Genomic DNA, 57671 nt, shown 5'->3' on the forward strand with positions numbered 1-57671 from the left:
ATCACCAGCCCGCCAAAGATCATCCCACTTACCACTCACCTTCACGAAAACCTCGTCCACATGCCACTTCCATTTCGAGAACGCGCGCAGTTTCTGAACACGCTTCATTCTGATGTCAGCAGCAAACATCGAATCAAATCTGTTCCACCAATAGCGGATAGTTCTCGGCTCGCTTCGATGCCTCGCTCGTGCAGCAGATCTTCGATATTCCGAAGCGAGAGCGGAAACCGAACACACAGCATCACCGCAAGGCGGATGATCTAGGAACTGGTTTTAAAGTATTTGAAAGAGGCGGGTCTGGTCATGGGCAAAAGCTAAGCAACCGCCCTGCCCGCCTCAACCCAAGTTCTTCTGACGTGAGCCCGATCATGCCTCGGTTCGTTTTCCGGTATTTCCAGACGGCTGCTGTTTTACCCAGATGCCGAGTTAACGAGTTTCGTGTTTTGAGTGAGTGTCGAAGTTCGGCAAAAACGCTCAAAAGACCCCACGCTTAGGATCACCTCCACGTGGGGTTCTTTGCAAGTCGAACCAATCAAAAACAAGTGTAGAGCATTTACATGTGCAAGTGGCTTCGCACTATTCCCAACGATCTACGCTGCAACTTGGAAAGCCTGCGTGAATATCGCAGCGCTCTAAGTCTGAAGGACGATTGGGGTGCTATATTTGAGTAGTTGATCAAGCACGGTGTGGAACCGCCGGAACATCCGTTCACGACCGTATCGGAAACAATCGATCCTATATGGCCTCATTGTCGCCTGTTGGGAATCAATAATGACCCAATAGAGCTATTTGACAGAACACAGCGTCATGTATCATGTTTGATGCCGCAAGATGCTGACCCCCTTAAGCTATTGCAGGTTTTGGTGATGGCTTGCGCAATGCAAGCGCGTTCCTAAATGATTGTGGGGCAATCGTGACATGCGCTTTGTTTTGTTAGTGTTCGTTTGGTTAGCAGGTTGCGATTTAGCAAACCGTGGCTTCTCAGAGATCGAATATCTGCAGAGCATCAACAGACTATTGCAGGCAGATGACCGTTGCGGAGTACAACGATACGTGTTGTTAAGACCCCGCGCTCTTTCCCGCGATGACGAGTTATCAAGTGAATTGCGGGATTTTGTTAGAGAATCCCGCGAGGAATGTTCACCCAAAGACAGAAGTGGCGCAGATGCTTCAATATCTGATCAGTCGGAACGTATTGAGAGAAGCGGTGACACTGGACGTGATCAAGGAAACCGCAATAGTTCTCAGGAAGCGACGGCACGTGGCGATCATCGGTCGGGGGCCTCAGATAGAGAGGCTGACCGACGCGAGGACGCAGCGGATAGAGAAGCTGACCGACGCGAGGAGGCGGCAGACAGAGAGGCTGACCGTCGAGAACGAGACGACGATGATCGGGATGATGACGATCAGGATGATGACGATCAGGATGATGACGATCGGGATGATGATGATTAACGCTATGGTGGGGCGGCGCAGTCGCGAGGGGGCCTATGTCGGTTCGACCGACCGCGCCACGCCCCTGTCCAACCGACCTCCCCAACGCTCAGATGTTGAACCAAGCATCCCGGTGGAACGGCTTGGTATATGCCCGACTGCGCAATGAAGTCGTGGGAACAGCTGCCAAATCTGTGCGAGATTGCGCCAATTCCGGACAAAAAGAAGTCTTGCGGGACAACATTGATGCCGTCGCGGTGTCAATCACGGAGCGGAAATCGCTAAATGTCTGCATTCCGTCGACCGTTTAATACGGGTTCGATGCTGATTTGGGGGCGGGCATACTGCGCAACCAATACTTGCTTACTTTCTGGCCGCGTGGAGTTTATTCCCCCCACGCGGCTCATTTTTGTACTGCTCGAAAGTGAATCTGTTGGTTGAGATGGGGGCAGCGCAGCCGTGAGTGGGGGCCTCCGTTGGTATTACCCTGTGTGCCGCACCCCAATCCAACCGATTTCCCAATCGCTTGGTCGGAGAACCAAACGAACCGGTAAGATTGACAGGCATATGCTCCGTCTGCGCGCTACGTGCATGCGATCAGCTGCCATAAGCTTGTGAGATTGTGCCAAAGCCGTGTGAGGATAGGCGCTACGGCTTCCTGCCGGCGACCGGCGACCGGCGACAGCATATGGTACCCGCTGCATGGCGCCAAATGACTGTTACTCGGATGGAGGCCCCGTCAACGAAACGGGAACAGCTTTGAGATAGGCGGCAATCGCCAAACGGTCCTCATCCGAGAGGCGTGATGTGTTCTCGATGACCTCCGCCATCTCACCACCTGCGCTGTCATAATCCGGAGTGAAGCCAGACTTAAGGTACTCGGCGATGTCAGCCTCGGACCAATCAAGCTGGTCTGAGGTCAGCCCCGGGATGCGTCCCTTTCCGCTGGGGTTAGGTGCGCCGGTGAGCCAGAGATCGTGTTTCAGACCACCTAACCCGTTGCGTGGCGTATGGCATTCAGCGCAGTGTCCAAGTGCCTCCACTAAATACCGGCCATGTCTTTGTTGGTCGGTCAGATCACCTTCGACCACCCAGCCTGACGACATGAACAAAAGCTTCCATCCGGCCAGCCCGCGTCGAATGTTGAAGGGAAATCCAACCTCATGCGCAACGCTTTCGGTTACGGTCGCTGGCAGGGTGCCGAGGAATGCGTGAAGCGAAACGACGTCGTCCAATGACATGTTAGCGTAAGATGTATAGGGAAACGCTGGAAAATAGTGCTGCCCTTCGGGTCCGGTCCCATGGACTAAGGCGTTGGCCAGATCGAGGGCAGACCAGGACCCAATGCCGACTTCTGGGTCACTGGAAATGTTGGGGGCAATGAACGTGCCGAATTCCGTCTCAAACCGGCGACCACCGGAGAGCATAAGCTTGTCCTCGCCAACTGCATCAGGTGCTGCATGACAGGATGCGCATCCTGCGGCGTGGAACACGATTTCGCCTCTGGCGAGATTTGGGTTCAAACCATCGAGTTGAGACTGATCCATTCTTTGTGGTCGGGTCAGCACCAAACCGGCCAACCCAACCAAAAGTGCAGCGAAAGCGGTGAATAGGAAAATCCGCTTCACAGCTAACTACCAATTAGTCTTTTGATGCTCTGTAGGCTTTGTGACATGCCGAACAGCTTCCACCCAGATCGCCCATAGCCGCTTTCAGGGCATCAACATCTTGGCCAGCCGCAGCCTGCATTGCAACAGCGGCGTCTGCCATGGCCTGCCCTTTCGCGCCAACGTCAGGGAAGTTTTCCCAGATCGCAGGAAGCGCTCGGGAGGATGGATCGGACACACTGTCAGATCCTTCAGGCCACATCGCAGATTGGTCGATCTGCGTTAGTACAACAAGGTTGTTTGCAGCCCGTGTTGCGGCCTCGGAATCATAATCCACCTCGCCTTTGGCCATGCCACCAAGCGTACCGAGATTGAAGGCGTAGAGTTGCATGATTGAGGTACGAGCTTTCACAGCCGGGTTTTCGCTTTCGTGGGCGAGGGCTGTGCCAATTGCAGCCACTGACAAAAAACCTGCCGCTAAGATTGAGAACTTCTTCATCATGATGTGTCTCCCTGTTCAATGCTCTGAATGTTATATTGAACGAATTTACTTGTAATTGTTTGTTATTGGTCGTCACCTGTTAATTTATGAACAATGAAAATTGGGATGATATTCGGTACGCGCTGGCCGTAAGCAAATACGGTTCGTTGAACGCGGCGGCGGCGGCCCTGGGCGTTACTCATGCCACAGTATTGCGCAGAGTGGCGGCATTCGAAGAGCGCAATGGCTGCCGAATTTTTCAAAAAAACCCATCAGGGTATTCCGTTCTTCCCGAAGCCAACGCGATCTTTTCGGCCATGGAAAGCGTCGAAGACGCAGTGCTGTCGGTGGAGCGAGCGGTTGTCGGGGCAAACCGGTCTCCTATGGGTCACGTGCGCATTACGTCTACCGATAGTCTTTGTCAGATCGTTCTACCTCGCATCCTGAACGAGATCTCACTTCTTTACCCAGGCTTGAAATTGACTCTGCTGAGCCAAAATAGCCACCATGATCTTTCCAGACTGACAGCAGACATTGCTGTGCGCCCATCGATAAAGCTTGGGGAAGGGCTAGTCGGGCAGCGTGCAGGAACGCTGTCCTTCGGCGTCTTTGACGACGGTTTCCCAAATCGCACATGGATGAGGCTTGATGGGGCGTTAAGCCGTTCACTTCCTGCCAAATGGCTGAAGGCGAATGTGAGCGCCGACGAAATGACCAACGGAGCAGACAGTTTTCTGGTGCTACAGCAGATGGCTGCCTCGGGAGCTGGTAAAACCTTTCTGCCCTCATTTTTTGGCGACGCGGATACCCGCCTTAAAAGGTCGCAAGACGTGTGTCCTAAGATTGAGGTTCCGCTGTGGGTCGCGATGTTAGAGGAAATTGCGCAAACCCCAAGGTTTGCCATTGTTCAGATGGCGTTAGTTGAACGCATAACAGAAGCGCTAGCTAAGTGATTTCATGCAACAGAGATTTTCGAGATCTTGCATTTTTGACGGTGTCGTCAGGCAAATTCCAAGCAGTCTCTACATGGACAGAATAGCTGCCCTTTATTCGGCGCATAGGCCGCGCCACTTGGCAAGAGCGGCGGCACTGTTCAGCTTGAAGTTTGGCCTGGCGTAGAGGCTGCACTCCAAATTGAAAAGGTTTAGGACCGAGGCATGGACGGAGGCGAACTTCTGTAAACTTTGCATGCGCCTGAAACGCTGCATCGCGCGTTCTCTTCGTCGGAACGGCAGGTGCGAATTCTCTACGCGATTGTTGAGCCATCTGCCCGTCTGTTGTTTTTCCAGTGCACCCACTTCTCTGAGCGCCGCCTTGTAGGAAGCAAAGCGATCTGTGACGATCTCTTCGGCGCAACCGTGCCGCTTCATCAATTTCCTGAGGAATTTCAGTGCTGCAGCCTTGTTTCGGCGCTTCGTGACAACCGCTTCCAGCACCTCGCCTTCGTGATCCACAGCCCGCCAAAGATATTGACGTTTGCCATTCACCTTCACAAAGACCTCGTCCACATGCCACTTCCATTTCGAGAACGCGCGCAGTTGCTGAACACGCTTCCTTCTGATCTCCTATGCGAACATCGGGCCAAACCTGTTCCACCAATAGCGGATATCTGTGTCCGCGACGCACACACTGGCCCATCCGTTCAAACCAGGTAATTTTGGTATCACTTCAAGCCAATTTATTTCCATGCGGACCACAGTTGAAATAACTCCATGAAATATAAAGCTGGACTCACCTTTTTCAGTCGTTACTTAACAATGGGATGAAAATACGGCTTCAGATCGGCGTAGCGACTGTCTTCACGCTTCTCACGTTGATTGTGACAGCAATACTCGTTGCCTTCCTTTATTTCGGCAACAAGCAACTGGCCTTAAGGACGGCACAAGACCGGATGGGTATGGCCAGAGCCCAATCGGTCGAAGACATGCTGGCAGTGATACGCGGCGCTGGAGATGTTGTGTCATCCGCGTCCGTTTTTCTTTTAGAGTTCCCCGAGCAGGCAACATCCCTTGCGGGACTGGATGTTCTCTACTCGCAGATGCAAGGCAACGACCACTATTATGGATTGTACTTTGCCGAAGAGAAATCGGGTGACTTTTTTCAGAACATCAACCTGCCAAAAGGCTGGGAGACCTTTGGGCCTGACACAAGTCCAGTTCCTGCGGGCGTTGATCGCGTAAAACGTATCATTTCCGAACAAGAGCAAAAACGCGTTGAGACGTACTATTGGGCACAAACTGGCGAGCCAGCAGAACCATTCTTCAGCGGATCGACAGAATATGATCCACGTACGCGTCCCTGGTATCTTGGGGCAAAAGAGCAAACCGGAATATACATCACACCTCTTTACAGGTTTGAAAGCACCGGGCGTCTGGGCGTCACCGTAGCAAAGCGTGTGCTTAATCTAAACGGCGAACTCGTTGGTGTCGTCGCTCTCGATATGACGATATCGGCGCTTTCACAAATACTCGACGACATTCGAATTGGAGATCACGGACGCGCATTTATGCTGAACCACGAGGGTCACCTGCTGTCTTATACCGGAACGCGGTTCGAGGGGGAGGCAGCACACTTCGTCAGTACGGACCCAAATGAGCGAATAGAAATCGACAACGAAGTCATTGACAGTGCCATCACTGAATGGCGCGCAAGCCAGAAAGCATTTTTTCATTTTGTTCCACCGTCAGGGAAATACAAGCATATCGCATCCGTTGCGCCGATCCCGCAAATTTTTGATGTTCAACCCATTCTTGGGTTAACGGTGCCTGAAGATGAGTTTGTTGGCGCCATAAAAGCTACGACGATCCGTGCCTTGCAGGTCGGTGGGTTTGCTCTGGTGTTGGCCGTGGCATTCACTTTCGTCGTGGCGCGTCTGCTGAGTAACAACCTTACCCGCGTGGCAACAGAAGCCCGCCGCATGAGCAATTTCGACCTGAGCGATGATCTGGAAGTGAAATCGACAATTAAGGAAGTTGCAGATTTACAGGCAGCGATAACAAGCATGAAGGCGGGCCTATCGAGTTTTGGAGCATACGTTCCAAAAGAACTGGTTCGTTCAATAGTTTCAAAGGCGCAAAGAATAACCGTGGGTGGGGATACGCGCGACGTAACTCTCATGTTCTCAGATCTGCAAGCCTTCACGTCTCAAACAGAAGGGCTCGAACCTGAAGTATTGATGCCCGCTTTGTCGGAGTATTTCGAGGCAATGGAAAAGGAGATTTCCTGCAATTCGGGTACTGTAGACAAGTACATCGGAGACGCAATAATGGCGTTATGGAATGCTCCGCTCGATGATCCTGAACACGCAATCAACGCATGCAAGGCTGCATTGGCGTGTCTCGAGGCCGAAGCGCGCCTCAACTCTGAGAAAGACGCTTCGCCATTGCGTCCGCTCTATACGCGTTTTGGGCTGCATACTGGTCGCGTCGTAGTGGGAAACGTCGGATCGCGTTCAAGGTTACAGTACACGGCGCTTGGGTCGGCTGTAAACTTTGCTTCGAGACTCGAAGGCTTGAACAAAGTCTACGGAACAAGGATCCTCGTTTCGGAAGCGCTATTTCTTCTTGTTTCAGATAGCTTTTACTTGCGTGAGATTGACGTTGTTGCACCTGCAGGAACAACAAGCCCCACCCGCATTTACGAACTCATGGGCGGCAAAAGCGATGTAGGTGAATCCCGGATCAAAGAAAACGTATTTCGTGAACATGAGAGTTGGCAGGCGTGTTATGCGCTTTATCGGTCCAGAAACTGGAGTGAATCTTTGAATGCGTTTCAGGCACATCGATCAATTGCGCGCAACAAGCTGCTCATTGATACCTTCATAACGCGATGCAACAGATTTATCGCAGATCCCCCCAGCGCAGATTGGGACGGTGTCTACCGATTTGCAAGGAAATGAACACAATGCTCCGCTTGTTTGGCTCAGTTGCGAGCGTGAAGGCCAATAAGCCCCTTTCTGCTTTGGGCTCAACTTGGTCATCTGACTATTTTCTCAGATGACAGCTTATGAGCGGAAAGAAGACACATAAGGGTGTGGCAGTGCGGGTTAGGGCCTGCCTCTGCCGTCCCAATACTCTTTATCAGGCTCTTGGTATCCAGCTCCTTCATGGCTGCACACCCTAACAACGGTGCTGTCAGACAAATTCGAACCAGTCTCAGCTAGGCCAGTAGCGCTGCCCTTTATGCCGCACCGAGTTCGCGCCACTCTGCGAGAGCGGCGGTGCGTATTAGCTTGAAGGTATCTCTGCTGGTCAGCGATCTTTCGTGGTTGAAGTGGTTGTAGACGGAGGAGTGGACGGAAGCGAATTTCTGTAAACTTCGCATGCGCCTGAAACGTTGCATTGCACGTTCTCGTCGTCGGAAAGGGAGGTGTGAGTTCTCGACGCGGTTGTTGAGCCACCTGCCCGTCTGTTGTTTTTCGATAGCACCAAGCTCTCTGAGAGCGGCTCTGTAAGAGGCGAAGCGATCCGTGACGACGGCTTCCGCTTTGCCGTGCGGCTCCATCAATTTCTTGAGGAATTTCAATGCCGCCTGCTTGTTTCGACGTTTGGTGACAACGGTTTCCAATACCTCGCCTTCATGATCAACGGCCCGCCAAAGATAATGCGGCTTGCCATTCACTTTCACGAAAACCTCGTCCACATGCCACTTCCATTTGGAGAACGCGCGCAGCTGCTGAACACGATTCCGTCTGATCTCAGCAGCAAACACCGGGCCAAACCTGTTCCACCAGTATCGGACAGTTTCGTGGCTCACATCGGTGCCTCGCTCATGAAGCAGATCTTCGACATTCCGCAACGAAAGTGGAAACCTGATGTACAGCATCACCGCAAGGCGGATGATCTCGGGGCTGGTTTTGAAATACTTGAAAGAGCCAGGATTGGTCATGGGCAAAAGCTACGCAACACCCCTGCCCCACTCAAGAAAAATTCTTCTGACAAGACCATCCTGTTTGTTGCGGACCGTGCAGGTCGAAACTTTTACACTTATTGAAGGTAACACCTCATGATGATCGCGCGCTGGACTTGCGAGGCCAAGTTCGGAATGAAATCAGAGACGTTGGCGCTTCACAAAGAATGGGCCGAGCAGATCGGCTCGCAGACAGATATCGATATGTTGAAAAGCCGGATCGTTACCGGTTCGCTTGGCGCTAAGGAAACAATCATTCAAGACGAATTCGAGACCGAAAATTTCGCCGAACTAGATGCGTTTTTTCAGTAAAATCGCTTCGATCAAGATGCATGCCGACTGGGAGAAAAGGATGGGGGAAGCGATAGTTTCCAGCTCAACATATTGGGAGGTTTTTCGCGTCGTTGAGTAAAAAACCTGGGTCGCCCAAAACGTCATCGTAGCGACCGGCTGCGAAGAGCTGCTTTGAGCCGATTCCGTGGAAAAACACCCGTTCGCTGGCGCAGAATATCGACCACTGGATAGGGCGCGAGCGCCTTTCTTGTCAGGCGTTTCGCGGTTGCTGCGGTGCAGGAAGGATCTTGGCCAATTTGCGGAGGTTCTGGGCGGTTGCGGCGAGGAGAAATTCGTCATTTGCGCCGCATGGACCGCGTAATCGGAGCCGGTTCAGGCCAAGGATCCGCTTGAGGTGGGCAAACAGCATCTCGACCTTCTTCCTCAGCTTCATCGAGATCACGTATTGATCGGTCTTCGCAATGTCCCGGGCAACCTGACGAGCGTCCTCATGTTCCTCCCGGGTGATCTTGCGCGCTTCCGCGTTCGGGCAGCACTTTGCCTTTGAAGGACAGGCCTGACAGACCTCTTTCAGCGCCCGATAGCGGGCTGTGCCTTTGCCGGTCGGCCCCCGGCTCAGGTCCGAGTAGTTCCGGCGGAACTGCTTCAGTTCTTGCCCCTCGGGGCAGATGTACTGGTTGTTCTCGGCATCCCATTCGAAGTCAGCCCGGGTCCAGGTCCCGTCGCTGCGCCCGGACTTGTCGAAGACCGGGATGTGCGGGGCAATCTTGCGGTCGACCAGCCACCCCAGCATCGGCGCCGTGCCGTAGGCGGTGTCCGCGATCAGGCGTTCGGGATGGAGGTCGAACCTGGCCTTCACGCGCTCCAGCATGGTCTTGGTCGAACCAACCTCCGCCTGCCGGATTGATCTTGTCGCCTCTACGTCCACGATAACGCCGTGGTCGGTGTCGATCAGGTAGTTGTCGGAATAGCTGAAGAAAGCCGGGCCTTTACGGGCAGCAGTCCACTGGCTCGCGGGGTCGGAATGCGACGTGAACTTGGGCTGCACCTCGCTGGCCGCACCAAACGCGGCCTCGTCCAGGGTGTCGAGATACTCACGAACCGCCCGGGGCCCATCAGCGGGATCGACCTGCGCCGGGTCCCAATCCTCCTTCGGCGTCGAGTTCTGCTTGTTGGCATCAGCCTCGATGAGGCTCGCGTCAACGGCCATGCGCTGGCCACTGACGAGGCCTTCCTCAATACACCGTGCGACCGTCGTCTCGAACAGGTGCCGCAGCAGTTCGCTGTCGCGGAAACGGCCGTGCCGGTTCTTGGAAAAAGTCGAGTGGTCAGGGACGCGATCGCTGAGATCGAGACGGCAGAACCAGCGATATGCCAAGTTCAGATGGACCTCCTCGCAAAGCCGCCGCTCTGACCGGATGCCGAAGCAATACCCCACCAGCAGCATTCGGATGAGGAGCTCGGGATAGACGGAAGGCCGCCCTGTATGGCTGTAGAAATCTGCAAGGTAGCCGCGGATGCCGGACAGGTCCACGAACCGGTCGATGGAGCGAAGCAGGTGGTTCTGCGGGACATGGTCCTCCAGCGAGAACTCGTAAAACAGCGCTGGCTGCGCCTCCTGCCGCGGTCCCATCATCGCCAATCCTCCCACCCCGTACTGGAATTGAATCAGCCGACGGCCCTTCGAGCAAGGGCGAGTTTTTCAACAAAATAAGCCCAGAGCGGACCATACAGTTTCGCGTAAGTTTTGTTTTGGGTGGTCCCCAAAGTAGAGATAGAGCCACCCAACTAGTAGACCAGTTTCAATCCGACGGGTGGCTGATACTGTCAAAAATAGCGTCTAGATCTTTGCTCTCGGACCTCTAACTGTTAGTTTAGCCGCTACTTGCAAATTCGTCTTCCGGCTCTCCATCCGGGGTTTGATCTACTCCCTCCGATTATCCTTCAGCATCATCGTCCTCGTGTTCGTCCGCATAAATGCTTCCGTCAACCGAAGTGCCAAGTGTGGATTTTACCGATTCTTCATCGGGATTGGAGGCACGGACGGCACCAAGGACGCGGTCTTGCTGTTCCTCCGCGACGATTCTGTCCTCAGAAAAGTCGCCTTTGTAATGACCCAACAAACTGGCCTCTGCGTCATGCACCGCCTCGGCAGCCGCCAGCTGACCGTCTGTTGGTTGCCCTATCTTGTTTCCGTCTTCATCTGTTGTTACGTCGTGTGCATCTTTCACCGCTTGTGCGGTTTCCAAATCTTCAGGTGCAATCGCACCGGGAGTGGCCGCCTCATCGGCAAGAACCTGTTCAGCTTCCTCCAGCGTCATTGGAGCCGTTTCCAAATAATCATAGGCCGCAGCAATTTCCTTCACTTCTTCAGGGCTCAAATCGTAATCTTCACCCATGACATGATTGAAATTTGCGTCGGCTACGGCAAGGCCAGCGGCTAGGCTTACCGGGCCTGAACCTTTCGCATATTGTCCGTTCGCGATATGAGCAAGTTTTGCATTTACACTGGAGTTAATGGCACCATTCAGTTTGCCGAGGTTGCGCGGAGCAAGTGTACCATCATCTAGGAATTTTGCTTTTCTGCTTGGTGGTCTTGGGGATTGCTTAACAATCGCTTTGTTTGTTCGTGTTTTGGTGGTCTGCACCTTGTTCCCTTTGAATAGACCTTTGACACCATTTTGCTTTAGGTTGCGGCCTAAAGCCTGAATGTCTTCCTTCATAGCTCGACCTAAACGACTGCCGCTCTTTGATTTATGACTCTTGCTTGCAGACTTCGTTTTTGCCCCGTTCAGCGTTTTGTCGGGACCCCATCCCCTTTTGGCACCTTTTTCACCGCCGTTGCCGCCCTTTCCGCCACCGTTATCCCCTTTTCCGCCGCCGTTACCTCCACCTTTTCCGTTACCATTTTTTGCGTATGCATAATCGGTGGCGAAAACGGTCACGATTGGCGCGACTACAAATGCAGAAAGTACGAGTGCGGAGACGCTCACTTTAAGGAAGTTCAACACGGTAGAAATCCTTTTCGTTTAGAGAAATACTGGTCAGCGGCGGCGAACGAATGCCATCCTTAAAAATGTTACTCAAACAGGGCCGGAATGTGGCAGCTCTCCGACTTTCAGGTGTTACTATTTTTAATTTAACATTAACAGCTGAACCTTTATCCCGAAAGAATCACTTGGGAATATAAGACTTTTAACAATAGCAGTAATTTTAAAGTTATTGCATCCAGCAGCAACCAAAAAAATCGTTAAAACGGAAATAATTGGAGCGTTAATAATCTGTTAATGTGAGTTCTGAAAAAGAATAAATAGTTCTTAAGAGTTGACTATGGTTAAGCAAAGCAAAAGGGATCTATTCCCGCCTTTAATCGACACCGAGGTTGAAACATTTGTCCCGGACAAGAATAGCTCCCTAAAACCTTTGATAAGAAAAGTTATATTTTCTGCCCCAATATTGTTGTATTTTCTTCTACTATCCTTTTTCTAAATAGAGCGTCCGCCGCAAGCTATTTTTCGATCCTGTAGTAGAAGAAGGTTTTGCCCTGGGGTAGGCGATGAGGGTCCGCGCTTTTAGACCAAACAGCGAAAGATAGCTCTGTTCGTTAACTCCGTCTGCTGAGCAATCATTCAATTGATTCCTGAGCTCTGCGCCGCAGCAAACGGCAGCTGTGTCCGGATTGAGTTGAACAACTCTACCCCGCGAAATTCGTGCCAAAATTTTGGAACAACGTCCCTCCTATTTTGTCCTCAAGAAACTATGTTTGGAAAAGTAGACTTTAGGGGGAGGATGTTCTCGAAAGTCGATCGCCTCGGTCCGCACACGGAGTTTTTCAACACAATCTCCGCAACTCTGCCGTTCAGCAGATTTCAGCGAATGTCAACTGCCGTTCAATGCAGACCTTCAGGCGATATTCCTCGGAATGACCACCAACAATGACCGCTATCCGATCCTAAGTAGTCACCTGACAAAATCAATTCGATGACTGCGTTGAGCCTTAAGCAGACGCTGTGATTGAACGCGATTTTGACCCTTGAGATGCGTCATTCTGGAATGCCCGCAGCTGCAAGCATTTCATAGTATGTGTTGTAAATTTCTGGTCTCGCAATGCTAATTCGCGCGCGCATCTCACGAAACAAAGAAACGTTGAAATCGGGCTCCCGCGCCATATGGATCTGAGCAAGCTCTTGAGCGCGCTCCCTATTCCCCAAAGCCATTTCCGCCACTAGTTCATTCAGCCTGAAAACGGTCACCGAATTATGGAACGCGCGCACTTTCGTTGCGGTGTTCTTCAAACCTTTCCAATCTTTTTCAGCGATCTGAGAAAGGCTAATCCCCATATAGACCCGGTAGTTTAGCGGGTCATTCGGATTGAGCCGAAGCACTTCTTTGGCGTGTGCTTTTGCAATAGCGGCATCGCCCATCAATCCGTGCAATATGCAGCTGGATCCCCAGGCCGAGACGCAGTTTGGACTTGCCTCGACGACACCTTCTACTAAAGAAAGACCGTATTCCGGCTCTTCCGACAAGAAGGCCAGAACATAGCCGGCGTAAGCTTGTGCCTCCAAGTCCGCGTTTGAGGTTTCAAGAACGTCATGCGCCATCTGAATGGCCAGATCAAAACGCTCCTTGTTCGGACGAGTATCTGGATTCCACAAAAGTGTTCGAATCCAACCGCGGAGCGCGCTCGCCAGAGGGTAATCGTCTGAAAGGTCTATTGCTTTTGCCAATAAAACGTCCGCTTCGGCAAATTTGAACCGATATATCGCTGCTTGCGCTCTGAGAAAGTGGTCATACGCGTCCAAACTGTCGGGGCGTTTGCGCGCAGATCGATTAATTTCCGCCTGCCTGATACCCGGAGCGATAGATGAGACAACCGATTCCGAAATCTGGTCCTGAAGGTCAAAAACATCGTCTAGCGTGCCATCGTATCGATCTGCCCAGACATGAGCACCGGTTTCAGCGTCTATCAACTGTCCGGTCACACGCAAACGGTTGCCGGCACCCCGCACAGAACCTTCCAACACGTAGCGTACCCCGAGTTCGCGACCTATACGACGCACATCGATTGCGAGACCTTTGTAAGAAAAGGAGGAATTTCGTGCGACAACAAATATCCAAGGGACGCGGGACAAACTGGTGATGATTTCCTCGGTCACACCATCTGCAAAGTAATCCTGCTCCGGATCAGAAGACAAATTGTCAAACGCGAGAACGGCAACGGAAGGTTTGGTCGGAAGGGATTGGACGGATGGCTCATTCAAAACAACTTCTGTTTGAATAGAAAACGCTCGTACGGGGCGGGCAATGTTTTTTAGTTTTTGCGGGCCTAAATCTCGGAATGCGAAATCTGTCTTGCCAACGACGTCGTCGTATACACGCTCCGATACAACTATCCCTCCTACTGGTGCAACGCTCTCAAGACGAGCGGCAATATTGACCCCGTCGCCAAGAATATCACCTTCGTCATCAAATACCTCGCCGACATGTATACTCATGCGGAATTGCAATTCCGGTCCGTCTCCGTGCGTTGCGTTTCGCTCGGCCATATGACGTTGCATTGTTTCGGCACATGCCACCGCGTCCACAACGGAATGGAACTCCGCAAGAAATCCGTCTCCAGTTTTCTTGAAGAGGCGTCCGCCATTCATTCCAAGATGTGGTTCTAAGGCGTTGAAATGTCCCTTGAACGCGCGCAGGACACCTTCTTCGTCCTCTCCAACGAGCGCACTGTAGCCAGCTATGTCGGCTGCAAGAATGGCCGCAAGACGCCGATCCAATCGAATTCCTTTCTGGAATCATACCGTGGGTCTGCCCTAAGGCTTCTCAAACATGAGGCAGCAATTGCTTTTGCTATTCAAGCAGATTGAACACCTCATAATATCTCCGGGGGGGGGTCATGTTAGATAACCGCGTTAAACCCAAAGCAGTTATTTATCCGACGTTAGCGCGCCGCTGCGTAGTGAACGACTGCTCTGAACCGGTAGAAGACAACCTTGACTAAATGAGGCAGATGACCTCGTCGAGCACAGAGCGGTAGTCGGTTGAGACCTTCCAAACTAACCAATTTTTCAGCCTTAGTCAGCTACTGAGTATCGGTTGGGATTTCCATGCCTGCTTTCACAAGGCCGTCCATGGCCGATGCAATCAGGTCCTCAGGAAGCCCGCGTTTGCGGAACGGAAGTCGCGGATCGTCGGGGCATGGCGGCTCGATTTTCGCGATGTGGTCAAGCGTGGCCTTTCCATTCGCTGTGTCGCCCACCTTGCCGTACGCGGCGGCTTTGGACCACTGTATAAAGCAGTGATTGGGCAACGTGATTTTCACGACCTCCGCCAACGCCTCGGGGAACCGGTCATTTCGAAAATGATCAAGGAAAAAAACGAAATGCGCCCATGAGGGGTAACGCGGGTTGATCACCATCATTCGCCCCACCAGTTCTTTGCCGCGTTCAAGATCGCCTGAGTAGTAGGAAAAATTACCAAGATCGCCGATGACATCAGCGTCATTTGGATTCAATGCCAGCGCCTTATCGGCTAGCTCCTTGAAGGCTGCGTATCCCTCTCCGCGCAACTGGCTAATCACGGCTCGCCGGTAATATGCTTCTGCGTTGGCGTTATCGAGTTCGGTCGCACGCTTTGCCGCAGCATCCGCGCGATCTAGAAGCGCTTGTGCTTCTGTTTTAGAAAAAGCTTCGTTTTTATAGGTTTCAATCAATATGCCCGCCAGATGCGACCAGGCGGTAGCGTAGTCCGGGTCCAGTTTAACGGCCTGTTCGAGGCACGCGCGCACCCTCGATCGGTCCGAGCGCGATACGTTGATCCCATGGTAATCGTACAGAGCGACGCATTCGTATGCTGTCAGGTTTTCAGTCCTTGTGGAACGAACACGTCCAGCTTCCTGTAATCTGACAACGCCCGAGCGGGTACCGACCGTCGCCACAACACCAGCTGTGATTTCGTCCAGAACATCGAAAATGTTACCCGCGGTCAGATCGCCATCGTATGTCTCGGACCATACCAGCCGCGCGTCTTGCGCATCAATCAGCTGCGTAGTGACCCTCAGCTTACTGTCGGTGCGCCACAGGTTGCCCTGCAGCAAATAATTAGCACCAAGTTCTTCGAAAAGCTGTCTTGGCTCAAAATCGGTGCCTTGATATGGCCGCGTCGCGTTCAGAGACAATACGAACAGGTCGGTGAACTTGGACATATCGTTTGAAATCGACTCCGAAAGACCCGTAGCCAACTGAATACTTTCTGCGTCTTCGCTAAGACTTTCGAGCGGAACAATCGCGATTTTCGGACCCGATGGCAGAGGCGGCAAAGCCTCTGTTTCGGTTGGGCGTAGCCACGTGCTGGCGAAACCGACAGCGACCACGATCACGAAAGCGGTCGCCGCAAGCGCCATGTGCAAATTGCTTTTGAGTTTCTTAGGGACGCGAATTTGATTGTCCGTCCAGCCATAGACCGGAACTGAAACGGTAACATTTTTAAGTTTGCGTGTGCCTCTGTCTTCGAACACCCCTTTTTGGCTTGAGGCCAACTGGTGATAGGCTGTCTGCGAAATCAACACTCCGCCCGGTTCGGCTTCTCCCTGCAGTCGGGACGCCAAGTTCACGCCTTCGCCGTATCGGTCGTCATCTTCAACAATGACATCGCCCAAATTTACGCCGATGCGGAGCATGATCTGTCTGCTTTCGTCGTAATCCTTATTGTAGTCGCGCAACCCGTTTTGAAGAGCGATGGCACAATCAACGGCATCAACGACACTGTCGAACTCGATCAGAAAACCGTCACCCATTATCTTGAAAATGCGACCCCTATGCTCACTGACGATCAGATCAAGAAGCGAATTTCGCAGGTCTGTAAGCCGTTCATAGGTATCGGCCTCATCGTTTTCCATGAGGCGCGTGTACCCGACCACGTCTGCGGCGAGGATCGCGGCAAGGCGGCGTTCTCGGCGTTCGTCCTGCATTCATCCCCCTATGCAAGAGTCAGAATCGAGCGATTTGTTCGACTTATGATAACCCGCAAGTCTGCATCAGGCGAATTTTCAGTTCAAACCCACTTCTGGAGCCAACCCAGTTGCAGCCGCAACTTTGCCAAAGTGGGTGACATGACAGTTTGGTCTTGTTGGCGGATCGTTGATAAACGCTATGCGAAAACCTTTTTCGAATGTCGGCTTGGTCCGCAAGTCCGTCACGGCCCCATTTTTCTCGACCGTCCGCTCTTGGTCGAAGCAGTCAGTCATAGTCGGTGTTTCGAGAATTTCACCCTGAACGTCGGCTCAACGCACATAACCAGTCACCTTAGAAAAGACTCGGATGACCGGGGCGAGCCCAATTCGGTCTAGAGTCCCATGGCTTTCAAACCTGGTTTTCGTCCCCTATTCTAGACCTTTAGGAGTGATCATGTTTGAAATCAAATTGGAGCGCAGTGGGTATCATCTACGACCAGTCGTGATGGCCGACGTTGACGCAATTGCCGAAAATCTTTTTTTGTTTATCAATGTCGCAAAAACGCTCATGCACAACGTCTCGACACCGTCGAAGACCCACGAGTGTGCTGAAGGCTGGTGTAGCTTCTTCGCCATAGACTGGACTGACCAGGATCATTTCGCACCCGACCTTGGTCTGTGGGCAAAGCACCATACCTGCAACCAAGACTGCGCTGAGTGCATGTTCAACTGGAGTGTTTCCGCGGGACTGTCGCCTTGAAGGCCTTACTTCAATTTTTGCTCAAGGTGCCGGACGGATTGTCCAGCGAACAAGAACGCCTGCATGTTTTCTTCAGGTTCGGTTATGCCAACGCAGCCATTGTTCATCTGCTGTACAGTGTTGTTTTCGCTCTGAATGGTGTGACATGGCTCGCTTGGTACAACGTTGCGGTAACGGCCTTGTTCGTGCTTGGCGCCGTTATCTGGTCAAGACTCGCAAATCCACTTTGGTTGTTTGTTACACTGTGGATCATTGAAATCCCGCTGCACGCACTTCTTGGGACGCTGGCAACCGGCGTCATGACGATGTTCTGGATAGTTCCAATCACCACAGCGATCCTCAGCTTAATCACGCCTTCATTTTCCTGGCTAACCCGCACTGTACTGGCATGCTGCTCGACCATCTACGTCGGTTTTCTCTTCTCCTTGGGTTTCATGATGCAGCCCAGTACGCCATTAACAACCGCCTCAGAGATTGTGCTGTTCCTTTTCAATTACGCGATCCTAGGCGCCATGGTTTTCTATGTCGGAGCAGCTCAACACTTGGTGCAAATCGCCGAGGCAAAGCAACAGGAAGAGTTCGACCGCGCCGAAGGCTTGTTGCTAAACATTCTACCGGCGTCGATTGCGCAGCGTCTCAAAAGCGGTGAACGGGTGATTGCGGACAATCACAAAGAAGTCTCTGTCGTTTTCGCTGATATTGTCGATTTCACTTCGGTTTCATCAAAGCTGACCCCAGCACAGCTGGTGGAAACCCTCAACCTGGTGTTTTCGGAGTTCGATACTTTGAGCGAGCGGCATGGCGCCGAGAAAATCAAAACGATCGGGGACGCCTATATGGTCGTTGTGGGAGTCCCGAACGACAGACACAACCATGCCGAAGCGGCAGTCAATCTCGCGAGAGAAATGCAAGCAGCCGTTGCGTTTCTCCGAGACAAGGCTCATTTCGACCTTCGTCTGCGCGTTGGGATCAATTCTGGACCAGTTGTTGCTGGGGTCATTGGGCAACGGAAATTTGCCTACGACCTTTGGGGGGACGCCGTAAATGTGGCTTCACGCATGGAAAGTCACGGCGAGCCGGGAATGATCATGATTACCCAAGTGACAGCCGATTTGTTGCCTGACAGCTATAAGGTAATTCCTCAGGGTAAGCGAGACGTTAAGGGAAAAGGGCAGATGTCAGTGTTCAGTGTCGAACCATCTGAACAGTAGAAGGTCGGCACTCTGAAAATTGAACCAGCATGTAAACGCATTGATGACCGCTGAGTCCGCAAATCGGAAATAGCCCCAATTTTCGCCAGCGTCTGCTGCTGCGGAACGCTGCAGTTTTTAGCCGGGTTTTCGAATTTATCGCCTCGAATGTCGGCTCACGGGTATTTTTTTGAGTACGGATCATCGTATTGTCGATACCTAAGACTGATCAGACTACCCATTTAACAGTATCTCTCTGGTCCAATCCACTGCTCTACCGAATAGCGGTCCCCGTGCGTCCAGCCAACGGGCAAAACTTCTTCTATTCGTTCGAGGTCGGCGTTCGTGAGGTCCAACTCTGCACCTGCGATGCACTCTTGGAAGTGATCTACAGACCGCGTTCCAGGAATCGGTATGACATGAGGCCCACGTGTCAGGAGCCAAGCATTCGCCAAACCTGCAGCTGACGTGTCCATTTCTGCCGCAAGTTTTCGGAACCCATCTGTGATGCGGAGATTTTCAGACAGGTTAGGTTCCATAAAGCGCGGGTTGCCAGCTAAGAATGGCAGGCTTTTGATGCGCTCACGCGGGATCGGGTTATCCGTCAGTAGCGACCGCCCGACAGGCGAAAACGCCACCATAGCGACACCCAGTTCGGCGCAGGTCTGCACCAGTCCAAGATCGGGAAACCGGGTCGACAATGAATATTCGGATTGGACGGCGGCGATTGGAAAGGTTTGCATCGCGCGGCGCAGCGTCGTGGGCGCGACTTCGGAAAGCCCGATTGCTTTGGTTTTTCCCTTCTCGACCAGTCGGCCAAGATTGGCCGCGGTCTCTTCTGGCGTAAGGCGAGGATCGCGGCGGTGCGCATAGAATAGGTCAACGCAGTCCAGCCCAAGACGTTGCAGCGACTTGTCCAGCTCGGCCTCCAGATGCTCCGCCGAGTTATCGAATGCGCGATTGCCGTCGGCGTCGCGTGTAATCGTCGCTTTGGTCGCAATGACGAACTCGTCACGGGCGCTTGGATTGGCCTTCAGATAGGACCCGATAGCGTTTTCTGATTTACCCATGCCATAGACGTTGGCCGTATCCAGATGTGTGACGCCGAGGTCACGACACGCATTGAGGATCGCGTGGCTAGCTTTCTCATTTGTTGGTCCATACATGTCTGAGAATGACATTGCGCCATAACCAATGGCTCCGATTTCAGGTCCGTTTGCACCTAGTTTACGTGTTTTCATTTTCTTCCTTCGACAAGCCACACCGGCAGCTGACCATGAACCAATCGGCGATCCTAATAGCAACGCGCTGGTATTCTAGTTTTTAGTTAATAGCCTAACACCGAAGTTCGTTAATATGCTACGTAGGCGTCCGGCTGTTCTGTCCGCATATGAGACCAGGATAAGGGTGCGGAGAAAGTCCGGTTCTGATTTCAGCCACTTCGAAGGCTTTGAATGTCAGGTTCGCAAAAAATTGGGCTGCCAAGCTGCAATGTTCTTCAAGATTTATCACATGCGCGGCCCGAAATTTGCCGCGCCAGCATCAGACGGCTTGGTCCCCTCATCAGGTACTCGAACAATGGTTTACTGGAAACGGTTCCAAGCTTTCTGGAAAGAGCTTGCGATGTTCTCCCAAGCGCTCTCCATCCCTTTGCGCATATCATCCCACGCGGCATCGCTGGCAGCCTGGGCTTTCTTCATCTTCGCATGTGCCTCGTCGCGCATCTTTCGCATTTCGGCAAGCTGCTTTTCATAGTTTGCCTTATTCTCCGCCTCGGCAGCCTTTACCTGAGCCTGTAGCTTGTCGATTTCGGCGTTCCATTCGTCAAGCTTCGCTTTCATTTTGTCGATGTATGCGTCGCGGTCCATTTTCTCCTCCTTCATTTCGCAGTAGGATATTGCCACACAAGCATCCGAAACTTAATGCCCAAGTGCACCCTTTCCGGCGTTCGCCAATTTCAAACTGAAATTTTGTTCGCTGCGCTCTAGTAAAACACACTCCGGCTGCTGCCACGCCGTGGTGGGCCGATCATGTCTGTTAGCAATTTATGCGACAAGGTCGGATTTGTCCGCGACTCGGACATAGCTTGGTTTTTCGCCACCGTCCGCTCATACGCGGAGCAGCCATTCATGGTCGGAGTTTCGAAAATTTCACAGTAAACGTCGGCTTAGCGCATCTTTTCAGTCATTTGAGAAAAACGGTCAGATGACCGAGTCGAACCCATTCCGAAAGCCAACCATCGCTTGCGCTCGCAGGTGCAGCAACCCACTCGACCGAAACCGTCATGAGCACCGCAGCAAATAACCTGTCGTTGCGCGCAACTGCGGCTCATTGTAGAGTTTAAGCAGGGGAGGTAGATCCATGCGTTGGATTAATGCCATCTGTGCAACGGTATTCCTCATACTTGGGCCCGCTCAAGCGGGTCCGTTATTCGATGCAGCAAAGAAGGGTGATACTGCGACCGTTGAGACTTTGTTGGAAAGCGGGACCTCGGTCGATGAGCGGGGACCAAACAAGGCTACTCCATTGATTGCCGCTGCGTTGGCTGGAAACACCGAAACTGCTGCGGCCCTGATCGAGGCAGGGGCTGATGTGATGGCGCGAAACCACAGCGGCTTCACACCGCTTCATGCAGCCGCTTTTGGCGGCCACGTTGAGACAGCGCGCCTGCTGCTCGCCAGTGGCGCAGATGTGGATGGGCGCATCAATAGGGCAGAAAAATCACCCATCTTCATGGCGGCCGACGAGGGCCATTTTGGGGTGATCGAGCTATTGCTAGAACATGATGCAGATATCGTAACCCTCGACAACGATGGCTTTTCCGTTTTGATCCGAACGATGTTCCGTAAGCACTACGATATCGTCGGGCTCCTCAAGCAGAACGGCGCCACATGCCCCCCGCCAAACGCCTTCGGTCCGGAGTTTCATCGCCTGTGCTTGGAGGCAGGCACATAAAGGAAGGTCAAAAAATGAACTTTCGACTTTTGATGAGTGGCCTTTTTCTGGCAGCCATGACCATTGGCGCGCAGGCCGATGAGCCCATTAACACGGGACCCTTCGGCCATGTTGCGATCAAGGGCTATGACACCGTTGCCTATTTCACCGAAAGCCGTGCGGTAAAGGGATCAAGTGAGTTCGCTTATGATTGGCTTGGCACGCCATGGCACTTCAAAAGCGCGGGGAACCGCGACCTATTTAAGTCTGACCCAACCAAATACGCTCCGCAATACGGTGGGTATTGCACTTTGGGTGTTGGTCTTGGGGCCAATGCGTCCGAAAACATCGATCCAGTAAATTCCTGGCGGGTCATCGATGGGAAGCTTTACTTTATATCGGACCCAACCGGAGCAGAAATACTTGACCACCCAGATGGGGAAGCGGTGATCGCCAAGGCGGATGCGAATTGGGAGAAAACCAAGCCGCTGGCAGCCAAGGATTACTCCAACTGACGCGCACCTCGATTTAGGGTCACCCGCCCGGGCTAAAGTGAAACAGAATATGCGGGTTGATGTAGCTGTAAGGCGCGCCCGCCCCGGCTGCTTCTTCGACACTTTTGTAGATCGGGCCACAAGCCGGGCGACCGAGCGCAAGACCGGGTTGTTGTATGCACAATGTGTCATCTTTCACAAATGCCGATCCAGTGACAAACAATGTGGATGCGCGCAAGGCCATACTTCCGTTCTCTGAAATCTGCATCAAGCCGGGTCCGCGGCCTTCGAAGTTTCCCTGCCACACGTTGCCGTCGATCAGAGCGGTAACCGCGTCTGCGGATAGCCTTTCGCGCGCGCCAGGATGAAAATCGAAGGGCCATTCCTGCACACCCGCATTCAACATCGCATCAATGATCCGATCGAGTTCTTCCTGCTTCCGAAAATGCGCAAACAAGACCCTGTAGAGTTGCGCCGAAGTATGCGGTGCAAAGCGGGCCACCTCATCTGCTGTTGCTTGCGCCATTTGCGTCTGGCCAGCCTCTCCATAGGCGGCCGCGAGAATGTTGAAGTAGTCCTCGATACCTTGAGAATTGCCCTTTATCTCCTCAAGGATTTCGACGGCCAGTTGGGGACGCCCTGTCAGCATATAGGACAAGCTTGCTATCTGACGTGCATAGCCCGGCAGTAGTGGGTTGAGACGCAGAGCCGTTTCGAAATTCTCAATCGCCTCTTCGTGTCGGCCGTAGAATGTTTGCGCAAAGCTCAGCGCAAGATAGGCAGATGCTTCACCGGGAGCCTTCTCGACAGAGAGCCGCGCCGAGCGCATGGCTTCCTCGTACCTTCGATCCACAGTTTGCAACTCGCTTAATACGGCAAAAGGCAACGCCGCACCGGGATCAAGTTCTAGGGCACGCCCTGCATGTTCGTAGGCGCGTTTCCGGGCGACTGGAAATGGCAGCACATCGTCGTAGTTGCGGCGCATGACCAATGCCTCGGTACGCGCCTGTGCCTCAAAAGCCTTGGCAAAAGTCGGATCGATTGCAGTCGCGTCGGAATAGAGCTTCAATGCCTCGCGTAGCCCGGGCCGAAAGCCGCTGCGAGCGGCTTCTTCAGCCCTGAGGAAAAAGTCATATGCTTCCAGATCCGTTGTAGGAAGGCGTTCGATCCGTTCCCTTTCGGACACACTCAAATCCACACCCAGTTGGTCAATGATCTCGTTTATCAAGCCGGCTTCAATAGCGAAGATATCGGCTTCGTCTCGTTCCAACCGCTCGGCCCAAAGCGTTTGCCCGCTGCTCACATCTGTCAGCCGCGCGTTGACCAAAAGCCGTGTTCCCACTCTGCGCACGCTGCCTTCTATAACATAGCCGACCCCCAACGCGCGACCGATGGCCCTGCTGTCGATTGTTCGGTCCCGATAGGAAAACGCGGTATTGCTGCCTATCACCATCAGCCCGGCGACTTTCGAGAAATCGGTAATCAGATCATCCGTGAGCCCATCGGCTATGTAACGTTCCGCGTCTGGCAACCCGAGGTTTTCAAAGGGCAACACGATGAGGGAAGGGAGCGTGTCCTCTGCCGCGATCATTCCACTCTCGGCCCCGTTGAATCGCGCCACTATGTCATCACGCAAAACAAAAGCGGCAATTGAAAGAATGGCGGTAAAGGCCATTGCCGCGACAGCGAAGCGAACCTTCAAGCGAGACCTTTGTGGGTATTGTGAGCCGTTCGGGTCCGCCATCCAGAAGACCGCAAGAGGCTCTGGTATGTTTTTGACCCGGTGGACGCCTGCAGGCTCAAATGATCTGCTGACCTTACCGCGAGTATGTTTGTAAACCTCGCGCGAGATGCAGATGCCTCCGGGCTTCGCAAGGGGTTCCAGGCGCGCCGCAATATTGACTCCGTCTCCGTAAATGTCGTCGCCATCGATAATCAAATCGCCTAGGTTGATGCCGATCCGCAATTCGATACGCCGACTGGGATCAATAGTGGCGTTGCTAGTGGAAACTGCCTCCTGTATTTGGATCGCAGCCTCCACGGCATCAACGACACTTGCAAATTCGGCCAGTAGCCCGTCGCCGATAAGCTTAAAGATTCGCCCGTTCTTTTCATCAATCACACGGGTGAGGATCTCCTGGCGCAACGTGGTCAAACGTTCGAAGGTGCCCACCTCATCCTCGGCCATCATACTGCTGAAACCGACCACGTCTGCGGCCAATATGGCGGCAAGCCTGCGTTCCAAGGTTTGCCCCTCTCCTCCAAAAATGCGGGCCGTACAGTGAAGGGTAACACTGAAAAAACGTGACGGAAACTGCGCTCGCTCAAAATATTTGGCTGGGCAGACGCGTGTCATTCAAAGGCACGGTCAGGCAACCAAGCCATTTGTCTCTGCAGCAGCATAAGGCAGCTTGGTCCGCAAGCCGGTCATAGCCAAGATTTGGGAGAGCGACCGCTTTTGGTGAGAGCGGTCGTTCCTGTTCGAAACGCCGAGTTTTCGGGGGTGAACGTCCGCTCAAAGCCGCTAATCGGTCATCTGAGTAAATCCGTCAGGTGACTGCGTTGAGCCCAAAGCGGCCGATCGTCAGATCACGTGCTTATAAGCTCATTGATGTAAATCAAGGTAACATTCAATTTTTGCAATTTAAGTGTTCCTCCGGATTTTGCTTTTAGGGAGGAGAAGCGATGGGAATGTTGAAATGTACTTTAATTTATCTGGCTACACTTACAGCGCTGATCGGTTTGGTGTCGTGCGCGGGCGTTCAAGACACCACTGCAAATGCTTCACTGCAAAGCGCATCCAGCGGAGGCGGCGTACATTCCTCTGTTTCACCGCGCGCCGTAGATGTTCAACCATTCACAATGGTACGAGGCGTCGGGGTATTGCCTGGCAGAATTGGCGAACGGACAACGGTTGGCGACATTACCATGGGCTATGTTACGTTGAACCCTCCGCCGGAGGCATTGTTCACAGAGGCCATCAAGTCTGAGTTATCTGCAGCTGGACATAACGTGACCGGCGGGCAGACAAAAGTGTCTGGTGTTGTAGAACGTTTTGCGCTTAGCACGCCCGCAACTGCAACCTACTGGGACGTGACAATAGACGCCGCACTTAAGGTAACTGTAGGCGGCACGACACGTGCCTATTCGGACGTTTGTGTTTCTCGCACGTATGTTTGGCCTTCAGACAAAATGATTGCCGATTTGTCCAGCAAATGTGTCAGTGGGATCGCAAGAAGATTTGCCGGGGACAGGAGCATCGCCAATGCACTGTGACCGGAATCCTTTGAACTTGATCGCCTACCGTTCAAAAGCATTTTTGCTTTGTCTGGTTGTGACGTTGTCAGCTTGTGCCGCATCTCAGGTTGGAGTTCCAGCCGGTGCGAAATCAAGATATCAATCAATCGCCGTGATCCCGCGGGTAAATGACAACCTGCTATCCGTATATCGCCCAAATATGGCGGAGCCTAAAGTTTCACAGTCACGCTTGGGATGGGACGCTGCAGCTGGAACAGGACAGATTTCCAATGAAATCCTGGGGCGCGCCGGTGCCTCGGTTGTTGTCACGCGCGATCAAAATAGCGCCGCGGCCAAAGATGCCGACGCTTTGGTCGTTTTACAACAAACGCCTCTTGATCAGTATGGACAACAGTACACACCAGGGCAGGATGTGTTGCTCAGTTCGGTCAGTATTGCGGCTGCGGCTGCTGCAGGAGGAATGGCCTACATTATAGTCGATGACCCACGACGTTATAGTTCTCGCTCAATACTTGAAGTAAACGGCAGCGACGGAAGCGGACCCAATCACTGCGCTATTGGCATAACTCCTGTATTGTTAAACGCGAAAACAGGTGAATTGATCAAGCAAGGAAGGTCGTTGATGGGTGTCGAAAAACTACCGGTCCGGCTTTCAGGGGGTACTTGGGAGCGATTAACCCCAGCCGAGAAATCGACTGTACTTGCGTACTGTCAGTCAGCTCTGAGGCGAGTAGTCTCGCAATCGTTCGTCGAACTGAACGTCGTCCAATAACTTTGGGCCTGAACTGGTTGCTCCTAGTCATCTGAAAAGGGAGGTACCATGACAAGCGTAATCAAAATTGCGTTCGGCGTCGTCGCACTGGCTACTCTAGCAGCATGAATAATGCGACGGGCGGCTTTGTGCCGCACTGCCGACATTGAACTGCCTTGGCCGCTTCAACAATCGACATAATGCGTCCGATGTCGGCTTTGAGCCCACAGAGGTCGTCCGGATTGTAAAGTGAACCGGTGCTTCAAGGTTAATATCGCTGTACGCTGGTCGCGTATTGAAGCCATTGAGGTCACTTGGTTGTAGAGCCCGAGATAGAATTTACGCGAGCATCTCAATCAAAGAAGTTTAGAACCCACGCTATTCCCGGAAGGTAGACCAACACTACTGCAATAGCGATGGCTATAGTTATATTTGGCTCATTCTCCGTATCCAGCCCAGATTGAAGCCCCGTACGAGCGATTCTGCGCAATCTCACAATGAAAAAAGCGAACAAACCTAGACCAGAAATACTTAGAAGAAAAAGAAACAATAGGAGGGGTGAGGATGTGATGGTAATAACGAAATCGGTGGGTGAGGTTAATAAATAGAAAACAACTGCCGGCAAGGTTGCGATAGAGAAGCAACCCGGAATAGTGAACGCCATCCCATAGATTAAAAGTACTAGCCCTCCTTTGATTGGTGAACTCCTTTCCTTGTGAAGAACTCGGTTCCCGGTACGACCGAATTCAGAACAAGCTCTACCTTATTCGGGACAAACCGCCGGTAAAGCTTCCTAAGTTTTGTTGACAATTTGCTGTGAGTGTCAAATCTATTCTGGATTGAGAGCGTCCGCTACGTCCGCGTAGCGGCCGCTCAGTGCCGACGCAACAAAAGTCCGCTGTGCGGACAAAGCGGTCATTGGCTTGAAGTCTTTTTAAACAACAGCGTCGTCCTTGCGGTCGGTTTGGTGCCAATGTTCGGGACTCGTTAAATGTCTGGATTTTGAAAGCGCCCTTCCCATAGGCTGCTAACCAAAATGGATGAGCGATGGGAGGATGAAATGCTCGATACAACACTGACGGATCAGACACAGGCGTTTCTCGACGCGTTCGGCGAGGCACTCGATAAAGGAGATGTTGAAGCTGCCACCGAGATGTTTCAGGATGACTGCTACTGGCGCGATCTAGTGACCTTCACTTGGAACATCAAAACAGTCGAAGGAAAAGGTCAGGTAGCCGATATGTTGCGGCACCAATTGGCGACGATCAAGCCAAAAGGATGGAAGGTCGCGGACGGCGAGGTTCCGACTGAAGACGGTGGCATCACGACAGCATGGATCGAATTTGAAACTGAGGTTGCGCGCGGTTACGGTTTACTCCGTCTGAAGGATGGGTTGATCTGGACGCTGCTGACCACGATGGTCGAACTCAAAGGATACGAAGAACCTAAGGGCTTTCAGCGTCCTCTAGGAGCTAAACATGGAGCTGGGAAACACCGCACGACCTGGAAAGAAGAACGGGAACAAGAAGAAGCGGAACTCGGATACAAGACCCAACCTTACTGCCTGATCATTGGCGGCGGACAGGGCGGTATTGCTTTGGGTGCTCGTCTTCGCCAGCTCGGCGTGCCTACTATCATTGTGGAGCGCAACGAACGCCCCGGAGACAGCTGGCGCAAACGCTACAAATCCCTCTGCCTACATGACCCGGTCTGGTACGACCATCTGCCTTACATCAAATTCCCAGAGAATTGGCCGGTCTTCTCACCCAAGGATAAAATCGGTGATTGGCTCGAAATGTACACCAAGGTGATGGAGCTCAACTACTGGACACACACGACCGCCAAATCCGCCAGCTATGACGAGACAACCAAGGAATGGACGGTCGTTGTAGACCGCGACGGCGAGGAAGTAACGCTGAAACCCAAACAGCTTGTCATGGCAACGGGTATGTCGGGCAAGGCCAACATGCCGAGCTTTCCCGGAATTAATAAGTTCAAAGGCGATCAGCACCACTCATCGCAGCATCCAGGCCCAGACAAGTACAAAGGTAAAAAGGCAGTTATCGTTGGATCAAACAATTCCGCGCATGATATCGCCGCAGCCCTTTGGGAGAATGACGTCGACGTCACCATGGTTCAGCGCTCCTCGACGCATATTGTGCGGTCCGATACTTTGATGGAAATCGGGCTCGGGGATCTATATTCCGAACGGGCCGTCGAAGCCGGCATGACGACCGAAAAGGCAGACCTTATCTTCGCTTCGCTGCCTTATGCGATCCTACATGAGTTCCAGATTCCAGCCTACGCCGCGATGAAGGAACAAGACAAGGAGTTCTATGACGGGCTTGAGAAAGCAGGGTTTTGGCTTGATTGGGGCGACGACGACTCCGGTTTGTTCATGAAATATCTGCGCCGTGGATCAGGCTACTATATCGACATCGGCGCCAGCCAGCTCATCATTGATGGAGAGATCAAGATAAAGCGTGGTCAGGTTGTTGAGGTCGACGAAACCGGCGTAATCTTGGATGATGGAACACATCTCGACGCAGATGTCATTGTCTATGCAACTGGCTACAATTCGATGAATGGTTGGATTGCAGATCTGGCTGGTCAGGAAATGGCTGACAAAGTCGGGAAAGTATGGGGTTTGGGATCGGATACGACGAAGGACCCTGGCCCTTGGGAGGGGGAACAGCGCAACATGTGGAAACCTACACAGCAAGAAGCTCTATGGTTTCACGGCGGGAATCTGCATCAGTCGCGCCACTATTCGCAGTTTCTGTCGCTGCAGATAAAAGCTCGAATGGAGGGTATCGAAACGCCTGTTTATGGTCTTCAAGACGTACACCATTTGTCTTAAACGTCGTCGGGCCGGAGCTTTTCCGGCCCCACTTTCCCAAAAGATTACACCCTAAAAAGAACTGTCCCTTCAGCAAATCAAAATCAGAAGCGTTCGCAAGATAGACTGCGCGGCTTGTAGTCGAAACTCAGGCCTATATTTATTTCTAATGTTCCACCAGATGAGTGACGGCTTTGGGCTGATTGTGTTGAAGAAGTCGGTGCGTGAGACGCGTTGACTATGCGGTCGCGTTCGCCTGACCTGTGATCTCACGCCATCGCAGGCGATTGCGGCATAAGTTTTGCGAGTTTCCGGAGGTTTTGGGCGGTTGCAGCGAGGAGGAACTCGTCTTTGGCGCCGTTTGGTCCGCGGAGGCGCAACCGGTCGAGCCGGAGAATGCGTTTGAGATGAGCAAAGAGCATCTCCACCTTTTTTCGTCGCCTGCTGGCATCGGCATAGGCATCTGTCGTCACGATGCGCCGGGCTGTGTCTCTTGCAGCCTCGTGGACATGGCGTGAGATCTTCCTGGTTGGCTGGTTCGGGGTACATTGCTGCTTGAGCGCACAGGCTGAACAGTCTTGCTTGCGGGCGAAGTACTTTCGGAAGCCGTCCTTGCCGACCCCATCGCGAGGTTTCTTCATCTTCCGCCAATACTTCTTCAGGGCCTTGCCGTCCGGACAGGTATACTCGTCGCGTTTTGGGTCATAGTGGAACTCGGCGTTAGAGAATGTGCCATCTCGGCGCTCAGATTTATCAATCACCGGGATGTGCGGCTCGATCCCTTTTCCGACGAGCCAGCCCAACATCTCACCGGACCCATAGGCGGTGTCCGCCGCAAGCCGATCTGGCGTCAGGCCAAAACGCTCTCTCGTTCGCGCGATCATCGTCCGTGTAGCGCCAACCTCCGCAGTCCGGATTGACCTTGTGGCCTCTACATCGAGGATCACGCCATGGTCCGTGTCGATCAGGTAGTTATCGGAATAGGCAAAGAAGGCTGGTCCCTTCCGAGCGCCGGTCCACTGACTGGCTGGATCGGCGAAGGAGGTGAACTTCGGATCAACCTCGCTCGCCGCCCCGAAGGCGGCATCGTCAAGCACCTCCAGATACTCGCGAACGGCACGCGGCGCCGACGTCGCATCGATCCGATCTGGGTTCCAATCGTCCTTGGCAGCTGCATACTGCTTGTTCGCGTCTGCCTGTATAAGGCTGGCATCTGAAGCGAAGGTCTGACCGCCGACTAACCCTTCGGTGATGCAACGGGCCACAACGCTCTCAAACAGGTGTCGGAAGAGGTCACTGTCACGGAACCTGCCGTGGCGGTTCTTCGAGAAGGTCGAGTGGTCGGGCACCGGATCGCTCAAGTCCAAGCGACAGAACCAGCGATACGCCAGATTCAGATGCACCTCTTCACACAGCCGCCGCTCTGACCGGATACCGAAGGCATAGCCCACAATCAGCATTCGGATCATCAGCTCGGGATCGACCGAGGGCCTGCCTGTCGAACTGTAGAACGGTGCCAGATGCCGCCGTATCTCGCCGAGATCGACGAACCGGTCCATGGCTCGCAGCAGATGATCCGGCGGGACATGATCCTCAATCGAGAACTCGTAGAACAGCGCGCCCTGCGCCACCTGCCTGGGACCCATCATCACCACTTCTCCCTTGCCTCAAGACAAGTGAATCAGCCGATGACACCAAGCTCAAGCAGAGTTTTTCAACACAATCGGCTCGAAGCAGCCATTCGGCGCGCGTTGGATTAATGTCCGCTTTGCGGACGAAACGGACGTTCGCCAAGTCAATCCCGAATGGGAGCGAAATTCATAGCGAATATCTGAACCGCCACTACTGCATTCCAACCAGTGCCAGCGTTTGATCCCAGACCGTCCTTTCGAGTTGGACAGGGTCTTGCTCCGTCTTGCCTTGTCCTGGCATCCGGGCACCTACGTCCAATGCGATGCCCGCAGCGATTTGTCCAAGACGCTCGTAAAAATCCGGCGAAGTACAAGGATCTATCAACAGATAGTACTGCCCAAGATCATGGGGCGGGCCTTCTGGCGCCTTGAGAGGTAAGACATCTCGGCTGATGACGCTGCCCGTCATCCCGGCAGCCAGCACCTCGGCCATTAGCCCGAAGCCCCAACCCTTATAGCCTCCTACGCTGACCAATGAGCCGCCAAGCGCGGCTTCGGGGTCAGTGGTGGATTGACCTTCCGCATCCAAGGCCCACCCTTCGGGGATTTGCTCGCCAGCGGCTTTTGCCATTGTGATTTTCCCAAGGGCCACGGTGGTGGTCGATTGGTCGAACTGCATGGCAAGTCCACCTGAGCCATCTGGAACCGAAAAGGCGATCGGGTTGGTGCCGATCACCCGTATCTTGCCGCCGGGGGGCGCAACAATCGGCGAGGCATTGGTCATGCCAAGACCGATCAGGCCTTGCCGCGCAATCTGTTCGGTGAAGTAGCCCAGAGAGGTGCAGGTGTGAGCATGGGCTACGGCAAGACTTGCCACACCGCATTCTCTGGCCGCGGCAACAGCCTCGGGCAGGCCACGCGAAAAGGCCGGTTGCGAAAAGCCATACATCGCATCTACGGTAACGGCCCCAGGGCGGGGCCGCGATACAACTGGATCAACTGTTCCATCAACGCGTCCGGATCGTAACTGCTGGCAATAGCTTTCGAGATAGTAGAGCCCGCAAATCTTGTTGTTCACCGCCTCGGCTTTGCGCACAGCCTTGGCGACCTCCGCAGCGATCCAAGAGCGAGCACCATGCCGTTCTAGTGCTGTTTTTGTGGCGATTTCGATCTCGTTCAAAGATATTTCGGGCATGAGGATCCTTCCTGATCAGCGAATTGGCCCATCGGGCCTTCAACTTATACTGTCAGTGACTTTCCGCTTCTTTGGCAACCACTTCGCGATCAAGTTAAAATCCAAGACTCGGATGACCGCATTGGGCAGAAGAGACGTTCAAGCCGATAAAATGGGTCGAAGTCGTGCGACGGCCGCTTTCAGCAAGACCGGACGGGTCCCAAAACCGAGGCAATTGCCGCTTTGCGGGACAAAGCGGCCACATGGGTCGCTCAACAATTCAAATGACATGCGCGGTCGTCTGTAACAAAGTGCGGGTTGAGGAGTGCGTCATGTCCGATGTTTTCGACCGTATTGCAGACTGGTTGCAAAAGCTGGCCTTTTTCGACGGCGATGTTGGTGGCCTAGTTGAGCATCTCAGTCACAGGCTGATCGACGGCGGTGTGCCGGTCGCGCGGGTTTCGCTGGGCCGTCTCATGATGCATCCCGTCATCGGACTGGTCGATGCAACCTGGGATGCATCAACGGACCGCATAGACTGGACCGTCATGCCAAGGAGTTCAGTGACCGATGACCTTTTTGACAAGGCACCGTTTGGCGAAAACACCAAGCTGACCGCCAATATAGCCACCAAGTTCTTTCAAAGTGATATCTGGGATCTGGCCGACGGGCTGGTCGGCGAGATGGAAATGATGCCGGTGCTGCGTGCCAATCTGACCGATCCGTCAACCCGTGACAAATATCCGATTTACCAGAAGCTGGCTGCATCGGGCATCACCGATTACCTGGTCTTTTCCGTTCCGTTTGGCAAACGGAGCATTACCTTCGAAAGCGGCACGCAGTGGGTGCTGGGCGCTTCGGTGTCCTTCGCGACAAAAAGGCGCTCCGGCTTTACACAGCGGGAAATCGACGGCCTCACGCGACTGTCAATACCACTGTTTGGCACCGTCCACGTCTTCACGGAGCAGTTCCTGGCGGCTGAACTGATGGAGGCCTACCTGGGCAGGATTTCAGGCCGATCCGTCTTGAACGGCCAGATGTCGCGTGGCGATGTCCGCGAGATCGATTGTGCACTTCTGTTCAGCGACATGCACGGCTCTACGGCCCTGAGCCAACGCCTGTCACCGGGTGACTACGTGGCCGCGGTCAACCGGTACTTTGACTGTGTCGCGGGTGCGGTACACGACCATGGTGGCGAGGTGCTGAAGTTCGTCGGTGATGGATTGCTCGCGATTTTCCCGTTTGATGGTCATCGGCGGCTGCCGGAGGACATGTGCGAGGCAGCCCTGTCGGCGGCACGGGAAGCGTTTCAAAGGCGCGAGGAAATTGAGCCAGAGAATCGAACGGATTTTGGAATCGGCCTGCACATGGGCGCGGCGATCTACGGCAACGTGGGAACCGAAAGCAGGCTGGACTTCACGGTGACCGGGACTTCTGTCGCAATGGTCAGCAGGTTGGAGGGGTTGACCCGGTCCCTAGATGTACCCCTTCTTGCAACGAGCGAGTTTGCCGAACTTGTCACCGAAACGCGCAGCACGTTGGGATCACACACCTTGCGCGGCTTCGACAACGGCGTGGAAGTCTTCTCATTCGAACCCCTGGTTTGACAGCCCACCGCTCCGGTAATTGATGCAGAGTTACCCGGCGGCCGATGTCCGCTCTGGGCTCGATTCGGTCATCTGACCGATTTTCTCAGATGACTGAAAAGATGAGCTAAGCCGACGTTTACTGTGAAATTTCCGAAACTCCGACCATGAGTGGCTGCTTCGCGCAGGAGCGGACGGTGGCGAAAACCGCGGCTATGTCCGAGATGAAGACTTTGCAGCCGCTAGCACCTCGGCGGGCAACTGCTGCAAATGCGCATTTCGGTCTGTCGGCTTTCTCGGGCAATGACTGGATTGCAAGCTTTGCCGACGTCGTGATGCGACTGGTACAGCTCAAAGATCGAGGAAGCACGATCTTGGGGAAACTGTCGCCAGTGGCACTCAGAATTTCGGTATTAAGTCAGATATCAGTCCTCAGGCGTGTACCAGATCGGAGAAGTGTACGCGCGCTCGGTGGTAATCATCGGCACCTCTTCGGGCATCTCGATTCCAAAGCGAACCGCCTCATAGGCCGTCCAGCGCGGCGTCGGTATCTCAATGACCCGCGCGTAATAGAAGGCCGATTGCGTCGGGTCGAAATCGGGATCTTCCCAGACGCCGATGAGTTCCGAGGCACCGATTGTGTTGGTCCAGGTCGCGTTTGCGACATCGACGGTGTTACCGACATCAGGCAGCTTGCCGTTCTCGTCCAGCACACGGTCGCCGGACCAGACCACATTGTAGACCTTCTCCTGCGTTTCGCCCTCGGCGTCGATCCAGCCCTTGACGATCTGGATGCGGTCGAGATTGCCGGACAGGAAGTCCTTCAGCGCGACTACGAGGAAGCTCGGCGCCTTGCCTTCGGGCGCGGTTGAGAGGTTGCCACCCATTGGGACGCCTTTAGCGTATCCCTCGTCGCCCGGTGTGCGGCTTGCGGCATCTTCCTCGGTAAAAGCATATCCGCCAAAGAATCGAACCATCATGCGCGAACCAGTCGTGGCGTAGGTTTCCTTGCGCATCATCGCGTCAAAGATCGCCGCGCGGGTGTTTTCCTGCGCCCAGACCGCGGCTAGGCCGCCGGCGGCCTGTTTCCAGCCATAGATCGTCAGATCCGGGTCCGGCGCCTCGATGACGACATGTTCCCAGCGATTTGGCTCTGGTTCTACGCCCGAATGCTTGCCGAAGAAGTTGTCCTCCTGTGCAGTGGCCATGCCGGTGTGGGAATCTGTCGAGCCGACCATACCGAACTTGAACGGATTGATGCCGAGAGTCTTTTCGATCGCAAGGCCGCGTTTCAGGGCTTCGCGGGCATATTCTCCGGCGAGCATTTCCGGTTCCTTCACCTCGGTTCCGTTGAGATTGGCGGCATCCCAGCTGTCGAAATCGGCGAATTCGTCGTCGGGGCTGAGGAACGGGTGCGCCTCGCCGTCGCCTTTGATCTGGGTGGCCTCGTAGAGCGGCTCGAAACGGGCACGAGCCCGCGCGATCTCTTCGGTTAGTGGCGAGCCGTCGTAGGCAGCCATCGAGAACATCCGGCCGTTTGAAAGGTTGCCGTTATGCGGGATCGCGAGCACTTCGCCCCCGGTCCGCGCCTCGTAGTCGGCCAGGTATCTCCAGAGATCCTCGGGGTTCTTGCTGTCATATTGAGAGAAGGGACGGGTCTGGTTCGCCCGGATCGCGCCGTCGCGGAACAGCACGTTGCGGTGTAGGTTGTTGGCGCCCTCGGTTGTGTATTCATAGCCGATGATCGCCGAGAATACGCCCGGCTCGTTGTAGCGGTCCGCCAGCGCAGTGTAGTCTTCCCAAGCGTGCCGGATCGCCTTTGGGTTGTCGATCGGCGGCTCGTCGTCAGACAGAGATGCGACAATCTCCATCGCGGTATCGAAGGCTTGCTGGGCATCCCCCGAGGTCAGCGCCTCGTACCAGGCCTTGCCCTGATCGGTCGACAGGACCTCGGCATCGCCGGCAAGAAGCTGCGGCATAAGCCCGTACATTTCGGCGTGGTCGGAGACCACCAGCCAGTCCAGCGGGCGAGACAACTTTGCCCGCAATCCGTGGGTAGTCGTGACTTCCTCTCCACGCGCGAAGCGATAGGCATCTTCCTGCGAGAGGCGGGTCATGGTGCCGGCATCCACCGAGACCATGGTGTGCAGGTGCGAGTCGCCCCAAAGCGGCCGCTGCGGGAAATGCCGGCCCGCATAAGGCGAGAATGCGTCCGGCGCGAGAACGGCCTCCGTGTCCGCCTGCTCCGTAGTGTATTCCTGCGCGGCCCCCGGACCACCGGAAATCAGACTGGCAAGTACGACTGAGGCAGCAAGCGGCGTAAGCGCTCGGGCAGGTATGATGACCAAATGGGTCAGGATACGCATTCTCATGACTTTCCTCCCAAAAGCAGAAAAAGGTGATGGCAGCAGATTACCTCGCGGCAAGTCGATGTGGCAACGATCATTGCCCGAGAGAACTGACTTAAAGACAGCTAAACGCCACATGCGGTTCTCCGGGTCATTCCGAAGGATGTCCGCAACGTCAGCAGGCTATCCGTTCGTTCAGGCCGCGGCATGGGTCGAAGTGGGTTCAGTGCGGTCATCCGACCGTTTTTCTCAGGTGACTGGTTAGATGCGCGTAGCTGACGTTTGCGGCAAAATTTTCGAAATTCCGACCATGAACGGCTGCTTCGATTAGCAACGGGCGGTGGCGAAAAACGAGTCTATGTCTCAGTCGCGGACGTAACCGTCGTTCGACTGTAACGCTGGAGCGACCGGTATTGCATGTGAAACAGACGCACTTTCGGTTAGCATCCATCTGAAATCAATATTGGTCTTTTCGGCACGCTAATGACATTAACTTTCGTCGCTCTGTTTCTTGCACAAGTCGTGACCTCAGTTCGTGTTTTGACGCGGCCAAATCGGGAAACAACCTCGCGGATCGCTTGGGTTGCTTTCGTTTTCGCGTTCCCATTGATTGGAATTGGAGCATACTTTCTTCTGGGCGAGACAAGCATTGGTCGCCGGCGGTTCGCTCGCAAAACCGCCGCGCTGCGCAAACTTCAAAACATCGTTGAACAAGCCGGTCCTGTATCCCAACCGGGCCTTGAGGAGTTGCCCGAGCGGTTTCGAGCGGTTTTCCAATTTGCACAAACCGTAACGCTCCTACCGGTGACAGGTGGAAACACAGCAGAGCTCCTTTCAGACTCAGAGGCGGTGACAAACGCGATGATTGCCGACATCGATGAAGCGACAGATCATGTGCACTTGCTCTTTTACATTTGGCTGACTGACACCACCGGACTTCGCGTCGTCGAGGCACTCAAACGCGCGGCTCGGCGTGGCGTGACCTGCCGCGCTATAGCCGATGACCTAGGATCTCGCGCGCTGATCAAAAGTGATGCCTGGCGTGAGATGGAGGTTGCCGGAGTTCACCTGGCGCGCGCGCTTAAAGTGGACAATCCGGTCTTTCATTTTTTCGACGGGCGGCTCGACCTCCGAAATCACCGCAAGATCGTGGTGGTAGACAACCGTGTGACTTATTGCGGCAGCCAAAATTGTGCTGATGCCAGTTTTTCACCGAAACCAAAATTCGCACCTTGGGTCGACTTGATGATGCGGTTCGAGGGGGCTGTGGTCGAGCAGAACCAGTTACTCTTTGCTTCTGATTGGATGACCTATTCCGACGAGGACATTGGTCCGGTCCTTGGTGCACGAATACCTCACCCCAAAGAGGGTTTCCCAGCCCAGGTCATAGCAACCGGCCCGACGGGAAGGCACTCGGCCATGCCAGATGTGTTTTGCAGTCTGATTTATGCCGCGATGAAAGAGCTGACAATTACCACTCCCTATTTCGCGCCAAACGAGGCGATTTTGACAGCGCTGCGCACGGCCGGGAACAGGGGGGTGCGATGCACCCTTGTGTTGCCGGCCAGAAATGACAATTTTCTGGTCGCGCATGCCGGACGTAGCCATTACGCCTCTCTGCTCGAAGCTGGTGTGCGCATAATGGAATACCCAATCGGTTTGCTGCACGCAAAATCGCTGGTCATTGACGGACAGCTCACGTTGATCGGTTCGGCCAACATGGACCGGTGAAGCTTTGATCTCAATTACGAGAACAATATCTTGTTTTCCGACTAAGCGATGAGCAACGAAGTATTGGAGCGACAGCAATCTTACATCAGCGCCAGCGAAGAAGTTCACCTCGAGGACGTGTTGGGCTGGTCCCTGCCGAGACGCCTCTTAAATAACACGATGGCGCTGTTCAGCCCCATCCTCTGAAAGCCTTGGCAGCCGGGCCTCCATCAAAAAAAGCGTTGCTCCTTTCTCCCGGTGGACCAGGGCAGAGGCCCGCACTAACATCCAAACGGACCAGGAAACTCCGACAACGCCAGGAGCCGACGATATGCGTTTTCTCAGATTTATCCTAGCATTCGGGATACTCATCGCGATTACGATATTTGCTCTGCGATTGTTGTTTCCACTGCCCGATCAAGTGGACCGCATCGACAGCGCGCGCATTCCTGCCACAGCCGAGACCAAGCTCGGAGCGGCTACATTATCAGCCATGGCGTCGCATCCCGGAAAAAGCGGGACATCGTCTTTGGCCGACGGTCGCGAGGCCTATGCGGCCCGCGTTCTGCTTGCCCGCGCAGCAGAGCAGAGTATCGATTTGCAATATTACATCTGGCAGACAGACACCACGGGCTGGATACTGCTCGACGAGGTACGCAAGGCCGCCGAACGTGGTGTTCGTGTGCGCTTGCTCTTGGATGACAACGGAATTCCGGGCCTGGATGAGGAGCTTTCCGCGCTCAACGCCTTGCCAAATGTCGAAATACGGCTCTTCAACCCCTTCACACTTCGGAGCCCGAAACTGCTGTCTTACCTCTTCGACTTTCCGCGCCTGAACCGCCGGATGCACAACAAGTCGATGACGGTGGACGGAGCCGCTACGGTTCTGGGCGGTCGCAACATCGGAAACATCTATTTCGATTATGGCAGCGGTGTGCACTATTTCGACGCCGATGTTCTGGCGATCGGGCCGGTTGTCGAAGATGTCTCGGAAGACTTTGATCGCTACTGGGCGAGCGCTTCCGCCTATCCCGCTGAATTGATACTCGAAAATGCTCCTGACGGTTTCGCCAGCCTTACCAATAACACGGAGGAGGCTTGGGCGAGTGCCTTCGCTTCGGAATATATCGAGGTGATCAAGAATACGCCTCTGGTACAGAAGATTGAAAGCGGCACGCTCGAATTGGAGTGGGGCAAAGTGGAATTCTTCAGCGACGATCCGGCCAAAGGTCTCGGCAAGGCAGATCAGGACGATCTGCTGCTTGCCCGGGTCATCGAGATTGCACAGCCACAGAAGTCGTTCGACCTTGTGTCGGCGTATTTCATTCCGGGCGAACTTGGCACGGATATTCTGACCGAGTTTTCGACAGATGGAATCAAGACACGGACTGTCACAAACGCTCTTTCCGCGACCGACGTCCCGCCGGTGCACAGCGCCTATATGAAATACCGCCTTGCTCTGGTGGAAGCCGGCGTCGAGGTTCTGGAACTGCGGCAACAGGCCGAGCGTCCGAAGGAGCGAAACCTTTCGAGTATGATCGTCGGCTCGGCATCCAGCCTGCATGCCAAGACCTTTGCTGTCGATGGCGAGAAAATATTTGTGGGTTCATTCAACTTTGATCCGCGATCGGCGCAGTTGAATACCGAGATGGGAGTTCTGATACCGAGCGCACGGATGGCACAAGGCTTGGCTGCTGTGCTTGATGAAGCAAGTCAATTCTATCGCGTGCAGCGATCTGAAGGTGGAGATCTGGTCTGGACCGAGACGGCAGTTGATGGACGCGAAATAATATTGACCGAAGAGCCTGAAACTGGCGTCGTCCAACGCTGGATCGTCTGGTTTATCAGCTGGCTTCCCGTGGAATGGATGCTTTGATTCCCCACTCCCATCAACCGGATTCACCTGAAGGTATGGCAACAGAAATAAGATCGTTCTGAGGAGCAACCAAAAACATGATGTCTACCATCGGCCGACCAGCGACCTTGTCGCCACGGGTGATCCTTGCCGGTGCATTTCTTTTCAATTGCGCCCTTCTTTCATAGCCGGTGCTGTCAGACAAATTCGAACCAGTCTCAGCTAGGCCAGTAGCGCTGCCCTTTATGCCGCACCGAGTTCGCGCCACTCTGCGAGAGCGGCGGTGCGTATTAGCTTGAAGGTGTCTCTGCTGGCGAGCGATCTTTCCTGGTTGAAGTGGTTGTAGACGGAGGAGTGGACGGAAGCGAATTTCTGTAAACTTCGCATGCGCCTGAAACGTTGCATTGCACGTTCTCGTCGTCGGAAAGGGAGGTGTGAGTTCTCGACGCGGTTGTTGAGCCACCTGCCCGTCTGTTGTTTTTCGATAGCACCAAGCTCTCTGAGAGCGGCTCTGTAAGAGGCGAAGCGATCCGTGACGACGGCTTCCGCTTTGCCGTGCGGCTCCATCAATTTCTTGAGGAATTTCAATGCCGCCTGCTTGTTTCGACGTTTGGTGACAACGGTTTCCAATACCTCGCCTTCATGATCAACGGCCCGCCAAAGATAATGCGGCTTGCCATTCACCTTCACGAAAACCTCGTCCACATGCCACTTCCATTTGGAGAACGCGCGCAGCTGCTGAACACGATTCCGTCTGATCTCAGCAGCAAACGCCGGGCCAAACCTGTTCCACCAATAGCGGATAGTTCTCGGCTCGCTTCGATGCCTCGCTCGTGCAGCAGATCTTCGACATTCCGAAGCGAGAGCGGAAACCGAACACACAGCATCACCGCAAGGCGGATGATCTAAGAACTGGTTTTAAAGTATTTGAAAGAGGCGGGTCTGGTCATGAGCAAAAGCTAAGCAACACCCCTGCCCCACTCAAGAAACATTCTTCTGACAAGACTATAAATGGTTGTGCCGAACACTGCCGCAGCGTCTGCATGGCGCCGGTTTCGAGATTGCACGTCGGGATGCTCATCCCTACCTCGCCGAAGTAGAGGCTGCGTATTTTCTGACGCTGGTCACCCGTGGCGCAGACTTCATGCTAAACGACGGGCTGATCAGCAAAGAAGGGTCAGAGGCGTTGAAAAGTGAAGCAAAGTCGCGGATCAAAAACGGCAGCTTCTTTGGTTTCATCTAGTTCAATTCAGTGATTGCCCGCCGCCCCGAGTAACCTGATATAGTAACAGCCGTTTGCGACCGCTTCTGACTAAGATTGGTCACTCGTTGCCAACGAAATATGCGGCAGGGGTGTTCCAAGACACTTGGGCCGGTACCTTCGGATATGCGTAACGCTGTGTTATGATTTGTATAGTCTAACGACAGAGGTAAACGTTTGATGCGACACGAAACACGAAATCGCATTCTGGCGCTCGGTTTGGCCGTTGCTCTCATTGCTACAAGACCAGACACTGCCCTCGCCTCTGATGGAGAGTGTGGCTCGCCAGATGCACCTTGCACACTGGAAGGCGGTGAATACTACGTGGCCCTGCCAGAGGCTCCGGATGACCCGCCTGCCGTAATTTGGTTGCACGGTTATGGACTGTCTGGCAAGGCGATGATCCAGAATGCCGCCTATGTCGACCCTTTCATCCGGCGCGGCTACGCTGTGATTATGCCAAGCGGGCAGCCGGGGATTATTGCCAAAGACCTCGATTGGGGCGTGGCCGACGGCTATGATTGGGCGCGCGATGATGTCGCTTTCCTCAGCGCGGTGCGCACCGACGCTGTGGAGCGCTTCGGTATAGACCCGTCGAGAATACTGATCGCAGGTTTCTCCCGCGGTGGCTCAATGGTCTGGGACCTCGCGTACCATGCGCCAGAGTTGGCGAGCGGTTTTGCTGCGGCGGCTGGGGCATTTTGGGAGCCCATGACCACTGAGTGCGATGCGCCAGTTCACCTGTTTCACATACACGGTTTCAAAGACAGAATGGTGCCGTTCGAAGGCCGACAACTGACATGGGAGGGTGTCGATTTTCACCAGGGTAACGTCATGAAGGGCTTGGACGTCTGGCGCCGAGAGAACGCCTGCTTGGGTAGCGCGGAAAACAGCTTTGGCGACGATGGTTCGATGCAGAAGGATTGGATGGACTGTGAGGCCGGCTCGATTCGGCTGAAAGTCACCAAAAGCGGACACGGCGTTCCGGAGGGCTGGCGGGACGCGGTGCTAGACTGGTTCGAAGCTCTACCTTGAGCACTTGAGTGCCTGCCGACCCTCCGCGAATTTTGATCTGATGGACATTCAGTAGCACTCAACATGATTGGTAAAAAGGGCTGAGAATGAGAGAGCAAGTTTCCAACCACTATGGTCGCAGCCGCAGACTGATCGACCAGATAGCTGATAGCCTGAAGGCCGCGGGCATTGACCCGAAGAAACTGCGCGCCGCAGACTTCGAAGCAATCGATGAATTCCATTTCCGAGGCAGACAGGCGACTTTACAGTTATTGGAGAAACTGGAGTTAGCAACAGGCGCGAATGTACTTGATATTGGTAGTGGACTGGGTGGGGTCACCAGAACAATTGCGGAAGAATCCAGCGCTAAGGTTACAGGCATAGATCTGACGCAAGAGCTTTGCGACGCAGCCGAAATCATTTCAGATTGGGTCGGTCTTAGTGAACAAACCACGTTTATTCAGGGGGATGCCACAAAGCTCCCATTTTTGGACAGCAGTTTTGATGGTGCGGTAACTGTCCATGTTGCGATGAACATCCCGGACAAGCTTTCGGTGTACAAAGAGGCCCGTCGCGTCTTGAAGCCGGGAACACGATTTGGAATTTATGACATTCTACAGGGCGAAGGAGGTGACGTCGTTTATCCGACACCTTGGGCTATGAACGCTTCGATCAGTTATCTCGCGACCCCGAAAGAAATGGCCAGTTTTTTGCAAGACGCTGGTTTTACGATATTGGACGAAGAGGATTCTACGACTGAAAGCCATGAGTGGCTTAAGGCGAGAGTTTCGAAGCCCAAGTCTGATAACTCCATGCCGGTTACAACACAGATTCTGTTTGGGAACGTCGCCAGTAATATGGTTCAGAACCAACTTCTGGCGCTGGATGAGCGTCGTATATTGACTTACCGCTTCATTTGCATGGCCTGAAAATGAGATTGACGGGCGCTCGGCTCGGTTTCTTTACTGGATCGGTAATCTCGGATCTGGCTGAGACAAGCTTGCGTGATTAGCGCCGGCAGGCATCAGGCCCACGAAATGAAAGTTCCAAGCTTGTTGATTGAACAATCGCCTATGCCTCAAATGCAGCGTCCATCTTCTTCCAAATGTGACTAACACTTGCCTAGTCTCTTCCGAAGCTACGGCCAACTCTTTTGCCGTCGGCGAGTCGAAGACTACATTGAGCATTTCGTCCAAGATTCCGAAGAGTTTTCCACCGCTGTTACGCGCAAGAGAGCTTGCCCGCATGCCCTCAGTCCTTTTGCCTTAACCATTACTTGTAGATTGCCGCGTAGCGAGGTGCGAAGAACTTAACGAATGCTCTAACCTCTGGCCGACGATAGGCTTCCGGCGAAATGAGCATTAGGTGCGGCACCGCGAGTTCGGGGATTTCATCGAAGCACCGGATAAAGGACATGTCTGTTTCAACCAGCTTCACATTGCTGATCCCAAGACCTTGGCCTGATCTGATGGCGGCGTGCATAAGCTCCAGTTCAGTGAAAGACATGACGATCTGGTCCGGCTCCACGTGATTGGTCAACCATTCGTGGAATACATTCGGTACATCGTCCCGCTGAAAGGTAACAAACTGATGCCCGGCCAGATCATGCGTTGACCCCGGTAAGCCAAACTTGTCCGCGTAGTTTCTGCTGCCGAACAAAGACCAGCGGGCCGTGCTGATCTTCCGGCAGATCAGGTCAGGATCAGGATCGGTTCTTGCGAGGCGCAAAGCAATGTCGGCCTCCCCAGCCATCAGGTCCAGTGCCCGAACGCTGGATAAAAACTCGAAGGCGACATCCTGATTGTCGGCGGAAAACTCGTTTACGATTTCAATCATGCGTGCAGAGAAGTTTGCCGAATAAGCGGTGATACGGATGGGTTGTATCGACGTCAATTTCTTCGCGCATTCGGCAAATTCAAGGACTGAAGCCTCGATTGCTTCGGCGAGGGGAACGAGGCGAAGGGCTTCTGGGGTCGGTTTGAACCCGTGCGTACCGCGCTCAAACAGCGTCAAGCCTGTTTCGCTTTCGAGAACATCAATGCGTCGGGCAACCGTTGGTTGGGAGACCTTTAGCTTTCTAGAGGCCGCAAGCGTCGATCCTTCTCTGAAGACAGAAAGGAACACACGAATATCCGACCAGTTTCGGAACCCGTTCTTCATTTTTGTAGAACAGCACAATTTTGTGGCAGGTACCAGAAAAACGGGTGAACAGTTACTGTTGTTGCGACAGCGCAAGTAACTCGGAAAGGACCACGAGATGGCTTCCCATTCAATGTCACCCAGCATCTGGACCGTATTTGGTGGACTGTTCGGTTGGACCAAGAAAGCCTTCCCCGAAACCCGGAACCTGCGGCCTGCAGACAACGATTTTCACGCGGAACGCGACTATATTAATGACGTGATCTGGAGCAATCCGGACGCGTTTTCGAGTGAACTGGACGTTCAGAACATGATGAGTCTGTATCCAGGAAGGTTCTGAAGACACTTGGTGACAATCGGCCGAACGAACCCTTCAATGCGACCCACGAGGGCGACGGTTCATTTAGAAGCTCACTGATTTCGAAGAAGAAAATTCTCGGGACAACTTCATAAGCTGTGTTATCGGCACCACCAAGCGTTTGCCTGGCCATAATGCGACATGTTCGTCGATTGGTGAAAGCTATTTCTTTGGTGCCTTTCTTGAAAATTTGCAAAGTCAGCTTTCTGCGCTGTACTGACATTTGTGCCGAACGCAGCATCGGTCACTTTGGGCTCGGAGCGGACTTTCGCTGCCATTCGGTTGAATGGCTACTATAGTGCAATATTAGCCGAAGCTAAGACGACATCTTAACCAACTCAATTTTGGTTCTTCTGAAAAAATCTGGGCATCTAAGATGGTACCGCAACAAAGCTATACTTATAGCTTTCGCAAATATGCCCAAGAGACAAATCCCTTTAGACCGCGCGCACGTTGCAAGGACACGCGGCACCAACGGGTACCGCCGGTCTGCTCGCAACTGTGAACTCTTAAAGCGGTTCCATTTGGAAGGCCCACTATCACGTTGAACCCTATTCCCGGTCCTGCACGCAATTTCAGCATGTCTCCGTCTTCAACGCCAAAAACCTCGTATTTTCCGAGAGAAGCTGCCGTTGCGGATTTAGATAAGACAATGGTGCCTAAGAAAAATGCCGCTAAGGGCAAGAAGATTGCACTTCGCATAACGTTAACCTGCCTGTTTCCTCAACTGCAATCTTAGCGCCTCTGATCAACAAGCGTAACTCCCTGGCCAGAGAATGCGCACGTTTAAACCGACCATTGAACTAAAATTCTTAAGTAAGTTGAAGGTCAGGTTTGGGCTCGATTCAGACTTTCAGAGAGTTCCCCAATATGTCTGCTTCGTGGACGAAGCCGCCACAAGAGCATTACACAAAGCAAAATACAAACCTCAGCCGAGCGTCACTTGCGACGTTCGCACATCAGAAGAACAATCGAAGCGATGAACGCAAGCAGGGCAATTCCTATCAAAAACACGCCCAATGGTAGGAGAAAGCTCTCTCGTAGCACCCCGTCGTCCGATACGCCACTGACGAGCTTCCGCTCCGCCGTGAGGCTTGCCGCCCCAAGAACGGCCGCCAGCCATGCTAACAATGCAAATCGCCTTACTGTCATTGAAATACGCCGGTGAAGTGGCCTTGTGCATCGAACTGGCAGCGAAAGGCGCGCGCGGGTTGATTTTTGACACGGCCGGTGACGACATAAAGATTACCAAGATTCAGAGGACTGTCGGTTTCGACGCCGGTCACGGAAGTCTGGAAATGCCCTGCAGTTGCTCCGAGGAAGTAGAGCTGCATCCCGTTCAGGGGCGTCGCAATTGCTCCGTAGGACGCCGTTGAAAGCCCCTGTTCACGACGGTACCGCGTCACCGCATCTTCGGAGAGCCCACGCTGGTCCCTTGATCAGGCACTGCCAGCAGCAGTGACGCGCCCGCTTGGACTGTAGAAGATCTGGCAGCCGGCGAAGCGACCATCCGCGGCTTCGACTTGGCACCAGCGCGGCGAGCGTTGGACGCAGCCCATGTTGCGCAGGGGATAACCGTTCGGCACGCGTGCAACCTCGGGGTTCGATGTCGAAGGACCGCTGCGTACATTAAGCGTATCTCCGCGCGACACGCCGGTCACAGACCACCAATCAGGTCCGCCGCTCAACCCTTCTGCAAAGTCAGTTGCAGGCTGAGCCGAAGCAGCAGCCGGACCCGCCAATTCCGCCATAAACCGTCCAGCGACCCAGCCAACAAAACGGCCCTGAGAATCCTCACCACGGCACCGGGGGGCGCTGGTCTGCGTGCAGCTCATTTTGCTTATGACAAAGCACTCCGGCACTGTGGTTACGACGCTGTTCGCCGTTGAAGGTCCGGAGCGCACGTTAAGACGATTGGACACACCCGTGACCACCCACCAGTCGAGCCCGCCGTTGAGACTGACTGCAATGTCTTGCGCAGGGGCAACTGCCCCTCCGATAATGACCGACAAGCGGTACTCAGCGGTTTCATTGCGCCGCGCGGCATTTCGATTGAGGAACACCTGGATGGTGTAGGTACCATTCTCCGACAAAATGCCGAGATAACTAGTGCCGCTAACGGACCCGATAAACATGGCGGTGCTTTGGTCCGGCACATCGTCGGGCGCGAAGATGTCGAAGTAGAAGGAGGAATTCGACGTCGCAAGGTCCACTCGCATCTGCTTTCCCGCGCTTGCGCCAAGCCGGTAGTGCACCTCTTCGCTGCCGACGAAACGACCGAGAATGTCCGCGCCGCTGCTGCCGCGGGTGAATTGCAAGCCGACTGTTCGCGATTGCGCTTTAACCGCTGTTGCGAGAAAAACCGCAAAAAGTGTTGTGATGAAGCGGGTGAGTTTCATTGTGTTTTCCTCAGGTTCACCCGGAAGCAATGCAGGTCATTTCAGACCCTTCGGTCCAAACGAAGGTTGCCTCTTCCCCTTTCGTCCAGAAGTAGCGCCCGAAGGAGGCTTCGTAGCGGGTACCGGAGGCGGTCGGCACGAGGCTCCCCGTGTCGATGCTGTCGCCGTACTCCAGCCGAATGCTCGGGCGTTCGGTGTTGAAGAAATAGGCGGTCACCTCGTTTGCAGGATTGCCATCGCAGGCGTAGCTGGCAACCGAGGTGGGCTCTTCCAACAGCCACTCGGCGACCAGCTCGCCTTCGCGGCGCAGGTAGGCGTCCTCGACGCAGCCACGCAGGTTGTCGGCCTTCCAGCACTCATCTCGGCCCAAGATCCAGCCGCGCTGGTAGGCGCGCAGGGTCGCCGCCGCCTCGTCTGCTCCGGCGTCGAGACCTTCCGCGCGGGCCAAAGCCGCCGCGAAACGTGCATCGAGCCGAAGGTCCAGCACTGCGAGGTCGACGTCAGCGCAAATTAGCTTTTCCGCACTGGACTGCGCGGCGGTGCAGTCAAAGGAGGGTGAGAGGCCTGCTTCTTCCGTCTCGGCGGTCGGCTCGCTGTCGTCCGCCGTGGCAGGTACGATCGCATCTTGCGGCGCATTAGTCGCCGTTGCCGTGACCCACGGCGCAACATAGAAACGCGGGGTTACGCCGGTCGTGCATGTTCCCGACGCAAACTTGCGGGATGGGTCTGCGACAAAACTCTCGGCAATGTCGCGCGCGCATTGCGAATAGATGATTGCGCCATGCCCCGCCTCGGGGATGATGAAGGCCTGCGCGTCGCTCAGACCGCGCGTAGCCTCTATGGCCCAGTGTTGCGAGGTTTGCGTGTCCCATGTGCTGCCGAGGCTCAAGGTAGGAATGTCGCTTTCCACCAGCTCGTGCCAATTCGCGCGTTGAAATTGGTCGAACAAGGGACAGGCCGCGAGAAACAACAGGCCGGCGCCGCTGTCCCACGTGGCGCTCAGTTGTGGGTAGTCGAGCGCGGCGGTCGTCTGCTGGTAGCCTTTTATGGAGTTGAACGGAATGTCTTCCTGGCAGGCATATATCCACAAATCCGTTGTGGTCACGAACTTGAAGGTTGTTGTATCGACGGACCGACCTGCTGCCTCAAAGAAACTTGCGATTTCCGCATCACTCATGGCACCTGCAAGCGCGATCAGGCGGTCCGCTGTGCCACCCTCGTAGTGACCATCAATGAAGTTGACCAGCGCGTCGCGCGTCTGGTCCCCGCCAATCAGCACAGCAAAGTCCACAGCAAAGGCTGATAGCAGCGTGCTGTCCCCCAAGATCCCGCCGCTTGCGCGCGATAGCTCCCGGTCGAGCAGCCCAGCAAGCGGCGTGTACTCGCGCTCGCGCGTCAGCGCATCCCGCAACGCTTTGATAGTGATCTCCAGCTCATGGTTCGTGTCGCGGATGCGTTCAGCTTCGGAGATCGCCAACTCCAGCAGTGTCTTGCTTTCCGGGTCTGTGACACGTGCCGTTCGGCGCAGGTCCGCAACCGGGTCGCTTTTCAAAACGTATTTCGCATCGATCACCAAATCGAGTGTGGGCGTTGCGATGTTCGGATCATCCACCAGACGAGCAAACTCGTAAATCATCGCTGGCATGTAGGGTGTGATTGAAGGCGCACCGATGTGGCTACCATCCGCACGCTGCGCAAACATGTCCAGTACGACCTCAGGCCCAAACGTCAGACCGCTGGGTCCGTGCATCAAACGCCCGTCAACGGCGGCGTCCAGCGTATCCGTCAGGACTTGCCCGAGGTTTGGATAGGATGTGTTGCACAGGCTGTCGCTCGCACAATCCTCGACCAGCCTTACAATACTATCGTTCATTGGCACAGCAAGCGTATCATAGAGTGGTAGCAAAGGGGGCGCGACACCGTCCAGAATGACAGATCTGACACCATCGGGAGCAGTTCGCATGACTTCCAGCGTCAGCTTGGAGCCATACGAAATACCGAGAATGTTGTAGGTTTCATAGCCCAGCGTCGACATCACCAGTGGCACGTCGCGCGCATTCTGGCGCGTGTTGTAGTGCTGCAGAGTGATTTCTGCATTCTTCAGTTCTTCAATGCAAGCAGCGATCGTTTCACCGCCTGCGCTGATGGTGACGATCTCGGAAATATTCTCGTTCATCACGCTCGAGCAGGCGGCTTCGCCAGTGGACAGCCCTGCGGCCCGCTGGTCGAAGGTGATCACGTCACGGGCTTGTCGCCATCCATCGAAGACCTGCGCCAGCCCTTTCAACCCGTTCATGTTGCCCGATCCGGGGCCGCCATGAAGGTAAAGAAAGGGGTCCGGCTCCGGAACTTCTGAATGCGACTTTAACACCGTGAAGAGAAGATCAATTCGCTTTTCGCCGGGGTTATCGTGATCTTCCGGCACGCTGACGGTGCCGCAAAGGATAGTTTGCCCCTCGATCTCGTCGATGCCAATGGGCTGCGGACAGGGTGCGAGCGCCACCGGTGCCGACGGGTCATGACCGCCCGACCCAACGGCCGCAAAATAATCGACAGGTTCAACTGGTTCGCCCGACAGGGCAGTCAATACGGCGATGACTTCGGCGAAATCCATGACTTACTCCTGACGCAAAAAGCAATTTTTTAACTGCGCAGTCAGGCCGCACAGTCGATATTTGAAATTTTATAGAGAACCCTCGTTTGTCGTAGACATAATCCCGGCAGTTGTGCCGTTGGAATAGCCGATGCAACTCCATGTTCCGGTCGTTCCGACACGTAGTGATACCTGCGTTCCGGCTTCGGAAAATGAACTACTGATTACTGAGACATCATTGTTGCCAGTGGTTGCTGCGACATCACGGATGCATGCATCGCGCGCTGTTTGCTCTTCCGGTCCGGCAACTTGATCTGCGGCAGGTGCAGCCACAGATACCGGCTCGTTTGTCTCAAGACAGCCCGACAGGCCGATTGCCGAAAATGCGATGAAAAAATTTCTGATAGCTGGCATAAAAAGCCTTTCTGCATTGATATTATTGTTCACAATAAAATCAGGCTACGTTTGCAACCGAGACGACTGCAAGAAAATTCCATCTTACGGAAAACTAACGGTCTCCATTTCAGATGTTCCGAAAGGCAAGAATTGTCTGAAAAGCGCTCAGGTTAACCTTGCGGTGACGCGGTTAGTTGCCCGATCCCGGACGTAAGGAAGCGTTGGCTTCGTGGGCAGCTGTTTTGTTGTGTTGTGCCCGCAGCGAAAGCCCGGTGCCCGCCGTCCGTTGCAGATGCTGCGCGTCGCGCCAGCGACTCGAAAGGGCTCGGTTCAGTCATCGAAGTGATTTTGTCAGGTGACTGGTCAGAACCGTAAAGCCGACGTTCAGGACAAAACTTTGAAGATCCGACTGTGGCTCACTGCTTCTCGCACCAAGCTGACGGTAGTGGAAACTAGAGCAATCACCGTGTTGCGGGACAAACCCGCCATGTCTCGCCGAAGCAAACTTGTTCTGAAATGATTGACCTTCAAACGGATGCATGCCCCCGCAATCGGATCACCAGCGGCATCATCAGCAAAACCAGTGCGGCCGCGAAAAGGAACGGTGCACCCGGGAAGTAAAAACCTGTCGCATCAACGGATTTCTGAAACAATCCGGTCATCACCAAGGGAGATAAAACTGCAGCAACGGATGACAGCGACGCAATAACGCCCTGCACGACGCCCTGCCGATCTTCATTTACTTGGTTCGATGCCATCGCTGTCATCAACGCTGGTACAAGGTCAGACAACGCCGCAAGAACAAGGAAGATGATCAGGGCCACAATCGAACTGGTGAAGCCAAAGCCGATCATCCCGATCAGCGCCGAAATCATGCCTAACATCAGCGTGCGGAAATCTCCGATCCACCTGATAAAAATGGGCATTAACCCCCCTTGGACCAAAGCTAGCAGCACGCCGTAGGCCGCAAGCGACAGTCCGATATAGAGTGTCGGCCAGTCGAATACTTCGCGCGTCCAGAACGCCCAAAGCGTTGGGTAGACCATATTGGCAAACTCAAAGATAAAAATGCAAAGCAGGGGCACAGCTAGGCCTGGTAAGCGGAAAGCATCAAAAATCGACTTGAATGGGTTGAGGTCGCGTTTTCCAAAAGCGCGGCGTTTGTCCGGCGTCAGGCTTTCTGGTAGCACGAAATAACCGAACAAGGCGTTGCTTGCCGATAGAACCGCCGCAATCCAAAACGGTGCCGCGATGCTGATTTCTGCCGCGATGCCACCCACAGCTGGTCCCAGTACAAAGCCGATCCCGAATGCCGCGCCGATAAGGCCAAAATTCGCCGCCTTTTCCTGAGGAGAAGATATGTCGGCAATATAAGCCGTCGCAGTGATATAGGTCGCCCCTGCAAGGCCTGCGAAGGTCCGCCCGAGAAGAAGAAGCCAAAAACTGTCCGCCATAGCCATGATCACATAATCCAGTGCCAGCATGACAAGTGCCGTGATCAGTATTGGCCTGCGGCCAACTGCATCTGAAATGCTGCCGACAATGGGGCCACACAGGAACAACGCCCCTGCGTAGGCAGCCATCAGCAAACCACCCCAGAGCGCACCGTGCCCTGTATCAACCGCGCCAACCCGGTTCATCAAATCAGGCATAATCGGGAACACTATACCGATGCCGATGGCGTCGATCAGCAGTGTAATTAGAATGAAGACAATAGCTCGGTTCTTGAACATACCGCCCTATCGAACGGGAACACCGGCAAAGCAAGCCAAAAGAGTTTTCTATGCGAATTGTGGGCCCACCAAAAGAACTGCAAAGGAGTGAGCCGCTGCTTTGGGTTAAGTGCGGTCATCCGATGATCTTTCGTGAGCGTCTTCGATGCGCTCGAAGCTGACACCCGACAGATTTGACGGAACAGCTGCCAGCCTATTTTAGAGAAAAGGGAATTTCGTATGAACAGATGGATTTTTTGGGCTCGCGCGCTTCATTCTGCGCGCGCTGCTATGTAATCCTCGTCTGAGACATGCTCCATCCAATCCGCAGTCTTGCCCTCGACAGACGTCTGCACAGCCAGATGGGTCATCGCGCAGTCTGGTGACGCGCCGTGCCAATGCCGCTCTCCTGGCGCGAACCACACCGTATCGCCAGGGCGCAACACCTGCACTGGCTGCCCCTCTGACCCAGCCAAGCCCAAGCCCGACAAAACATGCAGCGTTTGACCGGCAGGGTGCGTGTGCCAAGCTGTCCGTGCGCCGGGCTCAAAAGTCACCGTAAGGATCTTGACCGGCGAGGGATCATTCCCTGTCACAACGGGATCAAAGCGGACCGTACCGGTGAAATACTCATTGCCGGGAAATTGAGAAGGCCGGTCCCCGGCGCGGTGAATTTCCATGATGTGCTCCCTCGTTGCGTTGCACTTGGGGACTTAGCAGATTTCCGATTTCAACCCCAGAGGCGCGCCGGGTCGACGCGGTCACCTGAGCGCCACCGTCGGATGTCCACAAAGCGACGGGAGCCAGTCATTGATTTGAACAGGACTTACGTCGGAGGTGCGGACTAAGCAACCATTCAGTTGGCTGGTGGTTCGTACGGTTCTGGCACGCCAAACGGGACCGGTGGCTCTTCAATCAAAGTGCTCTCAAACTCCACGATCTTGGCGAAGATCACAGGCAAAACCCAAGTCGACTCGTCTTGTATTTCATATTGCTCTTTTGGGTCGGTTATCAGATTGAAGACGCGCGGCACGTTGAGTTGGCGAGGCTCGCTGTTCATGTTTTCAAGCTCGATCAGGTGTAACTTCCAATTTCGCCACTTGTATCCGTAGACATCGTCATTGTTGTAGATGATGAACCCTTCCCGGTTTGAGTTGGCCTGTTGTCCGAGGAAGAAGTCGAGTTGGTCAACACCATCGATGATACGGTCGTCTGGCACCTCATACCCAGCTACACGACCCAATGTCGGGAGCATATCGACCAGATGGACGATCTCGTTGCTTGTGGTTCCAGCACCAATTCGACCCGGCCATTTGATAAGAAATGGAACCCTTAGCGAACCCTCCCAAGCCGTGAAGTAGTTACCCCGCCAGGGACCTGCTGTGCCGTGCCATGGGTGGAAAAACTCGGGTCCGTTGTCGCTCAGCCAGATAACGATTGTGTTTTCCTCCATCCCCAATTCACTGATCGAGTCGAGGATTTGTCCTGAACGAAAGTCGATTTCAGCAACCACGTCTGCATAGTGCCCGTTGCCCGTAATCCCATCGAAGTCGGGGTGTGGCAGCGTCGGTAAGTGCGGCTGTGTAAAGGGTACAAAGGCGAAGAAAGGTTTGTCAGCTGCCGCTGCGCGTTCCATGAAGTCGATGGCGCGAGTGGTCAGTTCGCTATCAATTTCGCGGCGCGACGCGATGTTGTATTCTTTGACATCCTGAGGTGTCTCACCGCGCTTCGCCTCTTGGATCATCGGCTGGCCACTTACAGAGGCATCGAACTGAAACTGCGAAGAGTATTCGGATTCGTCTGTAGTGTTCGCAACGCCGTACCATTCATCGAACCCCTGGTCGGTTGGAAACCGCCCGGGCAAGTCACCCAGATGCCACTTGCCGAACATTCCGGTCATATATCCCGCATCCGAGAACAACTCAGCCATGGTCACTTCCCAGTTGACCATGCCATAGGGTACCCCCCACACGACCCTTGTCGTTGCCGACCGAATTGGACGGCGTCCGGTCATGAAGGCCGAGCGGCTGGGCGTGCACTGTGGCTCGACGTTGAAGTTCAGCAGGCGCATCCCCTCAGCCGCGAGAGTATCAAGACGTGGGGTTGCCGTCCCGCGTAACTCTCCACCGCCATATACGCCCAACTCGCCCCAGCCAAGATTATCGACCATCATGACAACGACATTGGGCTGCTCTGAGCCTTGCGCGTTTGCCGCCGACAGACCGAGCAAGACCGAACCTATGAGAAGGGTGAAAAGCGTGAGATATCGCATCTGTCTGGCCTCTTTGGTCAATCGTGGATTACAACGAAATTAAAGGAAGTCGTGTATTAGCCTTTGACGCAGATCAATGATGTCATCGGTTACTGGAAATCGAGAGGCGGCCTTGGGCTCGGTGCGGACTTTCAGAGATTTCCGCGCTATGTCTGCCTCGCGGACAGAGCCGACCTTCAACAAAGCTTCCCGAATGATCGCTTTTATTCAAACAGATCAGTCGAGAGATATTTCAAACCTGAGTCACAGATGACGACTGCGATAGTTTGGCCTTCGTGGGGGCCTTTCAGCAGTTCGATGGCCCCGGCCACATTGGCTCCGGCGGAGAAACCAGCGAAAATGCCTTCAAGCCGAGCAAGATCGCGCGACGTCTGACGTGCTTTGTCTCCATCAACCTGCAAGAACCCGTCCCAGGTCAGTCCCCGAAGAAAATCGAGATCGTCCATGATGTAGCCCCCACCCTGAATTGGGTGCTCAGGTTTAACTGCATCCTGTCCAGCAATCACGGCTGCACCTTCTGGTTCAATCGGATAGCATTTGATGTCCGGGTTTTGTGACCGAAGAAATTTAGACGTGCCCGCAAGCGTTCCGCCTGAGCCCACAAAATCACAGAACGCGTCGATCTTACCACCGGATTGTTCCCATAGCTCCGGTCCAGTCATCTGTTCGTGAGACCCCGGATTGCCCACACGACGAAACTGGTCGGCGCGAAACGCGCCGCGTTCTTCGGTCAACTCAGTCGCAACGCGATCCACCTTTGCGAGGTCAGCGCCCGAGACTTCCCCTGGACGGCTTTCCGGCAATTGATCAACCAACACGACTTCCGCACCAAGGGCAGACATCATTCTTGCCCGCTCCGGCGAATTACCTTTCGACATGACCGCTACAAAGGGATAGCCCTTAATACCGCAAATGATTGCAAGACCAGTACCCATATTGCCACTCGTCAATTCAACTACGGTTTGTCCGGGTTTCAAGGTGCCGTCACGCTCTGCTGCTTCGATAACACCAAGAGCAGCTCGATCTTTCTTTGAAAACCCAGGGTTCAGGTGATCCAATTTCGCAAGGATCGTACCCTCGCAACCATAGTGTTTCACTAGCCGGTCAAGACGTACGAGGGGCGTGTTGCCAATTGCTCCAAGAATTGAGTCGAGTGTTTTTGCCATTATCTGCTTCTCGAGGTATCTCTCAAATTCAGTCCAGCTTTTGATAGCGGACAAGGGCAACTCTTAGCAAATACCGAGCTAGGAAAGCCGCCATTCGCGACGGTCAGCATTCTGAACGTGTGGGTTCGCCTCGGTCGTCCGACTAATTTTCTCAGGTGACTGGAAAGGTGCGCTAAGCAGACGTTCACGAGAAGAACTTTGAAGTTACGGCTTTGAATGGCCGCTTTGCCCAGAGAACAGACACTGGAGAAAAAGGGCTATGTCCGAATTGCGGACAAAATGATCAACTGCGATCTCTGTGGCTACTGGGAATATATCCAGACTTTCACTTCAGACGTTCTTCCGCGGATTTTTTGAAGACCTGCATCAATCAAGCGATCAAGATTAGCATTAGGATCATTCTGCTTGATTGCACTCACCAGATCGTCGCTCACAACCAGCTGAGTATTTAGTTGTCTGGTCAGGTGCTCGATCCTGCTTGCGATGTTCACAGTGTCGCCAACAACGCTGTATTCCAAGCGCCGTTCATTCCCGATGTCTCCTGCGACCACGATACCCCAGTGCAATCCGATCCCAACTCGGATCGGGTCGTCTCCGGACAACACCCTTTCAGTGTTCCACTCGCCCAATGCTGCGATCATTTCATAAGCGCTGTTTAAGGCGTTTTCGGGATCGTGGGGGCCCGGGCTGGGAGTTCCGAAGGTCGCCATGAGCCCGTCGCCAATGTACTTATCCAAGGTGCCCGAGTTTTCGAAGACCGCTTTACCCAGACGGTCGTGATAGCCTCTCAGAAGCTCGATCACCTCATCGGCAGTCGCATTTTCGCAAAGTTTTGTGAAGCCTATGATGTCCGCAAAAAGTACCGCAACTTTTTGGTGCTTAGCGGCTGAAAGACCAACATCTGATTTGCTTAACTGGTCTACGACATTTGGCGAAAAGTATCTTGCTAGACTGGCCCGCTTTCTCTCAGTCGATAGGAGATTGTTAACGAGCCGCCGAGATCGCGCAACAACAACGGCAAGCCCCGCAGACAATATCACGACAACCAGCAATTCTGTGGCGGCATATCCTAGAAACAGAAAGTTGAGGTCAGTGCCTCCGGCAAGCCAGGCTTCAACTGTCTGTTCCGGCAAATCCAGATTACTGTATGTACCTGGCAGGCTCAAAAACCATACCCACATGCCGATGCGAGCAATCATTATACTGATACCGCACCAGACAACCAAGAAAGGTCGGAAGCTGAACGATGCCTGCATTAGAAACATCAAAAAATATAAAAAACGCGCGGTATCCATCGAAATAGCCGGCGGCAACGAAGCGCCGGAAAATGGCACACTGAGGCTGAAAACCACCGCCAACAATATGCAATCCAGCGTAACGAACACGTACTGAATGCTGCGACCGCCAAGACGCGAGTAAGCCGCGATGTACTGCAAACCGCCGAGCAAAACAAAAGTGAAGATTTCGAGAAGAACAAAAAAATAAGATAGTCCAGTCTCCGGGCTGTCTATGGCCTGCCACAGGAGAACAAGTGCAAGAGAAACAGTTCGGACCTTTGCGGCGAGCATCATGCCTTGGCGTTCTTCCTCGGCGAAAGCCGCGCCGCTGCGTGATCGTGCTCTTTCTTGAGTGGGTTCCGACATGCGCCGGACAGTCTAACCTAAGCATGCCGAATCGCTAAGTCATTCTCGCGTAATGGACGGAAAAGCAATACAACGCCGCCCGCTTCGGGCTCGACGCGGTCATCTGAGTCTTTCTATCACATGACCGCTAACCCGCTTGTAGCAGCCTCTCACAGCCAGCAAGCGCCACGGCAGCGCCCGCTTTCCCAAAGCAACGGCCGCTTACCTGCGGGAACTGGACCTTCCGTTGCTCGACGCCTATGTCCGTGTCGCGGACGAAGCGGCAATTAGGGGAGGTCCTGCCAACGACCGGTTTTGCAAGTGCCAATTGGTGACGGCCGTGCTCAGCGAAGTTCGAAAAATGCCTCGCTTACACTTTGGTGCATATTGCCAATGCGCGGGTGGAATAGGTCACAGATTTTCCCGACGATCCTGAAGCGGATCGGATACAAAATTCTTGCGCAGGCTCCGTGTCAGGGTGGTCGAACTCGCAAAACCGCAGCGCAAAGCGATTTGATCGAGTGAGAGATCGCTATATCGAAGCAACTCGCGGGCGCGGGCCAGACGAAGCAGCAAGTAGTATCGCCCAGGAGTCGTCTGCAATTCTGCCCAGAATAGACGACGCAAGGACCGTTCGGATATGTGCGCCTGTTCCGCCAGGGCAAGGACAGACTGTGTTGTTTCGAGCGCTTCGGACATGAGCACGATGACGCGTTTGAGCTTTGGGGACAATGCTTGCGATAATGCCTGATCGGGATACGAGGCACCGTGCCGTCTGGCGTTGTCGTGTAGGAACATTGCACCAGCGTCAAATGCGACCGAGGCGCCGAACTGATCCCGAATGAATTGCAACATCAGATCAAACGCCGCCGCCGCGCTGCCGCACGTCCAGAAACGGCCGTCCTGTACATGGCGATCGGGAAGGACCTCGACCTCGGGAAACTTCTCGGCGAATTCCTCAAGAAGCTGCCAGTGCAACGTGGCATTCCGAGCGTTCAGAAACCCGCCCCTCGCCAGCACCCAGGCACCGGTATCGGCCGCAATCACCGTTGCGCCCCGCATCAATTGTCCAAGACTGCGGGCGGCGGTCATGCCTTTGGTGTCGCGAAAGGCGTCGCCACCAATGATAATCACCAGATCGGGTTCGGGCGCGTCTACCATCGGCATTTCCGGCGAAACGCTCAGACCGCTGGAACTGATTACTGTACGGTCGCCATCTGTCAGGATATTCCAGCGGATATCTGCGCCGGTTTGATCGCGCACCACCCGCAACGGTTCAAGCAGGCAGGCAAGCACCATATTGGAAAAGGCATTGCACAGGAAAACAGAGACGTGGATGGGATGCATTGGCAGATTTGATCTCATTTTTGGCAGGATGAGTATGAAACATGCCCAGACAATTTCATAGATTTGTGGGTGTAACCCGTCGGAACAGGATTCAGTAAACATGCAGAACCGCCCACTTTCCCACGTTCGTGTCCTTGATTTTGGGCATTTTCTGGCCGGGCCGTTGGTCGGTATGATGCTGGCC

45 protein-coding genes and 3 pseudogenes (1 of these 48 running past the window's edge) are annotated in these 57671 nt (G+C 54.0%); 19 read left to right on the forward strand and 29 right to left on the reverse strand.

All coding sequences use genetic code 11. The annotated features are described in order from the left end of the window. Positions 1–260 (reverse strand): annotated as a pseudogene (locus tag LCM21_RS10335) (IS6 family transposase); the annotation flags it as partial. A 905-nt stretch (positions 261–1165) separates the two neighbouring features. Between LCM21_RS10335 and LCM21_RS10340 the strand changes: the two are divergent. Beyond that, on the forward strand, positions 1166–1603 hold the full coding sequence (locus LCM21_RS10340) for a hypothetical protein (RefSeq protein ID WP_224890543.1): 438 nt from the start codon (positions 1166–1168) through the stop codon (positions 1601–1603). Positions 1604–2153: 550 nt separating this feature from the next. Here LCM21_RS10340 and LCM21_RS10345 read toward each other — a convergent pair. After that, a complete protein-coding gene (locus LCM21_RS10345; protein WP_224890544.1) occupies positions 2154–3062 on the reverse strand; it encodes a c-type cytochrome in 909 nt (302 codons plus the stop codon). 13 nt (positions 3063–3075) lie between these two features. Beyond that, positions 3076–3543: a c-type cytochrome gene (locus LCM21_RS10350; protein WP_224890545.1), complete on the reverse strand. Its 468-nt coding sequence runs from the start codon at positions 3541–3543 to the stop codon at positions 3076–3078. A gap of 86 nt (positions 3544–3629) precedes the next feature. Here LCM21_RS10350 and LCM21_RS10355 point away from each other — a divergent pair, with 86 nt between their 5' ends. Then, complete coding sequence (locus LCM21_RS10355) at positions 3630–4475, forward strand: LysR family transcriptional regulator (RefSeq protein WP_224890546.1); 846 nt, start codon at positions 3630–3632, stop codon at positions 4473–4475. A gap of 93 nt (positions 4476–4568) precedes the next feature. Here the strand turns inward: LCM21_RS10355 and LCM21_RS10360 are convergent. After that, positions 4569–5129, reverse strand: a pseudogene (locus LCM21_RS10360) (IS6 family transposase); the annotation flags it as partial. Positions 5130–5284: 155 nt separating this feature from the next. On the opposite strand from LCM21_RS10360, the gene LCM21_RS10365 reads away from it, so the two are divergent. Beyond that, entirely contained in the window at positions 5285–7420 is a 2136-nt protein-coding gene (locus LCM21_RS10365) for an adenylate/guanylate cyclase domain-containing protein (RefSeq protein WP_224890547.1), read from the forward strand. A 281-nt stretch (positions 7421–7701) separates the two neighbouring features. On the opposite strand, the gene LCM21_RS10370 is transcribed toward LCM21_RS10365, so the two are convergent. After that, on the reverse strand, positions 7702–8409 hold the full coding sequence (locus tag LCM21_RS10370) for an IS6 family transposase (protein ID WP_224890548.1): 708 nt from the start codon (positions 8407–8409) through the stop codon (positions 7702–7704). A gap of 117 nt (positions 8410–8526) precedes the next feature. On the opposite strand from LCM21_RS10370, the gene LCM21_RS10375 reads away from it, so the two are divergent. Then, complete coding sequence (locus tag LCM21_RS10375; RefSeq protein WP_224890549.1) at positions 8527–8742, forward strand: hypothetical protein; 216 nt, start codon at positions 8527–8529, stop codon at positions 8740–8742. Positions 8743–8974: 232 nt separating this feature from the next. Here LCM21_RS10375 and LCM21_RS10380 read toward each other — a convergent pair whose 3' ends face one another. From LCM21_RS10380 to LCM21_RS10395, 4 genes are all read right to left on the reverse strand, one after another. Beyond that, positions 8975–10360 carry a transposase gene (locus LCM21_RS10380; protein WP_224890550.1) on the reverse strand — a complete coding sequence of 462 codons (1386 nt, stop codon included), beginning with the start codon at positions 10358–10360 and terminating at the stop codon, positions 8975–8977. 301 nt (positions 10361–10661) lie between these two features. After that, on the reverse strand, positions 10662–11735 hold the full coding sequence (locus LCM21_RS10385) for a hypothetical protein (RefSeq protein WP_224890551.1): 1074 nt from the start codon (positions 11733–11735) through the stop codon (positions 10662–10664). A gap of 1032 nt (positions 11736–12767) precedes the next feature. Beyond that, positions 12768–14504, reverse strand: coding sequence for an adenylate/guanylate cyclase domain-containing protein (locus tag LCM21_RS10390; RefSeq protein ID WP_224890552.1), 1737 nt, complete (start codon positions 14502–14504; stop codon positions 12768–12770). A gap of 305 nt (positions 14505–14809) precedes the next feature. Beyond that, a complete protein-coding gene (locus LCM21_RS10395; protein ID WP_224890553.1) occupies positions 14810–16696 on the reverse strand; it encodes an adenylate/guanylate cyclase domain-containing protein in 1887 nt (628 codons plus the stop codon). A 436-nt stretch (positions 16697–17132) separates the two neighbouring features. Between LCM21_RS10395 and LCM21_RS10400 the strand changes: the two genes are divergently transcribed. Both LCM21_RS10400 and LCM21_RS10405 read left to right on the forward strand, forming a co-directional pair. After that, complete coding sequence (locus tag LCM21_RS10400; protein WP_224890554.1) at positions 17133–17438, forward strand: hypothetical protein; 306 nt, start codon at positions 17133–17135, stop codon at positions 17436–17438. Continuing rightward, entirely contained in the window at positions 17435–18649 is a 1215-nt protein-coding gene (locus LCM21_RS10405; protein WP_224890555.1) for an adenylate/guanylate cyclase domain-containing protein, read from the forward strand. The genes LCM21_RS10400 and LCM21_RS10405 overlap by 4 nt, the downstream gene beginning before the upstream one ends. A 221-nt stretch (positions 18650–18870) precedes the next feature. Here the strand turns inward: LCM21_RS10405 and LCM21_RS10410 are convergent, their stop codons facing one another. Further along, positions 18871–19869 carry an aldo/keto reductase gene (locus LCM21_RS10410; protein ID WP_224890556.1) on the reverse strand — a complete coding sequence of 333 codons (999 nt, stop codon included), beginning with the start codon at positions 19867–19869 and terminating at the stop codon, positions 18871–18873. A 342-nt stretch (positions 19870–20211) separates the two neighbouring features. Further along, the gene (locus tag LCM21_RS10415) at positions 20212–20496 is read right to left on the reverse strand and encodes a sll1863 family stress response protein (RefSeq protein ID WP_224890557.1); all 285 of its coding nucleotides are present in this window, start codon (positions 20494–20496) and stop codon (positions 20212–20214) included. A gap of 493 nt (positions 20497–20989) precedes the next feature. Here LCM21_RS10415 and LCM21_RS10420 point away from each other — a divergent pair, with 493 nt between their 5' ends. Then, positions 20990–21583, forward strand: coding sequence for an ankyrin repeat domain-containing protein (locus LCM21_RS10420; RefSeq protein ID WP_224890558.1), 594 nt, complete (start codon positions 20990–20992; stop codon positions 21581–21583). Between the two features lie 14 nt (positions 21584–21597). Then, the gene (locus tag LCM21_RS10425; protein WP_224890559.1) at positions 21598–22077 is read left to right on the forward strand and encodes a YHS domain-containing (seleno)protein; all 480 of its coding nucleotides are present in this window, start codon (positions 21598–21600) and stop codon (positions 22075–22077) included. A 19-nt stretch (positions 22078–22096) separates the two neighbouring features. Here LCM21_RS10425 and LCM21_RS10430 read toward each other — a convergent pair whose 3' ends face one another. After that, on the reverse strand, positions 22097–24301 hold the full coding sequence (locus tag LCM21_RS10430) for an adenylate/guanylate cyclase domain-containing protein (protein WP_224890560.1): 2205 nt from the start codon (positions 24299–24301) through the stop codon (positions 22097–22099). Positions 24302–24741: 440 nt separating this feature from the next. On the opposite strand from LCM21_RS10430, the gene LCM21_RS10435 reads away from it, so the two are divergent. From LCM21_RS10435 to LCM21_RS10445, 3 genes are all read left to right on the forward strand, one after another. Beyond that, positions 24742–25332, forward strand: coding sequence for a hypothetical protein (locus LCM21_RS10435; protein ID WP_224890561.1), 591 nt, complete (start codon positions 24742–24744; stop codon positions 25330–25332). Positions 25333–25348: 16 nt separating this feature from the next. Beyond that, positions 25349–26086, forward strand: a complete 738-nt coding sequence (locus LCM21_RS10440) for a hypothetical protein (protein WP_224890562.1) — start codon at positions 25349–25351, stop codon at positions 26084–26086. Between the two features lie 1039 nt (positions 26087–27125). Then, a complete protein-coding gene (locus LCM21_RS10445) occupies positions 27126–28925 on the forward strand; it encodes an NAD(P)/FAD-dependent oxidoreductase (RefSeq protein ID WP_224890563.1) in 1800 nt (599 codons plus the stop codon). A 248-nt stretch (positions 28926–29173) separates the two neighbouring features. Here LCM21_RS10445 and LCM21_RS10450 read toward each other — a convergent pair whose 3' ends face one another. Then, positions 29174–30553, reverse strand: coding sequence for a transposase (locus LCM21_RS10450; RefSeq protein WP_224890564.1), 1380 nt, complete (start codon positions 30551–30553; stop codon positions 29174–29176). Between the two features lie 193 nt (positions 30554–30746). Further along, positions 30747–31730 (reverse strand): Ldh family oxidoreductase, encoded by a 984-nt coding sequence (locus LCM21_RS10455; protein WP_224890565.1) that lies wholly within the window; start codon positions 31728–31730, stop codon positions 30747–30749. Positions 31731–32041: 311 nt separating this feature from the next. Here LCM21_RS10455 and LCM21_RS10460 point away from each other — a divergent pair, with 311 nt between their 5' ends. Further along, positions 32042–33316 carry an adenylate/guanylate cyclase domain-containing protein gene (locus LCM21_RS10460; RefSeq protein ID WP_224890566.1) on the forward strand — a complete coding sequence of 425 codons (1275 nt, stop codon included), beginning with the start codon at positions 32042–32044 and terminating at the stop codon, positions 33314–33316. A gap of 404 nt (positions 33317–33720) precedes the next feature. On the opposite strand, the gene LCM21_RS10465 is transcribed toward LCM21_RS10460, so the two are convergent. After that, complete coding sequence (locus LCM21_RS10465) at positions 33721–35667, reverse strand: DUF3604 domain-containing protein (RefSeq protein WP_224890567.1); 1947 nt, start codon at positions 35665–35667, stop codon at positions 33721–33723. A gap of 459 nt (positions 35668–36126) precedes the next feature. On the opposite strand from LCM21_RS10465, the gene cls reads away from it, so the two are divergent. Then, entirely contained in the window at positions 36127–37374 is a 1248-nt protein-coding gene (gene cls / locus LCM21_RS10470; RefSeq protein ID WP_224890568.1) for a cardiolipin synthase, read from the forward strand. A 310-nt stretch (positions 37375–37684) separates the two neighbouring features. Beyond that, complete coding sequence (locus LCM21_RS10475) at positions 37685–39229, forward strand: phospholipase D family protein (RefSeq protein ID WP_224890569.1); 1545 nt, start codon at positions 37685–37687, stop codon at positions 39227–39229. Between the two features lie 222 nt (positions 39230–39451). On the opposite strand, the pseudogene LCM21_RS10480 reads toward LCM21_RS10475, so the two are convergent. After that, positions 39452–40095: pseudogene (locus tag LCM21_RS10480) on the reverse strand (IS6 family transposase). A 128-nt stretch (positions 40096–40223) separates the two neighbouring features. Here LCM21_RS10480 and LCM21_RS10485 point away from each other — a divergent pair. From LCM21_RS10485 to LCM21_RS10495, 3 genes are all read left to right on the forward strand, one after another. Then, positions 40224–40451: a hypothetical protein gene (locus LCM21_RS10485; RefSeq protein ID WP_224890570.1), complete on the forward strand. Its 228-nt coding sequence runs from the start codon at positions 40224–40226 to the stop codon at positions 40449–40451. Between the two features lie 198 nt (positions 40452–40649). Beyond that, positions 40650–41504: a CE1 family esterase gene (locus LCM21_RS10490; protein WP_224890571.1), complete on the forward strand. Its 855-nt coding sequence runs from the start codon at positions 40650–40652 to the stop codon at positions 41502–41504. Positions 41505–41590: 86 nt separating this feature from the next. Further along, entirely contained in the window at positions 41591–42412 is an 822-nt protein-coding gene (locus LCM21_RS10495; protein WP_224890572.1) for a class I SAM-dependent methyltransferase, read from the forward strand. 343 nt (positions 42413–42755) lie between these two features. Here the strand turns inward: LCM21_RS10495 and LCM21_RS10500 are convergent, their stop codons facing one another. Further along, positions 42756–43643 (reverse strand): LysR family transcriptional regulator, encoded by an 888-nt coding sequence (locus LCM21_RS10500; protein WP_224890573.1) that lies wholly within the window; start codon positions 43641–43643, stop codon positions 42756–42758. 97 nt (positions 43644–43740) lie between these two features. Here LCM21_RS10500 and LCM21_RS10505 point away from each other — a divergent pair, with 97 nt between their 5' ends. Beyond that, positions 43741–43962: a hypothetical protein gene (locus LCM21_RS10505; protein WP_224890574.1), complete on the forward strand. Its 222-nt coding sequence runs from the start codon at positions 43741–43743 to the stop codon at positions 43960–43962. Between the two features lie 417 nt (positions 43963–44379). On the opposite strand, the gene LCM21_RS10510 is transcribed toward LCM21_RS10505, so the two are convergent. The 12 genes from LCM21_RS10510 to LCM21_RS10565 all read right to left on the reverse strand — a co-directional run bounded on the left by LCM21_RS10510 (position 44380) and on the right by LCM21_RS10565 (position 57487). Next, positions 44380–44682, reverse strand: a complete 303-nt coding sequence (locus LCM21_RS10510; protein ID WP_224890575.1) for an SH3 domain-containing protein — start codon at positions 44680–44682, stop codon at positions 44380–44382. A 237-nt stretch (positions 44683–44919) separates the two neighbouring features. Then, positions 44920–45132: a DUF3955 domain-containing protein gene (locus tag LCM21_RS20855; RefSeq protein WP_224890576.1), complete on the reverse strand. Its 213-nt coding sequence runs from the start codon at positions 45130–45132 to the stop codon at positions 44920–44922. Beyond that, the gene (locus LCM21_RS10520; RefSeq protein ID WP_224890577.1) at positions 45129–45386 is read right to left on the reverse strand and encodes a hypothetical protein; all 258 of its coding nucleotides are present in this window, start codon (positions 45384–45386) and stop codon (positions 45129–45131) included. Before LCM21_RS10520 ends, LCM21_RS20855 begins: the two co-directional genes overlap by 4 nt. A gap of 33 nt (positions 45387–45419) precedes the next feature. Then, positions 45420–46379 carry an SH3 domain-containing protein gene (locus LCM21_RS10525; RefSeq protein WP_224890578.1) on the reverse strand — a complete coding sequence of 320 codons (960 nt, stop codon included), beginning with the start codon at positions 46377–46379 and terminating at the stop codon, positions 45420–45422. Positions 46380–46395: 16 nt separating this feature from the next. Beyond that, complete coding sequence (locus LCM21_RS10530; RefSeq protein ID WP_224890579.1) at positions 46396–48993, reverse strand: alpha/beta fold hydrolase; 2598 nt, start codon at positions 48991–48993, stop codon at positions 46396–46398. A gap of 69 nt (positions 48994–49062) precedes the next feature. Further along, positions 49063–49419 (reverse strand): hypothetical protein, encoded by a 357-nt coding sequence (locus tag LCM21_RS10535; RefSeq protein ID WP_224890580.1) that lies wholly within the window; start codon positions 49417–49419, stop codon positions 49063–49065. Between the two features lie 476 nt (positions 49420–49895). Beyond that, positions 49896–51101 (reverse strand): MFS transporter, encoded by a 1206-nt coding sequence (locus LCM21_RS10540; protein WP_224890581.1) that lies wholly within the window; start codon positions 51099–51101, stop codon positions 49896–49898. Between the two features lie 251 nt (positions 51102–51352). Beyond that, the gene (locus LCM21_RS10545; protein ID WP_224890582.1) at positions 51353–51760 is read right to left on the reverse strand and encodes a (R)-mandelonitrile lyase; all 408 of its coding nucleotides are present in this window, start codon (positions 51758–51760) and stop codon (positions 51353–51355) included. A 176-nt stretch (positions 51761–51936) separates the two neighbouring features. Beyond that, positions 51937–53352 (reverse strand): arylsulfatase, encoded by a 1416-nt coding sequence (locus LCM21_RS10550; protein ID WP_224890583.1) that lies wholly within the window; start codon positions 53350–53352, stop codon positions 51937–51939. Positions 53353–53555: 203 nt separating this feature from the next. Continuing rightward, positions 53556–54518, reverse strand: coding sequence for a PLP-dependent cysteine synthase family protein (locus LCM21_RS10555; protein WP_224890584.1), 963 nt, complete (start codon positions 54516–54518; stop codon positions 53556–53558). A 302-nt stretch (positions 54519–54820) separates the two neighbouring features. After that, complete coding sequence (locus LCM21_RS10560; protein WP_224890585.1) at positions 54821–56161, reverse strand: adenylate/guanylate cyclase domain-containing protein; 1341 nt, start codon at positions 56159–56161, stop codon at positions 54821–54823. A gap of 390 nt (positions 56162–56551) precedes the next feature. Beyond that, the gene (locus tag LCM21_RS10565; RefSeq protein WP_224890586.1) at positions 56552–57487 is read right to left on the reverse strand and encodes a GlxA family transcriptional regulator; all 936 of its coding nucleotides are present in this window, start codon (positions 57485–57487) and stop codon (positions 56552–56554) included. Positions 57488–57587: 100 nt separating this feature from the next. On the opposite strand from LCM21_RS10565, the gene LCM21_RS10570 reads away from it, so the two are divergent. Next, a protein-coding gene (locus LCM21_RS10570; RefSeq protein ID WP_224890587.1) for a CoA transferase crosses the window boundary here: on the forward strand, positions 57588–57671 show its 5' end (the start). Its footprint extends 2397 nt past the window's final position; the window shows 84 of its 2481 coding nt (coding positions 1–84); the start codon lies at positions 57588–57590; its stop codon lies beyond the right edge, outside the window.

Origin of the sequence: Ruegeria profundi (genome assembly GCF_020171505.1) — a bacterium.
GTDB classification, from domain to species: Bacteria; Pseudomonadota; Alphaproteobacteria; order Rhodobacterales; family Rhodobacteraceae; genus Ruegeria; species Ruegeria profundi.

What these genes read in the sequence shown, in the direction of transcription:
- LCM21_RS10340 (WP_224890543.1), top strand. Translation starts at nt 1,166, where the DNA reads ATGCTTCAATATCTGATCAGTCGGAACGTATTGAGAGAAGCGGTGACA.
- LCM21_RS10350 (WP_224890545.1), bottom strand. Translation starts at nt 3,543, where the DNA reads ATGATGAAGAAGTTCTCAATCTTAGCGGCAGGTTTTTTGTCAGTGGCT.
- LCM21_RS10355 (WP_224890546.1), top strand. Translation starts at nt 3,630, where the DNA reads ATGAACAATGAAAATTGGGATGATATTCGGTACGCGCTGGCCGTAAGC.
- LCM21_RS10365 (WP_224890547.1), top strand. Translation starts at nt 5,285, where the DNA reads ATGAAAATACGGCTTCAGATCGGCGTAGCGACTGTCTTCACGCTTCTC.
- LCM21_RS10370 (WP_224890548.1), bottom strand. Translation starts at nt 8,409, where the DNA reads ATGACCAATCCTGGCTCTTTCAAGTATTTCAAAACCAGCCCCGAGATC.
- LCM21_RS10375 (WP_224890549.1), top strand. Translation starts at nt 8,527, where the DNA reads ATGATGATCGCGCGCTGGACTTGCGAGGCCAAGTTCGGAATGAAATCA.
- LCM21_RS10380 (WP_224890550.1), bottom strand. Translation starts at nt 10,360, where the DNA reads ATGATGGGACCGCGGCAGGAGGCGCAGCCAGCGCTGTTTTACGAGTTC.
- LCM21_RS10395 (WP_224890553.1), bottom strand. Translation starts at nt 16,696, where the DNA reads ATGCAGGACGAACGCCGAGAACGCCGCCTTGCCGCGATCCTCGCCGCA.
- LCM21_RS10400 (WP_224890554.1), top strand. Translation starts at nt 17,133, where the DNA reads ATGTTTGAAATCAAATTGGAGCGCAGTGGGTATCATCTACGACCAGTC.
- LCM21_RS10410 (WP_224890556.1), bottom strand. Translation starts at nt 19,869, where the DNA reads ATGAAAACACGTAAACTAGGTGCAAACGGACCTGAAATCGGAGCCATT.
- LCM21_RS10415 (WP_224890557.1), bottom strand. Translation starts at nt 20,496, where the DNA reads ATGGACCGCGACGCATACATCGACAAAATGAAAGCGAAGCTTGACGAA.
- LCM21_RS10420 (WP_224890558.1), top strand. Translation starts at nt 20,990, where the DNA reads ATGCGTTGGATTAATGCCATCTGTGCAACGGTATTCCTCATACTTGGG.
- LCM21_RS10425 (WP_224890559.1), top strand. Translation starts at nt 21,598, where the DNA reads ATGAACTTTCGACTTTTGATGAGTGGCCTTTTTCTGGCAGCCATGACC.
- LCM21_RS10435 (WP_224890561.1), top strand. Translation starts at nt 24,742, where the DNA reads ATGGGAATGTTGAAATGTACTTTAATTTATCTGGCTACACTTACAGCG.
- LCM21_RS10445 (WP_224890563.1), top strand. Translation starts at nt 27,126, where the DNA reads ATGCTCGATACAACACTGACGGATCAGACACAGGCGTTTCTCGACGCG.
- LCM21_RS10450 (WP_224890564.1), bottom strand. Translation starts at nt 30,553, where the DNA reads ATGATGGGTCCCAGGCAGGTGGCGCAGGGCGCGCTGTTCTACGAGTTC.
- LCM21_RS10455 (WP_224890565.1), bottom strand. Translation starts at nt 31,730, where the DNA reads ATGCCCGAAATATCTTTGAACGAGATCGAAATCGCCACAAAAACAGCA.
- LCM21_RS10460 (WP_224890566.1), top strand. Translation starts at nt 32,042, where the DNA reads ATGTCCGATGTTTTCGACCGTATTGCAGACTGGTTGCAAAAGCTGGCC.
- LCM21_RS10465 (WP_224890567.1), bottom strand. Translation starts at nt 35,667, where the DNA reads ATGAGAATGCGTATCCTGACCCATTTGGTCATCATACCTGCCCGAGCG.
- cls (WP_224890568.1), top strand. Translation starts at nt 36,127, where the DNA reads ATGACATTAACTTTCGTCGCTCTGTTTCTTGCACAAGTCGTGACCTCA.
- LCM21_RS10475 (WP_224890569.1), top strand. Translation starts at nt 37,685, where the DNA reads ATGCGTTTTCTCAGATTTATCCTAGCATTCGGGATACTCATCGCGATT.
- LCM21_RS10490 (WP_224890571.1), top strand. Translation starts at nt 40,650, where the DNA reads ATGCGACACGAAACACGAAATCGCATTCTGGCGCTCGGTTTGGCCGTT.
- LCM21_RS10495 (WP_224890572.1), top strand. Translation starts at nt 41,591, where the DNA reads ATGAGAGAGCAAGTTTCCAACCACTATGGTCGCAGCCGCAGACTGATC.
- LCM21_RS10500 (WP_224890573.1), bottom strand. Translation starts at nt 43,643, where the DNA reads ATGAAGAACGGGTTCCGAAACTGGTCGGATATTCGTGTGTTCCTTTCT.
- LCM21_RS10505 (WP_224890574.1), top strand. Translation starts at nt 43,741, where the DNA reads ATGGCTTCCCATTCAATGTCACCCAGCATCTGGACCGTATTTGGTGGA.
- LCM21_RS10510 (WP_224890575.1), bottom strand. Translation starts at nt 44,682, where the DNA reads ATGCGAAGTGCAATCTTCTTGCCCTTAGCGGCATTTTTCTTAGGCACC.
- LCM21_RS20855 (WP_224890576.1), bottom strand. Translation starts at nt 45,132, where the DNA reads ATGACAGTAAGGCGATTTGCATTGTTAGCATGGCTGGCGGCCGTTCTT.
- LCM21_RS10525 (WP_224890578.1), bottom strand. Translation starts at nt 46,379, where the DNA reads ATGAAACTCACCCGCTTCATCACAACACTTTTTGCGGTTTTTCTCGCA.
- LCM21_RS10530 (WP_224890579.1), bottom strand. Translation starts at nt 48,993, where the DNA reads ATGGATTTCGCCGAAGTCATCGCCGTATTGACTGCCCTGTCGGGCGAA.
- LCM21_RS10540 (WP_224890581.1), bottom strand. Translation starts at nt 51,101, where the DNA reads ATGTTCAAGAACCGAGCTATTGTCTTCATTCTAATTACACTGCTGATC.
- LCM21_RS10545 (WP_224890582.1), bottom strand. Translation starts at nt 51,760, where the DNA reads ATGGAAATTCACCGCGCCGGGGACCGGCCTTCTCAATTTCCCGGCAAT.
- LCM21_RS10550 (WP_224890583.1), bottom strand. Translation starts at nt 53,352, where the DNA reads ATGCGATATCTCACGCTTTTCACCCTTCTCATAGGTTCGGTCTTGCTC.
- LCM21_RS10555 (WP_224890584.1), bottom strand. Translation starts at nt 54,518, where the DNA reads ATGGCAAAAACACTCGACTCAATTCTTGGAGCAATTGGCAACACGCCC.
- LCM21_RS10560 (WP_224890585.1), bottom strand. Translation starts at nt 56,161, where the DNA reads ATGTCGGAACCCACTCAAGAAAGAGCACGATCACGCAGCGGCGCGGCT.
- LCM21_RS10565 (WP_224890586.1), bottom strand. Translation starts at nt 57,487, where the DNA reads ATGCATCCCATCCACGTCTCTGTTTTCCTGTGCAATGCCTTTTCCAAT.